General features: G+C 71.8%; 48 protein-coding genes (2 of these 48 cut by a window edge). 18 read left to right on the top strand and 30 right to left on the bottom strand.

From position 1 onward, the window contains the following. A protein-coding gene (locus ABZ471_RS04225; protein ID WP_359062193.1) for an MFS transporter crosses the window boundary here: on the bottom strand, positions 1-1,027 show its 5' portion. The gene continues 164 nt to the left of window position 1, outside the view; 1,027 of the gene's 1,191 nt are visible here — the first part of the coding sequence; the start codon lies at positions 1,025-1,027; the stop codon falls past the left edge of the window. 77 nt (positions 1,028-1,104) lie between these two features. Between ABZ471_RS04225 and ABZ471_RS04220 the strand changes: the two genes are divergently transcribed. Both ABZ471_RS04220 and ABZ471_RS04215 read left to right on the top strand, forming a co-directional pair. Next, a complete protein-coding gene (locus ABZ471_RS04220; RefSeq protein ID WP_359062191.1) occupies positions 1,105-2,121 on the top strand; it encodes an ArsR family transcriptional regulator in 1,017 nt (338 codons plus the stop codon). 9 nt (positions 2,122-2,130) lie between these two features. Further along, complete coding sequence (locus ABZ471_RS04215) at positions 2,131-2,637, top strand: glutathione peroxidase (RefSeq protein WP_359062189.1); 507 nt, start codon at positions 2,131-2,133, stop codon at positions 2,635-2,637. A gap of 157 nt (positions 2,638-2,794) precedes the next feature. Here the strand turns inward: ABZ471_RS04215 and ABZ471_RS04210 are convergent, their stop codons facing one another. From ABZ471_RS04210 to ABZ471_RS04200, 3 genes are all read right to left on the bottom strand, one after another. Beyond that, a complete protein-coding gene (locus ABZ471_RS04210; protein ID WP_359062187.1) occupies positions 2,795-2,986 on the bottom strand; it encodes a DUF397 domain-containing protein in 192 nt (63 codons plus the stop codon). A gap of 190 nt (positions 2,987-3,176) precedes the next feature. After that, positions 3,177-4,034: a helix-turn-helix transcriptional regulator gene (locus tag ABZ471_RS04205; protein ID WP_359062185.1), complete on the bottom strand. Its 858-nt coding sequence runs from the start codon at positions 4,032-4,034 to the stop codon at positions 3,177-3,179. Between the two features lie 241 nt (positions 4,035-4,275). Next, on the bottom strand, positions 4,276-5,031 hold the full coding sequence (locus tag ABZ471_RS04200; protein ID WP_359062183.1) for a GPP34 family phosphoprotein: 756 nt from the start codon (positions 5,029-5,031) through the stop codon (positions 4,276-4,278). A gap of 195 nt (positions 5,032-5,226) precedes the next feature. On the opposite strand from ABZ471_RS04200, the gene ABZ471_RS04195 reads away from it, so the two are divergent. Continuing rightward, positions 5,227-7,542, top strand: coding sequence for a D-alanyl-D-alanine carboxypeptidase (locus ABZ471_RS04195; RefSeq protein ID WP_359062181.1), 2,316 nt, complete (start codon positions 5,227-5,229; stop codon positions 7,540-7,542). Between the two features lie 185 nt (positions 7,543-7,727). Continuing rightward, entirely contained in the window at positions 7,728-9,665 is a 1,938-nt protein-coding gene (locus ABZ471_RS04190) for an MFS transporter (protein ID WP_359062179.1), read from the top strand. 31 nt (positions 9,666-9,696) lie between these two features. On the opposite strand, the gene ABZ471_RS04185 is transcribed toward ABZ471_RS04190, so the two are convergent. Further along, positions 9,697-10,545, bottom strand: coding sequence for a hypothetical protein (locus ABZ471_RS04185; RefSeq protein WP_359062177.1), 849 nt, complete (start codon positions 10,543-10,545; stop codon positions 9,697-9,699). A gap of 92 nt (positions 10,546-10,637) precedes the next feature. Here ABZ471_RS04185 and ABZ471_RS04180 point away from each other — a divergent pair, with 92 nt between their 5' ends. From ABZ471_RS04180 to ABZ471_RS04170, 3 genes are all read left to right on the top strand, one after another. Then, on the top strand, positions 10,638-11,426 hold the full coding sequence (locus ABZ471_RS04180) for an SDR family oxidoreductase (RefSeq protein ID WP_359062175.1): 789 nt from the start codon (positions 10,638-10,640) through the stop codon (positions 11,424-11,426). 159 nt (positions 11,427-11,585) lie between these two features. Beyond that, positions 11,586-13,157 carry a sodium:solute symporter family protein gene (locus ABZ471_RS04175; RefSeq protein WP_359062173.1) on the top strand — a complete coding sequence of 524 codons (1,572 nt, stop codon included), beginning with the start codon at positions 11,586-11,588 and terminating at the stop codon, positions 13,155-13,157. Between the two features lie 40 nt (positions 13,158-13,197). Continuing rightward, complete coding sequence (locus ABZ471_RS04170; RefSeq protein WP_359062170.1) at positions 13,198-13,785, top strand: hypothetical protein; 588 nt, start codon at positions 13,198-13,200, stop codon at positions 13,783-13,785. Positions 13,786-13,787: 2 nt separating this feature from the next. Here ABZ471_RS04170 and ABZ471_RS04165 read toward each other — a convergent pair whose 3' ends face one another. Together ABZ471_RS04165 and ABZ471_RS04160 are read right to left on the bottom strand one after the other, a co-directional pair. After that, positions 13,788-14,903, bottom strand: coding sequence for an ADP-ribosylglycohydrolase family protein (locus ABZ471_RS04165; RefSeq protein ID WP_359062168.1), 1,116 nt, complete (start codon positions 14,901-14,903; stop codon positions 13,788-13,790). Positions 14,904-15,354: 451 nt separating this feature from the next. Continuing rightward, positions 15,355-18,297, bottom strand: a complete 2,943-nt coding sequence (locus ABZ471_RS04160; protein ID WP_359062166.1) for a tetratricopeptide repeat protein — start codon at positions 18,295-18,297, stop codon at positions 15,355-15,357. Between the two features lie 84 nt (positions 18,298-18,381). Between ABZ471_RS04160 and ABZ471_RS04155 the strand changes: the two genes are divergently transcribed. Continuing rightward, complete coding sequence (locus ABZ471_RS04155) at positions 18,382-18,924, top strand: DUF2165 domain-containing protein (RefSeq protein WP_359062164.1); 543 nt, start codon at positions 18,382-18,384, stop codon at positions 18,922-18,924. Here the strand turns inward: ABZ471_RS04155 and ABZ471_RS04150 are convergent. The 3 genes from ABZ471_RS04150 to ABZ471_RS04140 form a co-directional block, all read right to left on the bottom strand. Next, on the bottom strand, positions 18,917-19,480 hold the full coding sequence (locus ABZ471_RS04150) for a L,D-transpeptidase (RefSeq protein WP_359062162.1): 564 nt from the start codon (positions 19,478-19,480) through the stop codon (positions 18,917-18,919). The two genes, ABZ471_RS04155 and ABZ471_RS04150, sit on opposite strands and share 8 nt — an antisense overlap. Positions 19,481-19,549: 69 nt before the next feature. Then, positions 19,550-22,135, bottom strand: coding sequence for a bifunctional FO biosynthesis protein CofGH (locus ABZ471_RS04145; protein ID WP_359062160.1), 2,586 nt, complete (start codon positions 22,133-22,135; stop codon positions 19,550-19,552). After that, positions 22,132-23,037, bottom strand: a complete 906-nt coding sequence (locus ABZ471_RS04140; protein WP_359062158.1) for an LLM class F420-dependent oxidoreductase — start codon at positions 23,035-23,037, stop codon at positions 22,132-22,134. Before ABZ471_RS04140 ends, ABZ471_RS04145 begins: the two co-directional genes overlap by 4 nt. Before the next feature lie 155 nt (positions 23,038-23,192). Between ABZ471_RS04140 and ABZ471_RS04135 the strand changes: the two genes are divergently transcribed. Continuing rightward, positions 23,193-24,704, top strand: coding sequence for a CehA/McbA family metallohydrolase (locus tag ABZ471_RS04135; RefSeq protein ID WP_359062156.1), 1,512 nt, complete (start codon positions 23,193-23,195; stop codon positions 24,702-24,704). A 12-nt stretch (positions 24,705-24,716) separates the two neighbouring features. On the opposite strand, the gene ABZ471_RS04130 is transcribed toward ABZ471_RS04135, so the two are convergent. From ABZ471_RS04130 to ABZ471_RS04115, 4 genes are read right to left on the bottom strand one after another with little or no spacing between them, the layout of a single operon-like run. Beyond that, complete coding sequence (locus tag ABZ471_RS04130) at positions 24,717-25,097, bottom strand: hypothetical protein (RefSeq protein WP_359062154.1); 381 nt, start codon at positions 25,095-25,097, stop codon at positions 24,717-24,719. 32 nt (positions 25,098-25,129) lie between these two features. After that, positions 25,130-25,627 (bottom strand): protease inhibitor I42 family protein, encoded by a 498-nt coding sequence (locus tag ABZ471_RS04125; protein ID WP_359062152.1) that lies wholly within the window; start codon positions 25,625-25,627, stop codon positions 25,130-25,132. 12 nt (positions 25,628-25,639) lie between these two features. Continuing rightward, positions 25,640-27,217 (bottom strand): peptidoglycan-binding protein, encoded by a 1,578-nt coding sequence (locus ABZ471_RS04120; RefSeq protein WP_359062150.1) that lies wholly within the window; start codon positions 27,215-27,217, stop codon positions 25,640-25,642. A 10-nt stretch (positions 27,218-27,227) separates the two neighbouring features. Next, positions 27,228-27,602: a hypothetical protein gene (locus ABZ471_RS04115; RefSeq protein ID WP_359062148.1), complete on the bottom strand. Its 375-nt coding sequence runs from the start codon at positions 27,600-27,602 to the stop codon at positions 27,228-27,230. Between the two features lie 163 nt (positions 27,603-27,765). Between ABZ471_RS04115 and ABZ471_RS04110 the strand changes: the two genes are divergently transcribed. After that, the gene (locus ABZ471_RS04110; protein ID WP_359062146.1) at positions 27,766-28,164 is read left to right on the top strand and encodes a nitroreductase/quinone reductase family protein; all 399 of its coding nucleotides are present in this window, start codon (positions 27,766-27,768) and stop codon (positions 28,162-28,164) included. Between the two features lie 6 nt (positions 28,165-28,170). Here ABZ471_RS04110 and ABZ471_RS04105 read toward each other — a convergent pair whose 3' ends face one another. From ABZ471_RS04105 to ABZ471_RS04075, 7 genes are all read right to left on the bottom strand, one after another. After that, positions 28,171-28,947 carry an alpha/beta fold hydrolase gene (locus ABZ471_RS04105; protein WP_359062144.1) on the bottom strand — a complete coding sequence of 259 codons (777 nt, stop codon included), beginning with the start codon at positions 28,945-28,947 and terminating at the stop codon, positions 28,171-28,173. A gap of 20 nt (positions 28,948-28,967) precedes the next feature. Continuing rightward, positions 28,968-30,419, bottom strand: coding sequence for an aldehyde dehydrogenase family protein (locus ABZ471_RS04100; RefSeq protein WP_359062142.1), 1,452 nt, complete (start codon positions 30,417-30,419; stop codon positions 28,968-28,970). Then, positions 30,416-32,146 carry a D-aminoacylase gene (locus ABZ471_RS04095; protein WP_359062140.1) on the bottom strand — a complete coding sequence of 577 codons (1,731 nt, stop codon included), beginning with the start codon at positions 32,144-32,146 and terminating at the stop codon, positions 30,416-30,418. The genes ABZ471_RS04100 and ABZ471_RS04095 overlap by 4 nt, the downstream gene beginning before the upstream one ends. A gap of 13 nt (positions 32,147-32,159) precedes the next feature. After that, a complete protein-coding gene (locus ABZ471_RS04090) occupies positions 32,160-33,278 on the bottom strand; it encodes an LLM class flavin-dependent oxidoreductase (protein WP_359062138.1) in 1,119 nt (372 codons plus the stop codon). Positions 33,279-33,400: 122 nt separating this feature from the next. Then, a complete protein-coding gene (locus ABZ471_RS04085; RefSeq protein ID WP_359062136.1) occupies positions 33,401-34,171 on the bottom strand; it encodes a glucose 1-dehydrogenase in 771 nt (256 codons plus the stop codon). A 9-nt stretch (positions 34,172-34,180) separates the two neighbouring features. Next, on the bottom strand, positions 34,181-35,104 hold the full coding sequence (locus ABZ471_RS04080) for an LLM class F420-dependent oxidoreductase (RefSeq protein WP_359062135.1): 924 nt from the start codon (positions 35,102-35,104) through the stop codon (positions 34,181-34,183). Next, positions 35,101-36,336, bottom strand: coding sequence for an amidohydrolase family protein (locus tag ABZ471_RS04075; protein WP_359062133.1), 1,236 nt, complete (start codon positions 36,334-36,336; stop codon positions 35,101-35,103). The genes ABZ471_RS04080 and ABZ471_RS04075 overlap by 4 nt, the downstream gene beginning before the upstream one ends. A gap of 201 nt (positions 36,337-36,537) precedes the next feature. On the opposite strand from ABZ471_RS04075, the gene ABZ471_RS04070 reads away from it, so the two are divergent. Further along, positions 36,538-39,510: a BTAD domain-containing putative transcriptional regulator gene (locus tag ABZ471_RS04070; protein WP_359062131.1), complete on the top strand. Its 2,973-nt coding sequence runs from the start codon at positions 36,538-36,540 to the stop codon at positions 39,508-39,510. 203 nt (positions 39,511-39,713) lie between these two features. Beyond that, the gene (locus ABZ471_RS04065) at positions 39,714-39,881 is read left to right on the top strand and encodes a hypothetical protein (RefSeq protein WP_359062129.1); all 168 of its coding nucleotides are present in this window, start codon (positions 39,714-39,716) and stop codon (positions 39,879-39,881) included. An 87-nt stretch (positions 39,882-39,968) separates the two neighbouring features. Here the strand turns inward: ABZ471_RS04065 and ABZ471_RS04060 are convergent, their stop codons facing one another. Beyond that, entirely contained in the window at positions 39,969-41,570 is a 1,602-nt protein-coding gene (locus tag ABZ471_RS04060) for a FadD3 family acyl-CoA ligase (protein ID WP_359062127.1), read from the bottom strand. Between the two features lie 94 nt (positions 41,571-41,664). On the opposite strand from ABZ471_RS04060, the gene ABZ471_RS04055 reads away from it, so the two are divergent. Genes ABZ471_RS04055 through ABZ471_RS04045 form a run of 3 tightly spaced genes read left to right on the top strand, consistent with a single transcriptional unit; the run spans position 41,665 to position 44,004 of the window. Next, positions 41,665-42,819 carry a lipid-transfer protein gene (locus ABZ471_RS04055; protein WP_359062125.1) on the top strand — a complete coding sequence of 385 codons (1,155 nt, stop codon included), beginning with the start codon at positions 41,665-41,667 and terminating at the stop codon, positions 42,817-42,819. A gap of 7 nt (positions 42,820-42,826) precedes the next feature. Continuing rightward, on the top strand, positions 42,827-43,234 hold the full coding sequence (locus ABZ471_RS04050; protein ID WP_359062123.1) for an OB-fold domain-containing protein: 408 nt from the start codon (positions 42,827-42,829) through the stop codon (positions 43,232-43,234). Further along, positions 43,231-44,004, top strand: coding sequence for an enoyl-CoA hydratase/isomerase family protein (locus ABZ471_RS04045; RefSeq protein ID WP_359062121.1), 774 nt, complete (start codon positions 43,231-43,233; stop codon positions 44,002-44,004). The genes ABZ471_RS04050 and ABZ471_RS04045 overlap by 4 nt, the downstream gene beginning before the upstream one ends. On the opposite strand, the gene ABZ471_RS04040 is transcribed toward ABZ471_RS04045, so the two are convergent. The 3 genes from ABZ471_RS04040 to ABZ471_RS04030 all read right to left on the bottom strand — a co-directional run bounded on the left by ABZ471_RS04040 (position 44,001) and on the right by ABZ471_RS04030 (position 48,066). After that, the gene (locus ABZ471_RS04040) at positions 44,001-44,606 is read right to left on the bottom strand and encodes a hypothetical protein (protein ID WP_359062120.1); all 606 of its coding nucleotides are present in this window, start codon (positions 44,604-44,606) and stop codon (positions 44,001-44,003) included. The genes ABZ471_RS04045 and ABZ471_RS04040 overlap by 4 nt on opposite strands. A gap of 186 nt (positions 44,607-44,792) precedes the next feature. Then, on the bottom strand, positions 44,793-47,153 hold the full coding sequence (locus ABZ471_RS04035) for a PQQ-binding-like beta-propeller repeat protein (protein WP_359062118.1): 2,361 nt from the start codon (positions 47,151-47,153) through the stop codon (positions 44,793-44,795). A 190-nt stretch (positions 47,154-47,343) separates the two neighbouring features. Then, on the bottom strand, positions 47,344-48,066 hold the full coding sequence (locus ABZ471_RS04030) for a VOC family protein (protein WP_359062116.1): 723 nt from the start codon (positions 48,064-48,066) through the stop codon (positions 47,344-47,346). A gap of 134 nt (positions 48,067-48,200) precedes the next feature. Here ABZ471_RS04030 and ABZ471_RS04025 point away from each other — a divergent pair, with 134 nt between their 5' ends. Then, positions 48,201-48,836, top strand: coding sequence for a TetR family transcriptional regulator (locus ABZ471_RS04025; RefSeq protein ID WP_359062279.1), 636 nt, complete (start codon positions 48,201-48,203; stop codon positions 48,834-48,836). A gap of 48 nt (positions 48,837-48,884) precedes the next feature. Here the strand turns inward: ABZ471_RS04025 and ABZ471_RS04020 are convergent, their stop codons facing one another. The 3 genes from ABZ471_RS04020 to ABZ471_RS04010 all read right to left on the bottom strand — a co-directional run bounded on the left by ABZ471_RS04020 (position 48,885) and on the right by ABZ471_RS04010 (position 53,925). Further along, positions 48,885-52,961, bottom strand: a complete 4,077-nt coding sequence (locus ABZ471_RS04020; protein WP_359062114.1) for a serine protease — start codon at positions 52,959-52,961, stop codon at positions 48,885-48,887. Continuing rightward, complete coding sequence (locus ABZ471_RS04015; protein ID WP_359062112.1) at positions 52,961-53,353, bottom strand: CU044_2847 family protein; 393 nt, start codon at positions 53,351-53,353, stop codon at positions 52,961-52,963. The genes ABZ471_RS04020 and ABZ471_RS04015 overlap by 1 nt, the downstream gene beginning before the upstream one ends. 110 nt (positions 53,354-53,463) lie before the next feature. Beyond that, entirely contained in the window at positions 53,464-53,925 is a 462-nt protein-coding gene (locus tag ABZ471_RS04010) for an Lrp/AsnC family transcriptional regulator (RefSeq protein ID WP_359062110.1), read from the bottom strand. An 82-nt stretch (positions 53,926-54,007) separates the two neighbouring features. Here ABZ471_RS04010 and ABZ471_RS04005 point away from each other — a divergent pair, with 82 nt between their 5' ends. After that, positions 54,008-54,628, top strand: coding sequence for a LysE family translocator (locus tag ABZ471_RS04005; RefSeq protein WP_359062108.1), 621 nt, complete (start codon positions 54,008-54,010; stop codon positions 54,626-54,628). Positions 54,629-54,631: 3 nt separating this feature from the next. Here ABZ471_RS04005 and ABZ471_RS04000 read toward each other — a convergent pair whose 3' ends face one another. Next, entirely contained in the window at positions 54,632-55,108 is a 477-nt protein-coding gene (locus ABZ471_RS04000; RefSeq protein WP_359062106.1) for a nitroreductase/quinone reductase family protein, read from the bottom strand. Beyond that, positions 55,108-56,292, bottom strand: a complete 1,185-nt coding sequence (locus ABZ471_RS03995) for an acyl-CoA dehydrogenase family protein (protein ID WP_359062104.1) — start codon at positions 56,290-56,292, stop codon at positions 55,108-55,110. The genes ABZ471_RS04000 and ABZ471_RS03995 overlap by 1 nt, the downstream gene beginning before the upstream one ends. A gap of 118 nt (positions 56,293-56,410) precedes the next feature. On the opposite strand from ABZ471_RS03995, the gene ABZ471_RS03990 reads away from it, so the two are divergent. Continuing rightward, positions 56,411-56,627, top strand: the 5' end (the start) of a protein-coding gene (locus ABZ471_RS03990; protein WP_359062102.1) for an acetyl-CoA acetyltransferase. Its footprint extends 953 nt past the window's final position; the window shows 217 of its 1,170 coding nt (coding positions 1-217); its start codon is at positions 56,411-56,413; the stop codon falls past the right edge of the window.

Below are 56,627 nucleotides of genomic sequence, written 5' to 3'. Positions count from 1 at the left end.
GGGTCAGCATGCCCGCCGAGTGCAACCCCAGGGCGTGACCGGCGAGTTCGTCCGGGGTCAGGCTCATCAGCCGCTCCTGCTGGACCAGGCTCGCCCCGAAGCCGGCGGAGGCCACCGTGACACAGACCGCGGCCACGGGCACCGGCGGGTGTGCGGAGAACAGCAGGTACGGCGTCGCCAGGAGGAGAAGCAGCGGGGTGGCGAGCCGGGCCCGCACGGCGGGCGGGAGCAGACGGCCGACCGTCACGTCCCCGGCGAACATGCCCAGCGCCCCGCACGCGAACAGGGTGCCGGCCGCGCCGGGGGCGTACGCCACGTACAGCGACTCGCAGCCGACGACCAGGCCGTTGGGCAGCCACAGGCCCAGGTAGGTGAGGCGGCGCGGGCGGGACGACCACAGCAGGGCGTTGGTGCGCCGGGTCGCCGCCGGGGAGGGGCGGCCGGCGACCCGGGGCGGGCGCCCGCTCAGGCCGAGGCGCAGCACGAGCGCGGCGGTCAGGTACAGGGCCGCCGAGAGGAGCAGGCAGGTCCGCGGGGGGAGCACGGTCAGCAGCGCGCCGCCGGTGGCGTAGCCGGTGATCTGCATCAGCCCGCTCATCATGTGGAACAGCGAACGCCCGGGCAGATAGCCGTCCTTGGGGAGGATCTCGTTCAGCAGGCCCCAGCGGACCCCGCCGCCCAGCGAGGCGACCAGGCCCAGCAGCAGGACGACGGCGAACAGCGCGACGGTCGGCAGGCCGGGAAGCGCCTGGACCGCCGTACCGGCCGCGAAGGCCAGCGACACGGCGGCCAGGGCCGTGCGCGGGGGCAGGCGGTCGGCGCCGGAGAGCAGGAAGGTCGCGCCCAGCACCTGGGCCAGCGAGGGGCCGAACATGCTGACCGCCGACAGCAGCGGGGAGCCGGTCGCCCGGTAGACGAGCGTGGCGAGGGCGAGTCCGCCGACCGTCTGGGCGGCGGTCTGCGCGGCCGCGCCGAGAAACAGCGGGGTGAACTCCGGTGTGCGGAACAGGGATCGGTAGCTGGGCATGTCCCGGAGTCTCGGCGGGCCGTCGCGGGCTCGTTATTGTTTCGCCGGCACGCGAAAGGTCGTACGAGGAGGACCCGGTGGGATGGTGGCAGCTGAACGCGGACACGCTCGCCCGCAGCCGGTTCGTGCTCTCCCCGCTCGCCGAGACCTTCGCGAGCCTGAAGCTGCTGCACGCGGGCTCGGGCACGCACCCCGGTGAGCGGGAGTGGCTGCGCGCCCATCTGCCCGGCTACCGGGCGCTGCTCCACGCCGACCCGGTGACGGCCCGGCTGGTAGGGGCGGGTCTGGGCCGGAACTGGATCGCCGACTTCCTCACGCCGACGCCCCGCGCCGGGGAGGGCTTCGCCGACGAGGTTGCCCGGGTGCGCGGCACCGAACCGGCCGCCGCCCGTGACCATCTGCGCCTCTCCCTCGCCGGGCCGCTCCCGGCCGTCCTGGACCGGGACGACCTGCCGGAGCGGGCGGCCGCGCTGCTGGAGTGGGTGTGGGAGGAGACCGTACGGCCGTACTGGGAGCGGCGCCGGCGGGTGCTGGAGGCGGACGTGGTGGCCCGGACCGCGCAGGTGAGCCGGGGCGGCTGGGTGAGCGTGCTGGACTCGCTGCGGCCGGGCGGGACGCGGTGGCTCGGGGAGAACCGGTTCCAGGTCAATCTGCACGAGTACCCGCCCCGCGAGATCTCGGGCGCCGAGCTGCTCTTCGTGCCGGTGACCCCGCAGCGGGTGGGGTGGGTGGCCTGGGAGGAGGGGGAGCGGTACGCCGTGGTCTACCCCTGCACCGGGGTGCTCGCCGGTGACGGCGACCCGGCGGTGCCCTCGGGCCTGGGCGCGCTGCTCGGGCCGGCCCGGGCCGTGGTCCTCGTCCTGCTCGCCTCCCCCATGAGCACCACCCAGCTGACCGCCGTCACCGGGCAGGGGCTGGGCTCGGTCGGACGGCATCTGAAGGTGCTGCGGGAGGCGGGGCTGGTGGAGCGCGGGGGCAGGGCCGGGCGGTCGGTGCTGTACGTGCGGACGGCGGCGGGGCAGGTGCTGGTCGAGGCCGGGAAGGTGGCCCGTACCCCGAGCCCGCGACCCGAGCCCGTCACCCGCCGGAGTTAGCATCCGCTCATGACGACTAACGACCACAACGGTTCCGTGCTGGACATCGAGATCGCGGCCCTCAAGGGCGGCTCCGCGAACCTGCCCCGGTACGCGGGCCAGAGCGTGCTCATCGTGAACGTGGCCTCCAAGTGTGGCCTGACCCCGCAGTACACCGGTCTCGAGCGGCTGCAGGAGCGGTACGCCGAGCAGGGCTTCACCGTGCTCGGGGTGCCCTGCAACCAGTTCCTCGGGCAGGAGCCCGGCACCGCCGAGGAGATCGCCGAGTTCTGCTCGGCGACGTACGGCGTGACCTTCCCGCTGACCGAGAAGGTCGAGGTGAACGGGGAGGGCCGGCACGCGCTGTACGAGCGTCTGGTGGGCTTCGCCGACGCCGAGGGGCACAGCGGGGACATCCGCTGGAACTTCGAGAAGTTCCTGATCGGCCGGGACGGCCAGGTCGTCGCGCGCTTCTCGCCGCAGACCGAGCCGGAGTCCGCGGAGGTCGTGGCGGCCATCGAGGGCCAGCTGGCCTAGATCCCGGTTGGCCTTGCCCCGGAGGCGGGGGGAACCCGGCGCCGGGAAAAGGCCGAGCCCTCTCGGCAAGGACGGCGACTGGTCGAGAGGGCTCTTGGGTGGTGCTTGTGCAGTTGTTCGTCGGGAGCTTCTACGCGGGAGCGTCAGAGAGGGCTCCCTACGCCTTGACCGAGGCCACGAAGTCGTTCCACGCGTCGGCGGGGAAAGCCAGGATCGGGCCCTCGGTGACCTTGGAGTCGCGTACGGCGAGCTCCGCGGTGGTGGGCGACTTGACCTCGACGCAGGCGCCGTTGCCCGCGGAATAGGAAGACTTCATCCACGTCTCCGAAGCGCCCTGAATCAGTGCCATGTCCACTCCTGTTACGAGTTGCTGGTGGTGCGGTTCACGCCAACCTTGTTGTCTGATTGGCGTGATCGACGCTACCGGGCAACCGCCCCTGCTGGAGTAGTCGTTCACTCGTCCGATGGCATATTCAGGGTGAGCCTTCCGCTGAATCGTCACCACGGTGTACGATCCGGCACTTCCTGTGGAGCGGGGCTCATTCGGCGTAGGTTTTCGCCACAGTGGAGATGTATTGCCGGGATTGCTCCACATTGAGGGACTGTGCCCGCAGATGCTCGTACATCACGGCGTACTTCTGCACGTCCTGCGCCTTCTCCAGGTACAGGTCGCTGGTGACACCCTCGAGGTAGACCACGCTCGAGTCGGCCGCGTCGGTGAACTCCAGGATCGCGTACTGGCCGTTGAGTCCCGGGTGCGCGCCCACCTCGAACGGCAGCACCTGCACGGTGACGTGCGGCAGCTGGGACATCTCGATCAGGTGCTCCAGCTGCTCCCGCATCACCAGCCTGCTGCCCACGACCCGCTTGAGCGCCGCCTCGTCCAGCACCACCCACAGCCGCAGCGGGTTGTTCTCGGCGGTGATACGTTCCTGTCGGCGCATGCGCACCTGCACACGCTTCTCGATTTCCGCCGTGGAGGTCTCCGGCAACGCGCCCTGGACCAGGGCCTCCGCGTAGGCGCGGGTCTGCAACAGACCGGTCACCAGCTGGGGTTCGTAGACCCGCAGCGACTCGGCGTCGGTCTCCAGGCCGATGTACACGCTGTACGGGATGTCCCCGAACGTGTGCCACCAGCCCTGCTGCCGCGAGTCCCGGGCCATCTCCATCAGCGAGTCGACGATCCGCTGGTCCTCGACCTCGTACACCCCGCAGAGGTCGCGCACATCGCGCTGACTGATACTTCTGCGGCCGTTCTCCAGCCGACTGATCTTCGACTGCGACACCAGCAGCCGCTCCGCCACCTCTTCGGCCGTCATGCCCTTGAGCTCACGGAGCCGGCGCAGCTCCTGGCCGAGCCGGCGTCGCCTGACGGTGGGATTGACATTGGACGCCACGGGACGTGCACCTCCGGCTGCCTGCCTGTACCTGACACTTTGCGTATCTGCTGTTGAGCAGACTGCCACCAAGGTGCTTTCTACCGCTGGCAAACGGTGGATATGCGGCGCGTACGCGTCAGTTCGGGCACGGATTCACGGGTGCAGACGCGGTCGAGCGGGGCGGTGAGACCACGAGGATCTCACCCGCCCCGCTCGAACCAGCGGCTCCCGTACCGGGTCTTGGGACCGGCGGTGCGGCTCAGTGGGCCACGGCGCGCGCCATGGACCCGTGGTGCGGCTGCATCGGAACCCCGCGTGCGGGTTCCGCCGCGGTCCTGACTCCGGGCCCCGCCGGGCGGCCGGCCGTGGCCGGACCGCGCCGCGGCTGGGCCGCCGCGCCGTTCTGTACGTCCATCACGGCATGCGCGACCAGCCCGCCCATGGGGTCGTGCCGGATCAGATCCCGCAACCGGGACCGGGACGAGCGCCCCTCGTTCCCCGGATACAGGTGCTTGCCGAGTCCGACGGCGTGGGCCAGCGCGGCGAGCGCCGCGGTCCGCGGGTCCGGCGGAACGCCGGTGCGGATCGCGGAATCCAGCCGGGCTCGGATCTCCCGGCTGATCTCGGTGTCCGTCGCCTGGTACCGCGTCGTCGGCAACACCCCGCACATCTGGCCCGCCACGGCGGCAACCATGCCGCAGCGCTCCAGATGCGAGAGGTAGGTCTGGCGGAGCCCCAGTCGTGGCCCGCCGATCCAATGGACCGCCCGCACCGGAGCGCCGCGCCTTCGCAGCAACTCCAACGCGCAGTCCAGAGTCGGATCTCCTGTCGGCCGTGGTACCACCACGGCGATACGATCCCCGTCTGGGGCTATCCGTCCGGCCAGCGCCAGCTCCACTAGCTGTGCTCCGGCCAGACCGAGGTCGAGCGACTGCGGCTGTGCAGTGGTACCCGTGGTCGGGTCCAATGCCAGCAGCAAAAGCTCCTCCGGAATTGTTCTGCGGCTCCTGCCCATCCATGCCTCCCCGCGTGGATGAATGACAGGGTGACCCCTCTCACATTGGTCTGTCGAGGGTGCGTGACCGGTTCGTAAGGGAACCGGCAGGTATGTCGTTCTCGTCTACCACAGGGGCCAAGCCCCCACACAGGACACTGGTACATGGTTCGGACAGGGCGCGCGAGTGCGCGTGCGGCGCATGAGGAGGCATCGGTGGCGGGCGAGTCCCCCGACAGGTCGAAGCAGCACGAGGCGTCGGCGGAAGCGACGTCGGGGAGCAGGGGCCCGGTTCCCGAAGGCCGCGATCCGCGGCTCGCGGTGTCCCGCGAAAAGGATTCCTCGGGCGCCGCGGTGGACACGGCGACACAGGTCCTCTCGGTCCGTGACGTGAAGGCCGCCGCCACCGCCGAGGAACCCGAGGTCGCCGAGGACCCCGAGGGCCCTGAGGACGCGGACAGGGACGCCGACCTGCGCGAGGCCGTCTCGGCATGGGTCCGCTCGGCCGACGCGACGGCCAAGACGCCGGAGAACCCCGAAGAAGCCGAGCAGAAGGCCGACTCGGAGGCCCCGGAGGACGGCGAGTCCGACGAGCCGGAGGAACCCGCGGTCGGGAAGGCCGAGGCCGACGCGGAGCCCGAGCCGGAGTCGGACGAGGACACCGAGCCGAAGACTGACGCCGAGTCGGACGGGAGCGCGGACATATCGGCCGAGGCCGAGGCCGAGGCTGAGGCCGAGGCCGACGAGGAGGCGGAGGCGGGCGCCGAAGCGGACGCCGAGGCGAAGCCTGCTGCCGAGGACACGGAAGCCGAGGCGAAGCCGACCGCCGAGGACGAGGCAGAGGCCGGCGACGAGGCCCCGGAGCCCACCGACGAGGACCCGAAGGCCGCCGACGAGGACCCGAAGGCCGCCGACGAGGACCCGGAGCCCACCGACGAGGACCCGAAGGCCGCCGACGGCGAGGGTGCCCCTCAGGGGGCACCCTCAGTCGACGACGAGAGCCGCACAGGTGGTGCGGGTGGGAAGACGGGCGCCGACGGCGAAGCCGAGGCGAAGGGCGCCGAAGCCAAGGGCGCCGTCGATCAGCCCACCGCCGTCTTCAAGGCCGTCCGCCCCAAGAAGCCCGCGGTCGACCAGCCGACCACCGCCCTCAAGCTGGGCGGCAGCAAGTTCGTCCCGCTCAAGAACCCCGACGTCACCACCACCGTCCCCCAGGTCGGCCCCGAGCGCACCACCCAGCAGCCCCTCCCGCCCAAGCCCCCGCTGGACCTGCTGGCCGAGCTGACGAACACGCCTCGGCCGCCGGAGACCGCGGTCCGTACGATCGTCCGCCGGTTCAAGATCTGGACCCCCCTGGCCCTCCTCCTGGCGATCATCTTTGCGGTCGTACAGAACTTCCGCCCCCTCCCCCAGCCCACCCTCGACCTCACCGCGAAGGACAGCTACACATTCGACGGCAGCAAGGCCGACATCCCCTGGCCCGCCGAGGGCCAGGCCGCCCTCGACGTCCAGGGCATCGGCTCCTTCGGCTCGTCCGGCACGCAGAAGCCCGTTCCGATCGCGAGCGTCGCGAAGGTGATGACCGCGTACCTGGTCCTGCGCCACCACCCGCTCAAGAGCGGCGAGGACGGCCAGAAGATCAAGATCGACAAGGCCGGCGAGGAACAGTCGGACGCGGGCCAGGAGTCCACCGTCCCGCTCACCGCCGGCGACTCGATCTCCGAGCGCGAGGCCCTGGAGGCCATCCTCCTGCCCTCCGCCAACAACGTGGCCCGGCTGCTCGCCCGCTGGGACGCGGGTTCGGAGAAGGCGTTCGTGACGAAGATGAACGCCGCCGCCAAGGAACTCGGCATGACCAACACCACGTACACGGACCCGTCGGGCCTGACGGACTCGACGGTCAGCACGGCCGTGGACCAGGTGAAGCTGGCCAAGGCCGCGATGGAGAGCCCGGCCTTCCGCGAGGTCGCGGCGATGATGGAGTACATCGACTACAAGGGCGTCAAGCACAAGAACTTCAACAAGCTGGTGGGCTACAACAACGTCGTCGGCATCAAGACCGGCACCACCACCTCCGCTCTCGGCAACCTCGTGTTCGCGGCGAAGAAGGAGGTGAACGGCGAGATGCGCACCATCATCGGCGCCGTGCTGCGGCAGCCCGCGGGCGGCCCGGAGCACACGATCATCAGCGCCGCTCTGTACGGCGGCGACCAGCTGATCCGGGCCGCGCAGGGCGCGCTGAAGCCGGCGACGATCCTGAAGAAGGGCGACGTCGTCGGCTACGTCGACGACGGGCTCGGCGGCCGGACGCCGGTCGTGGCCACGAAGGACGTCACGGCAGCCGGCTGGGCCGGTCTGAAGGTGAAGCTGTCCTTCGCCGCCGACACCGTGCCGCACACCGCGAAGGCCGGCACGAAGGTCGGCACGCTCACCGTGGGTGACGGTGGGGTCGGTGCGGTGAAGGTGCCGGTGGCCCTCCAGAAGGATCTGGCCGAACCCGGCTTCACGGACAAGCTGACGCGACTCGGCTGAGCCGGACCCCCGGTTCCGCACTCCCGCACCCCGCCGACGGAGCCCCGCGGCGGGGTGCGTGCTAGCGTCACGAATCGGGGCAGGTCGCCGGTCACGGGACGGGACCGCGAACTGGACGAGAAGCGGCCGGGAACACCGAGGGACGCGGCCGAGAACAGAAGACGGGACACGGGGAGTGCCTTCAGGTGGCCACAGCGGAGCCGACACGCACCGACGACGCCGATCCGGACCCGGGATCCGGCTCGCGAATACGCCTGTCCACGGCTGACACGGACGGTCATCACGAGGACCGCCCGGACCGTCACGCGGACGGCGACACGGGCAGTGGGGCGGACCGCCGGACGGACCGCGGCCAGGACAGCCCCACCGCGGCCCCGCCGGCCGGGCTCGCCCGTCTCCTCGCCGCCGCGGAACCTCTCCGCCAGCGGCTCCTGCTGCACCCCGTGCTCTCCCTCACCGCCCTCTCGGGCGCCCTGCACATCATCTGGTTCTTCACGTTCGCGAACAGTGGTGGCGACCTCGCGGCCCAGGACGCCTGGGCGGAGTTCGTCGGCCGGCATCCGGACTCGGCGTACAACCTCGCCTGGTACGGGGGCATGCACCCGGTGTCGTACAGCGTGGTGTCGCCGTATCTGATGTCGCTCCTCGGCGTCCGTACGACGATGATGATCGCCGGGACGGTCTCGGCCGGCCTGCTGACCCTGGTGCTGATCCGCAGCCGTGCGGTGCGGAACCCGCTGTGGGCCTCGCTCGCCGGGGTCTTCGCGCTGATCTGCAACGCGATCTCCGGGCGGGTGACCTTCGGGCTCGGCACGATGTTCGCGCTCGGCGCCGTCGCGGCCGTCTTCTGCTGGCCCTACCGGTGGCGGTACAAACGCTGGGCGAAGGCCCTGGTCGCCGCCCCGCTGGCCGCGCTCGCGACGATGGCCTCGCCGGTCGCGGGACTGTTCGTGGGCCTGATCGCGGCCGCGCTGTTCCTGCAGAAGAGGAGGCCCGGCGCGTGGGCGCTGGGGCTCGCGCCCACGGCGGTGGTCGCCGTCTCGGCGTGGCTGTTCCCGTTCTCGGGCACCCAGCCGATGACGATCGGCTCGGTGATCATGCCCCTGCTGTACGGCCTGCTGTGCCTGTTCCTCGTCCCCAAGGAGTGGATCACCGTACGGCTGACGGCCGCCGTCTACAGTCTCGGGGTCGTCCTGGTGTGGCTGATCAGCTCGCAGATCGGCTCGAACATCTCGCGCCTGCCGATGCTGTTCGCGGGTGCGACACTGATCGCCGCGCTGCCGTTCACGGTGCCCCGCTCGCGCAGGTTCTATGTGACCCTGCTGGCGTTCCTGGGCAGCGTCGGCTGGATCGGCTTCAAGTCGGTCGACGACATCATCCACACGACCCCGGCCGCGTCCTGGGCGCGTGAGCTGGCCCCGCTGGTCAACCAGCTCCAGAAGGTCGGCGCGGAGAAGGGCCGGGTCGAGGTGGTCCCGGTGCGCTCGCACCGCGAGGCCTCCGCACTCGCGCCGGACTTCAACCTGGCCCGCGGCTGGAACCGGCAGGCCGACATGGAGCGCAACCCGCTCTTCTACGACGACACGCTGAACTCGGCGAACTACCACGAGTGGCTCCAGCGGTGGGCCGTGCACTTCGTCGTGCTGCCCAAGGACGACCCGGACGGGGACGGCGGCGAGCGCGAGCGGGCGCTGCTGCGGCGCGGGATGCCGTATCTGAAGCAGATATGGGGCGACGCCAACTGGCAGCTGTTCCGGGTGACCGACCCGGCGTCGCTCGCCGAGCCCAACGCGGTGGTGGACCGGGCCGAGCAGGGCGAGATGACCCTTGAGGTGCGCAAGGCCGGGCGGATCCTCATCAAGATCCCCTACTCGCCGTGGCTGAGCGTCGTCGACGAGAAGGGCAAGAGCCTGAAGGCGCCGCAGGAGACGGAGGCGTCCAAGCACCGGGCCGAGGGCATGCCGAAGACGTACGACAACGTCAACGGATGCCTGATGGAGACGCCGGAGGATGCGAAGGGGGACAAGTGGACGATGCTGGTCGCTCCGCGGACCGGGACGTACCACTTGGCTGCCCCCTACCAGCTGCCGCGCGGTACTCCGTGCCCCGACGAGCTGAAGTGACCCTCTGGGGGCCTCCGCCCCCAGGCCCCCGCTAGCTGCGAAGCTCCGCCACGTACCTGTCCGTGCCCGGCACCGTCGGGATGAACGGGGCCACCAGCTCCACCCGGCCCAGGCCTGCCTCGGTCACCTGCTCGTCCAGCCCGGTGAAGTGCCCCTCCCAGCACTCCCGCGGGTCCGTCTCCAGGAACCACAGCAGGGTCAGGCGGGTGTCGACTCCCTCGACCTGCCTGACGTAGGTCATGCGGTCGCCGGGGAGGGGGGTGGGCCGGAAGACCGTGACCATCGCGGCCGGGGAACCTGCCAGGCGGCGGGGCAGACGGCGGGTCCGGAGCCACTCCAGCAGTTGTGCCCGCTGCTCGGCCGAGTCCGCGTCGATCACCTCCACCACCAGGCCCGCGTACGGATGGTCGAGGGCGTGGAAGTCCCTCGGGCCCGCCGCACCGTCCCGGTAGACCGTCGTCTCGTGGTCCTGGAAGGCCGTGAAGACGTGGATGCGGTCGTGGTAGACGCGGGCGTCGCGGTTGAGACGCTTGTTGATGGCGACCGTCCACTTCATGTGGTCGTCGTAGCGGCCCTCGGTGATCCAGTACGTGGAGAGGTAGCAGCCGGCGGTGACGGGCCGGGCGACGGCCGACTTCTCCGGGTAGCGCAGGAGTTGCAGGTCGCGGGTGGCGACCCAGCGGCGGCCTGCGTACATCCAGGGCATGGCCATGGCGCCGGCGTAGTAGTGGTCGTCCTCGTACCAGCGGTTGTAGGCGTACTCGTGGCCGGGGTGCGGCTCGACCATGGTGATCAGGGCGTGGCCGGGGTGGACGCCGTAGGGGCCCACGGCGGCCAGTTCGGCGTACGTCTCACTACGGGTGTCGGTCTCCTCGGGCATGAACGCTCCTCCCCTTCCGTCCTCCTGCACTCGCCCATACTCTGACGGTCCGTCAGATGATGCGCCAGAGCCAGGACAGCTGGAGGTCCGCCATGTCACTGCTCGCAGGCAAGACCGTCGTCGTCTCGGGGGTCGGGGCCGGACTCGGCCATCAGGTCGCGGCGGCCGTCGTCCGGGACGGCGGGAACGCGGTGCTGGGGGCGCGCACCGAGGCGAACCTCGCCAAGAGCGCGGCCGAGATCGATCCGGACGGCGCGCGCACGGCGTACCGGGCGACCGACATCACCGACGAGGGGCAGTGCGAGGCACTGGCCGGGCTGGCCCGGGAACGCTTCGGCTCGGTCGACGCGGTGGTGCATGTGGCCGCCTGGGACTCCTACTTCGGCGGGGTCGAGGACGCGGACTTCGCGACCTGGCGGTCGGTCATCGACGTGAACCTGCTGGGCACGCTGCGGATGACGCGGGCGTGTCTGCCGGCGCTGAAGGCAGGCGGGGGCGGGTCGGTGGTGTTCATCGGGACACAGTCGGCCGTCGCCGCGCCCTCGCAGGTCAGGCAGGCCGCGTACGCCGCCTCCAAGGGGGCGCTGACCAGCACGATGTACTCACTGGCGCGGGAGCTGGGCCCCCACCGGATCCGGGTCAACACGGTGCTGCCGGGCTGGATGTGGGGGCCGCCCGTGCAGGCGTACGTCCAGTTCACCGCGCACACCGAGGGGGTGCCGGAGGCGGAGGTGCTGGCGCGGCTGACCGAGCGGATGGCGCTGCCGGAGCTGGCGACGGACGGGGACGTGGCCGACGCGGTGGCGTTCCTGGCCTCGGACCGGGCGCGCGCCATCACAGGACAGTCGCTGCTGGTCAACGCGGGTGAACTGATGCACTGAGGCGTCACCAACTCTGCATGGTTGTTCATGTGTGTGAATGGAGGTCATCACAACGAACATTTTTACCCGCTCTTGACCTTCCGCTTTCTTGCCGTACGTACACCTCCGAAACCAGAGTTCACATGCCTGACCCTGGATGCGAACCCTGGAAGGGGACACATGAACGGTCTCGACTGGGCCGTGCTGATCGGCTACTTCGGAGTGATGGTCGCCATCGGCGTCTGGTCGCACAAGCGCGTGGACAACGTCAGCGACTTCTTCACGGCCGGCGGCAAGATGCCCTGGTGGCTGTCCGGCATCTCGCACCACATGTCGGGCTACAGCGCGGTGATGTTCACGGGCTACGCGGGAATCGCCTACACCTACGGCGTCACCTCCTTCATCACCTGGTCCTTCCCGATCGCGCTCGGCATCGCCATCGGCTCGAAGCTGTTCGCGCCGCGCATCAACAGGCTGCGGTCCAGGCTCCATGTGGCCTCCCCGCTGGAGTACCTGAAGAACCGCTACAACCTCCCCACCCAGCAGGCGCTCGCCTGGTCGGGCATGCTGCTGAAGATCGTGGACGTAGGCGCCAAGTGGGCCGCGATCGCCACCCTGTTGTCGGTCTTCACGGGCGTGTCCCTGAACCAGGGCATCCTCATCACCGGCGCGATCACCGCCGTCTACTGCACGATCGGCGGCCTGTGGGCGGACGCGCTGACCGAACTCGGCCAGTTCCTCATCCAGTTGCTGGCCGGCGTCTCGATGTTCGTCGCGGTCGTACTGAAGCTGAACGACAAGAACATCGGCTTCTTCGGCGCCTGGGACGAGCCCGCGCTGCACGGCCACGGCAAGCCGCTGGTCGGCCCGTACGGCACGGTCTTCCTCCTCGCGTTCCTGTTCATCAAGCTCTTCGAGTACAACGGCGGCATGCTCAACCAGGCCCAGCGCTACATGGCGACGGGCAGCGCACGCGAGGCCGAGCGCTCCGCGCGCCTGTCGGCGATCCTGTGGCTGGTCTGGCCGGTCGTCCTCTTCTTCCCCATGTGGATGTCCCCGCTCCTCGTCCACGCGCAGAAGCCGGACGGTTCGGACTCCTACGCCCTGATGACCGAACAGCTGCTGCCGCACGGCCTGTTGGGCCTGGTCATCGTCGGCTTCTTCTCGCACACGATGGCCATGTGCTCCTCGGACGCGAACGCGATCGCCGCGGTGTTCACGCGGGACGTGGCGCCGGTGCTCTCGGCCCAGGCGCGGTCGTGGACCGAGCGCTCGGGTCTGATCGCGGCCCGCGTGACCACGGTTGTCTTCCTCGGCCTGTCCATGGCGGTGGCGACGCAGGTCAACTCGCCCGCTTTCAAGGACATCATCACGGTCGTCATCAAGTGGGTCGCCGGTCTCATGGGCCCGATCGCCATCCCGATGATGCTGGGTCTGCTCCGCACGTTCCGCCGCTCCGGCCCGACGGCGGCGCTCACCAGCTGGGCGGCGGGCCTGCTGGCCTTCTGGCTGGTCAACTACCCCATCAACTGGAGCGTCGACGGCGGAGTCCCGCTCCAGTACCAGGTCTCGATCCCGCTGGCGGTCTCCCTGGTCCTGTACATCCTGATCGGCTACCTGAAGCCCGAGGACACCCCCGAGCGTCTGGCGATCATCGAGAAGCTCAACACGGACGGGGACGGCGCCGCGGCGGTACCGGTGCCGGCGGGGGCGGGCGACGACGTCGTGGGTGCGCCCAACCAGCCCCTGTAGCCTGCCGGTTGATCACCAACTTGGCACGAACGGGGAAATCATGAGCATGGACGCGGTGCGGGCGGCCTCCCGAGTGGTGGGCCGCCGTACCACTCTGCGCTATCTCACCATCGGGGTCGGAGCCTCGCTGCTCGCCGCGTGCAAGGGCAACGACAAGGCGAAGGGTGACAACGAGGGCGGCGGCAACTCGTCAGGGGTGTCCGGGGTGACGGGCAGGGCGTTCGCTGCCTTCGTACGCGGCTCCTGGAAGGTCACCTCGCAGATGCCGGGCGCCAACGGCGAGACGCACGCGTACTCCGCAAACGTCGACGACGGCGTCTTCACCCTGGACTTCGGTGGCGGGAAGACGGCGAAGGGCACATGGTCGCTCCAGGGCGGGCGGCTGGCACTGCGGGTGCCCGAACGGCTGGGGGACGACAGCGGCGAACTCTACGACGCCGCCGCCGAGAACGTTCCGGCGACGGTCGGTGACTCCGTGGCCGTGGGCCTGCCCTGGCAGCCGCCCGGCGAGTCGGGCACCGGTTCCGGCCAGCGGCTCGAAGTGGATTACAACACCAAGGCCGGCGTACGCATCCGTCACTTCGATGCGAGCGGCAGCATGACCATCCACCACGGCGTCCGGGCCTGAGGTCACGCCCGCGGATACCGCGCCAGCCACCCCGGCGACGACCCCGCGGGGCCGTGCAGTGCCGGTCCCTGGGTCATCTCCATGGCGAAGTCGTCGGCCAGTTCCAGGAGCGTCGGCCGCCCTTCCAGCTCGGTCAGCCAGGCCGGCGGGAGGGCGGTTTCGCCGTGGAGGGCGCCGAGGAGGCCGCCGGTGAGGGCGCCCGCCGCGGCCGAGGGGCCGCCCTGGTTGACCGCGAGGCACAGGCCGTGGCGTACGTCCTCCCCCACCAGCGCGCAGTACACGGCCGCGGCCAGCAGCCCGTCCGCCGTGCCGTCGCCGGCCAGTTCCTCCACCCGTCCCGGGCCGGGCAGGCCTTGCCGTACCGCGCCGAGCGCGTGCTGGAGGGCGTCGGAGACGGGCTGGTGGCCGGGGCGGGCGGCGAGCAGGGCGAGGGCCTGCTGCACGGCGCTGTCCAGGCTCTCGCCGCGGGCGAGGGCGTGCACGATGACGGCGTACGCGCCCGCCGAGAGGTAGGCGATGGGGTGGCCGTGGGTCTGGGCCGCGCACTCCACGGTCAGCTGGACGACCAGTTGGGGTTCCCAGCCGACCAGCAGGCCGAAGGGCGCGGAGCGGGCCACGGCCTCCGGGCCCAGCTCGCCCGGGTTCTTCGGGGTCTCCAGCGTGCCCATGGTCTCGTCGCCGAGCCCGACCAGGAGGGACCGGGCCGGGTCGCGGCGGGCGTACAGCCACTCCTCGCGGGCCAGCCAGCCGTCGTCCTTGCGCCGCTCGTCGGGCCCCCAGTCCCGCTGGGTGGCCGCCCACCGCAGATAGGCCCGGTGCAGATCGGTCGGCGGATGCCAGGCGCCGGTGTCCCGGCGCACCTGGGCGCGGATCAGCCCGTCGACCGTGAAGAGGGTGAGCTGGGTGTGGTGGGTGACCGTGCCGCGCCGCCCCTGCCCGAAGGCCAGGTCGAGCAGCCCTTCCGCGCCGTACACGGAGCGGATCTCCTCCAGGGCGAGCGCGTCGGCAGGCCCGCCGAGCGCGTCGCCGACGGCCGCGCCGAGCAGGGTGCCGCGCACCCGGCTGCGGAAGTCCTGCTGCTCGGCGCGTCCCCAGACGGCACCGGAAGTCGCACCCACTCAGACCTCCTCACAGCACCGTCCGTACGTACGACGCTCAGCACTGTAATCGACCGAGGGCGATCGATTCACGGGGGCAAATCGGCCCTGCCCGGTCATTCCCGCACAGCTAGGAGCGCTTCGACCTCGTCCAGGATCCGGTCGAGGCCGAAGTCGAGCGGGTCGAGACGGGAACCGGTCGGCGTGACGGGCGAACAGCTCGCCGGTGAGACGGATCCACTCCCTGTCCTCGGGGGCGCTGCCGGCGTCGGAGCGGGGTCAGCCGTACCAGGCGACGTTGCAGACGAAGATGCACCCGTGGCGGGGTACCGCGAGGAAGCCGATGAAACCACGACCGCCGAGGATGTCGAACTCCGCGCGGTATCCGAAGAGCGTTCGGGATCTGGCCGCAGCAAGGCGCCCGACTCGCCGTCACCGGCGCCTCCTGGACGGAGTTCCTCGCCTTCGCCGCTCACTCCGCAAAGCGCGCCCGCATCGCGTCCCTGGCCGCAACCACCCGCTCCAGCCGGGGCGCGAGCCTGGCACGGTCGATGCCGGGGCTGTGCAGCAGGGTGTCGAGGCCGTCGGCCAGGGTCGCCAGGTCAGGCCACTCGTGCGGTACGGCAAGCGCGCGGTGCAGTTGGTTGTCCAGTTCGGGCCAGTCCTGGAGACCCGCGCTGATCAGCACCTCGACGAGGTCGTGCGGGATGTCGGGACAGGCGCCGGGTTGCCGAGCCGACTGCGCGCAGCTCGTCCACAGCGGGCGGGCGGCGGCTACGCCCTGGTGCCCGCTCACCGCGAGGGCCACGGTCAGGGCCGCGCCCAGCCGGACGTGCGGACGGACCTGGGCCGGCTGCTGACGGGCCCAATCGGGATCCCCGCCCAGCGAGAGGTACCGCTCCAGGTCCGAGCGGGCCCGCTCCAACCGGCCGACTGCCAGGTCCGTCCCGATCTTGTTCGCCAGGGCCCACGCGCCCTCGGGATCCAGTTCCACCGCGTGATACGCGTCGGCGAGCGCCTTGTCGTAACTGCCCTGGCGGCGTCGCACCTGGGAGCGGTGCACCAGGGCCCAGGGGTAGTCCGGGGTGCGGCTCAGCGCACGGTCGAGGTCGGCCAACGCCTCTTCGTCGCGGCCCTGTTTGCCGTACAGGGCACCCCGGCTGGCGTACACGGAGGGGTAGTCGGCATCCAGGTCGAGGGCCTTCTGGTAGTCGGCGAGCGCCTCCTCCTCGCGGCCGACGGCGCTGAGCGCGTCGCCCCGCTCGCACAGCACCCAGGGTGCCTCGGGGGATAGAGCCACCGCGTGGTCCAGGTCGGCGAGCTGCTGCTCGCGTTCACCGCGGGACCGCCGTAGCCGGGCCCGCCGGACGAGGCCCCAGACGAAGTCCGGGTCGATCTCCAGCTCACGGTCCAGGTCGGCGAGCGCGAGGTCGTACCGGCGGAGCGTGTGGTGAGTGACACCCCGGGCGGCCCAGGCGCCCCGCAGCGTCGGGTCGAGCTCGATCGCCCGGTCCAGATCCTGCAGGGCGGCGTCGTAGCGCCCGCACATCCGGTGGTAGTCGCCACGGGACGCGAGGTACCGGGCGTTGTCGGGTTCCTGGACGAGCACGTGGTCCAGGTCCTCGACAGCCCCTTCGAAGTCCCGCAGTTCGGCGCGGACGACGGCACGGCCGTGGCGGGCGAAGAGCAGCTCGGAGTCGAGGGCAACGGCCCGGTCGTACTCGGACACCGCGCGCTCGTGCTCGTCGGCCACCCGGAAGAGGTTGCCCCGGACGGCGTGCGCGATGGACCGGGACGTGGTGTCGAGGGCGGCATGGTCGAGCAGCAGGCCCAGCGCGGGGGCGGCGGTCGGGTCCTCAAGGGCGTGCAGCAGTTTCCGGCCCCAGTCCGTCACCGTCTCGGCCTGGGCGTCCGTTCCGGCCTCCACCAGCATCCGGGCCCAGCGGCGGGCCTCCTCCTCCCCCTGGCCGCAGGCCCGCACCACGGCTCCGAGCACGAACGGCAGCGCGGTCCGCTCCCCCGCACACAGCCGGTGATACGCCTCCGCCAGCCGCAGTTCCCGCCACGCCTCGTCGGCCCAGGGATCGGGCAGACCTGCCTGCCGCTCCTCCCGCCACCCCCCGAAGGTCTCCGCCAGCCGCCCGTGCCGTTCCGCCCATTTCCGCGGTGACCGCCTACGCTGCAAGCGCAGCATCGGCGCCCGTACGACATCGTGGTACTGCGCCCGTTCGCCCCGTTCGCTGACGAACGGCATCCCCCGTAACCAGTCGTACAGGGCCTCGGCCTCGTCCTCCGCGCAGTCCGCGGCCGCCCGGAAGACATCGGCGTCCAGTCTTCGCGGCAGCGCACAGGCCAGGGCCACCGCCCGGCGCACCGGATCCGGCTCCCACTTCAGGAACCGTTCCACCGCCGTGGCGCTCGGGTCCCCCACGTCGTCCGGGTCGGCCGGGCGGGCCTCGGCGAGGGTGGAGACGAGGACGGGCAGGCCGCCGGTGAGGCGGAGCACCTCGGCGACGACCGGCTCGTCCCGCACGCCCCGGTCGGCGAGCAGGCCCCGCGCCTCGGACTCGGTGAACGGGCCGAGCGGCAGGTCGGCCACGAAGTCGGCGAAGCCGCCCCAGCGGGCGGTGTCGAAGGGACGCTGGCCTGCGGTGACCACGATGACGTTGGCCGGGAGCGCGCCGTAGCGGTCGGTGGTCATCAGCTGGTGCAGCCAGCCGTCCAGGAAAGGGCCGGTGCGCTCGTACGTGTCGAAGTGGAGGACCAGCCAGGGGACCGACGCCGTCACGTCCGCCAGTTCGTCCAGCAGCTTCGGGGTCAGGACCCGCTCGGGGGACAGCACCAGTTGCACGTCCTCCTGGTTGCGGAAGCGTGCGCTGAGCCTCGACCTCAAGCGGGCGGCGCCGTCCGCCAGTTGACCCGCGTCCACCGCTCCGACGAAGGCGCCGGCGCCGGGGACGAGGGCGCCCACTCCCGCCATGCCCAGCCGGAGGGCGGTCGTGGTCAGCGGAGAGGGGCCTTCGGGAGCGGGTTCCAGCGTCGCCGCCTCGGCCTCCGCCTCGTGCCGCCGCTCCCGATGGGCGACCAGCATCTCCTCCAGCTTCTTCAACCGGTGGCCCTGCTGGGCGAGGTGGTGGCAGATCGCCGCCATCGCCTCCGGCACGCTCCCCGCGCCCTCGTCGACGTACGCCGTCAGCGCGCCCCGCTCCCGCGCGATCTGCTCCAGCTCCCGCACCAGGAACGTCTTTCCGACGCCCGCGTTGCCGTGCACATGGAAGAGGAAACGGTGACGTTCGTCCTCCGGTGGAAGGTTCAAGTTCTCCCGGAACGCGGCCCGTTCGTCGCTCCGGCCGACCAAGCCGGCTCGTCTGCGCCGCGCGATCAGCTCCTGCATCGACGGCCGTGCCTGCGCCATGCGTACGCCCCTCCCCGCAGTCCGCCCTTCATTGTGGCTCAATGCGCGTGGGAGGAGCGGGCGTTCGTCGGGGAGAATCCAGCCATGACCACCACCCCCACCACAGCCACCACCCCCACCAGCCGCACCGCCGGTACCGGTGCCGCCCTGGCCGCCGGTGTGCTCACCGGCATACTCGCGCTCTACATCGCCCTGGTCGCCCTCGGGAACATCACCGACTTCGGGACCAATCAGCAGTTCGTGCGGCACGTGCTCGCGATGGACACGACCTTCAAGGACGACAACCTGATGTGGCGGGCGATCACCAGCACCGCGCTCCAGGACACCGCCTATGTCGCGATCATCGTGTGGGAGAGCGTGGCCGCCCTCGTCCTCATCGGGGGGACGTACCTCTGGGTGCGGCGGGACGCCGCGCGTGCCCGACGGTTCTCCACCTACGGGCTGCTGATGCTCGTCCTGCTCTTCGGCGCCGGGTTCATCGCCATCGGCGGGGAGTGGTTCGCCATGTGGCAGTCGAAGACCTGGAACGGGCTGGACGCGGCGACCCGGGTGTTTCTGCTCAGCGGAGTGGCGTTGATCGTCAACCACCTGCCGGGCGGGCGGGCGGAGCAGACCCCGACTACGTGACGACCGTCACTTTGGTGCCCAGGTCGCCGAAGGACCAGAGCGCGGCTCCGTCTTCTTTGCGGAGGCGGATGCCGCCCCGTTTCTGGCCGTTCGCCGGGGGCGGCGAGGCGCCGTCGAGGGCGTTGGAGAAGGCTATGTTCACGCCGGACGCCTTGGTGAAGTACATGACGTGCTCGATCTGGACGCCGTCCGAGCCCTGGATGGACTGCGTACGGTTGATGATCGAGTAGCGGCCGGGCTGCGGGCTCACCGTGCCCGGCCACACCGTGAACGTACGCGACGTCTTGCCGGTCGCGTCCACCACCCACACCCGCTGCTCGCGGAGCGAGTACACGATCCGGCGGCCCGTGCCCGACCCGTCCGGCAGCGCGGGCGGCGCCGACGGCTTCGGCGAGGCGGACGCGTGGGTGCCCGCCGACGCCGACGGGCTGGGCTTGGCCGTCGCGGCCGTGGGAGTCGGCCCGTGGCTCGCCTGTACCGCGAGGGCGACGACGACCGCGGTCGCCCCCGCCGTCAGACCGGAGACCCAGGCCCACGAGGGCAGTCGGGCAGCCACGGGTACGCATCTCCTCCGCTACGGGTCCCCTCTCAGCACGAGGGTCGGATCATCGTACTCAGTCCGGGGTCAGTCCAGGACCGGCAGGAGGTCGGGCAGGTGGCCGTCCGAGGCCGCCGCCGCCCGCTGCCGTTCCTCGGACACCTCTCCGTACAGGGTCGTACGCGGCTTCGCCGGACGGCCGGCCGCCTCGGCCACGGACATCAGGTCCTTGATCGACTTGTAGGAGCCGTACGACGAGCCCGCCATGCGGGAGATCGTCTCCTCCATGAGGGTGCCGCCGAGGTCGTTCGCGCCGGAGCGGAGCATCTCCGCCGCACCCTCGCTGCCCAGTTTGACCCAACTTGTCTGAATGTTGGGGATGTAGGGGTGGAGGAGGAGACGGGCCATCGCCGTCACCGCCCTGTTGTCGCGCGTGGAGGGGCCAGGCCGTGCGATGCCCGCCAGGTACACCGGTGCGTTCGTGTGGATGAAGGGGAGCGTCACGAACTCCGTGAAGCCGCCCGTGCGCTGCTGGATACCGGCCAGCGTGCGCAGATGCCCGAGCCAGTGGCGGGGCTGGTCGACATGGCCGTACATCATCGTGGACGAGGACCGGATGCCCAGCTCGTGGGCGGTCGTGATCACCTCGATCCACGTCGCCGTGGGCAGCTTGCCCTTGGTCAGCACCCAGCGGACCTCGTCGTCCAGGATCTCCGCCGCCGTCCCGGGGATGGAGTCCAGCCCCGCCTCCTTGGCGGCGGACAGCCACTCCCGGATCGACATCCCGGTGCGGGTCGCGCCGTTCACCACCTCCATCGGCGAGAAGGCGTGGACGTGCATCCCGGGGACCCGCTCCTTCACCGCCTTGGCGATGTCGAAGTAGGCGGTGCCCGGCAGGTCGGGGTGGATCCCGCCCTGCATGCACACCTCGACCGCGCCCACGTCCCAGGCCTGCTGGGCCCGGTCCGCCACCTGCTCCAGCGACAGCGTGTACGCGTCCGCGTCCGTCCTGCGCTGTGCGAAGGCGCAGAAGCGGCAGCCGGTGTAGCAGACATTGGTGAAGTTGATGTTGCGGGTGACGATGTAGGTGACGTCGTCACCCACCGCCGACCTGCGCACGTCGTCGGCCACCCGGCACAGCGCGTCCAGCGCCGGGCCGTCCGCGTGGAACAGGGCCAGGGCGTCGGCGTCCGTGAGCCGTGTGGGGTCGTCGGCCGCCGTGCGCAGGGCCTGGCGGACGTCCGTGTCGATGCGTTCCGGTGCCATGCCGGGGGCGGCCGCCTCGCGCAGCGCCTCCCAGTCGCCGTAGACCTCGTCGAAGTCGTCGCGCCGGTCGGTCGTACGGCCCTCGGTGTCGATCGCCGCGTGCAGGTCCGTGCGGCCGCTCGCCGCGAACGCCTCCTCCGGCTCCTGCCACGGGTGTCCCTCGACCACCGCGTCCGGACGTGCAAGGCCGGTCTCCGGGTCGGCGAGCGCGTCGACGTGCGGGCGCAGGCGCGGGTCCAGCCAGGGTTCGCCGCGACGCACGAACTCCGGGTAGACGCAGAGGCGTTCGCGCAGCTCGAAGCCGGCGGCCCGCGAGCGCTCGGTGAGTTCCTCGATCTGCGGCCAGGGGCGTTCGGGGTTGACGTGGTCGATGGTGAGCGGGGAGACCCCGCCCCAGTCGTCGATGCCGGCGCCGATGAGCCGCTCGTACTCGGAGTCGACGAGGTTCGGCGGGGCCTGGAGGCAGGCGCTCGGACCCATGAGGTGCCGGGCCACGGCCACCGTGGCGACCAGCTCGTCCAGTTCGGCGTCCGGCATGCCGCGCATCGCCGTGTCCGGCTTGGCGCGGAAGTTCTGGATGATCAGCTCCTGGATGCCGTGGTAGGCCCGGGAGACCTTGCGGAGGGCGAAGAGGGATTCCGCGCGCTCCTCGTAGGTCTCGCCGATGCCGATCAGCAGGCCGGAGGTGAAGGGGACCGAGGAGCGGCCCGCGTCCTCCAGCACCCTGAGCCGCACGGCCGGTTCCTTGTCCGGGGAGCCGTGGTGCGGGCCGCCGGGCTCGGACCAGAGCCGGGTGGCCGTCGTCTCCAGCATCATGCCCATGGAGGGGGCCACGGGCTTCAGGCGCTGGAAGTCCGTCCAGGTCATGACGCCCGGGTTGAGATGGGGCAGCAGGCCGGTCTCCTCCAGGATGCGGATGGAGATGGCGCGGACGTAGGCGATGGTGTCGTCGTAGCCGTGCGCATCCAGCCACTCGCGCGCTTCCGGCCAGCGGTCCTCGGGCTTGTCGCCCAGGGTGATCAGGGCTTCCTTGCAGCCGAGGGCGGCGCCCTTGCGGGCGATGTCGAGCACCTCGTCGGGGGACATGAACATCCCGTGGCCCGCCCGGCGCAGCTTGCCGGGGACGGTGACGAAGGTGCAGTAGTGACACTTGTCCCGGCACAGCCGGGTGAGGGGGATGAAGACGCTCTTCGAGTAGGTGATGACACCGGGCCTGCCCGCCGCCTCGAGCCCCGCGTCCCGCACCCGGGCGGCCGACGCGGCGAGGTCGGTCAGGGCCTCGCCGCGGGCCTGGAGGAGCACCGCCGCCTCGGAGGTGTCGAGGGCGACGCCGTCCCGGGCACGTTTGAGGGCGCGACGCATGGAGTTCTCGGTCGGGCCGGTTCCGGAGGTCGCGGAAGTCGTCATTCCCTGAGCATACGTTCGGGCTGGTCAGCGGAGCGGGGTACCTGGGCGGCTCCGCTCCCCAGGAAACCGGCGTACTCGTCCAGCACCCGCAGCACCTCCGACTCCCCCGCCGACGGGAGTTGGACGACGGTCTCCTCGATGCCCAGTTCGGCGTAGTGGGCGAGCTTGCCGGGGGTGGGGTGGACGGCGTACGGCACCACCTGGAGGGCGGCCGGGTCGCGGCCGGCGTCCGCCCAGACGGACCGCAGCACCGGCAGCGACTCGGTGAGCCCACGGCCGCCGATCGGCAGCCAGCCGTCGGCGTACTCGGCGATGTGCGCGAACAGCTTGGGTCCGGCGGCCCCGCCGACGAGGGTGCGGGGGCCGACGAGGGGGCCGCGCGGCTTCTGCACCGGCTTGGGGAACACGAAGCTCGGCCGCACGCTGCCGAACTCCCCCTCGTGGCCGACCGGTTCCTCGGACCACAGCGCCCGCATCAGCGCCATCCGGTCCCGGACCAGCTCCCGGCGGCCGCGCCACTCGACACCGTGGTCGTCGGCCTCCTCGACGTTCCAGCCGAAGCCGAGGCCGAGGGTGAAACGGCCGCCGGAGAGGTGGTCCAGGGTGGCGATCTGCTTGGCCAGGCCGATCGGGTCGTGCTGGGCGACCAGCGTGATCCCGGTGCCGAGCGCCAGCCCCCGGGTGACGGCAGCGGCCTGGCCGAGGGCGACGAAGGGGTCGAGGGTGCGGCCGTACTCACGCGGCAGGTCGCCTCCGGCCGGGTACGGGGTCGTTCGCTCCACGGGGATGTGGGTGTGTTCGGGGAGGTACAGCCCGGCGTAGCCGCGCTGCTCGAGTTCGCGGGCGAGACGGGTGGGGGTGACTGTCTCGTCGGTGAGGAAGATCGTGACGGCGATGCGCATGGGTCTCCTGTACCCGGTGCGGCTCCAACTGTCCATACCAACTGGTCGGCATCGACGACGGACGCCGCCGCTCCACGACGCCTCCCCTGCGCTCGAAACCCGCCGATTTCCTTCTCTTCCTTGCGAGTTCACGCCCACGGGGAACGCTTGCGGGTATGTGTGACGACGACGCAAGACTCGGAAGACGCGCCCTGTTCGTGACGGGCGCCGCGGCCGCGCTTACGTTAAGAGGCGTGACCTTCGCGAGAGGGGCGGACGACATGCGCCAAGCCGAGACCCGTACGGTACGCGGGACTCTGCCGCCCGGCTCGCCCGACTTCGTGTACGTGCCCGTCGACGTACCCGAGGGCACCAGGGAGATCAAGGTCTCCTACACCTACGACCGCCCGGCCGTCCCCGCCGGCACCCCGGGCAACGCCCTCGACATCGGCATCTTCGACGAGCGGGGGACCGAGCTGGGCGGGAAGGGCTTCCGCGGCTGGTCCGGCGGGGCCCGGACGGAGTTCTACGTCCGGGCCGACGACGCCACACCCGGCTACCTCCCCGGGACGATCAACCCGGGCACCTGGGAGATCGCCCTCGGCCCCTACACCGTCGCCCCGCAGGGGCTGTCGTACGAACTCACGATCACGCTCTCCTACGGCGAGCAGGGTGCCGTACCCGAGCCCGTGTACCCGCGGCAGCGCGCCAAGGGCCGCGGCCGGGACTGGTACCGCGGTGACTGCCATCTGCACTCCTGGCACTCCGACGGCCGCCGCACCCCCGCCGAGATCGCCGCGCTCGCCCGCGCCGCGGGCCTGGACTTCATCAACAGCTCCGACCACAACACGCACACCTCGCACGCCCACTGGGCGGACGTCGCGGGCGACGACCTGCTGGTGATGCTGGGCGAGGAGATCACCACCCGCAACGGCCACGTCGTGGCGCTCGGCACGGACCCCGGCACCTTCGTCGACTGGCGCTACCGGGCCCGCGACAACCGCTTCGGCAGGTTCGCCCGCCAGATCCGCAGGTCCGGCGGCCTGGTCGTCCCCGCCCACCCGCACGCCACCTGCGTGGGCTGCAACTGGAAGTTCGGCTTCGGCGAGGCGGACGTCATCGAGGTGTGGAACGGGCCCTACACGCCCGACGACGAGGTGGCGCTGGCCGACTGGGACAGCATGCTGGTGGCGTCCGCGCGCGAGGGCCGGGCCTGGATCCCGGCGATGGGCAACAGCGACGCCCACCGTGACCCCGACCCGGTCGGCACGCCGCAGACCGTGGTCCTCGCCGACGGGCTGACCCGGGAGGCGATCCAGGAGGGCCTCAAGGCGGGGCGCTCGTACGTCGCCGAGTCCGCCAAGGTGGCCCTGTCCTTCACCGTGAGCGGCGGGCGCGGCGAACACGCCGGGATCGGTGAGCGGTTGGAGGTCGGCCGGGACGCCCCGGTGACGGTCCGCCTGGAGGTCTCCGGCGCCCCGCGCTGCTCGGTCCGTCTCGTCACCGACCAGGGCGTGCTGTTCACCGGTGCCCCCCTGCCGGTGACCGGTTCGGGGGTGGTGGAGTGGCGCACGACCCCGTCGTACGCGGCCTACGTCCGCGCCGAACTGCGGCACGAGACGGCGGCGGGACCGCTGCCGGGGGCACTGGCCGCGTTCACCAACCCGATCTTCCTGGGCCGCCGGTGACGGTGGCCGTGCCTACCGGCGGCTGTTCCGGCGCATGCCGATGATCTCGGCGACCGTGTCCAGCCACCGGGCGACGCGGTCCTCGCCCTCCGGTGTGGTGACCATCGTCGCCGCGGTCTCCAGCCAGTCGCGCAGCACCGCTGCCGCCTCCCGGGACGGCAGCGGTTCCGGCAGCCCGGCCGCGTACGCCGGACCGCCCGCCCGCACGATCTTTGCGACGAAGGCCACCGAACGCGGCACCACGCCGAGCCGGTCCAGGGTGACGGCGGCGGCGACGGCGCCGTCACCGAACAGGGCGGTGCGGAAGGCGTCCTGGGTGAGGCCGTAGCGGAGCAGGACGGCCACGTCGGTGGCGGCGAGGACCTCGTCGTCGGTGCGGGATGCGGAGGGCATGGGGAACGCTTCCGGTTCTCGGGTGGGGTGGGTCAGCGGACCGTGATCGTGTAGACGAAGAACGCGGGCAGGTCGTCCGGTGTGCCGGTGGCGGTCGGGAACGGGCTCATCGTGGTGGTACCAGGGGCGGTCGCGTTCGGGAACGGAGCCGCCGACTCGGTTCCGCTGTGGCAGCCGGCCATGGGGCAGTGCAGGAGCTTGACCGTGGCCTTGCCGGGCTTGAGCGCCGTGAAGTCGAAGAACTGGGTGCCGTCGCCGGAACCGACGAGATCGCTGTCGCCGCCCTTCTCCTCCTCCCGCTTGCCCCGGTACTTCAGGATGCCCGCGTCCGGCCGGGGCTCGGCCAGGTACCAGTTCTGCCCGATCGCGGGATTCGCCGGCACCGTCAGCGTGAACTCGTCCCCCGCATCGACCGTGATGGCCTCGCGCTCCTTGGTGCCGTACTCATCGGCTCCCCCCTGACCACCGCAGCCGGTCAGGACGAGGACTGCGGCTGCCGTGGCGGCCAGGGAGGTCAGTACGGTGCGCATGTTCACGGTTGCTCAGCTCTGCTGGATGTAGACGGTGTCGACGTTGCCCTTGTGCGCGGCCGAGTAACGGTCGTCCGCGGCCGCGTGGAGGTCTCCCTTGATGAAGTCCTCCTCGCTGACCCAGGTGGTGACGCCCCAGGGGTTGTAGATCTGGAGCCTGTCCCCCTCCTGACCGATGATCATCATGCTGTGGCCGTGCCGGTCCTTGTTCTCGTCGTACCGCTCGATGTTGATGGGTACGGGCTTGCCCTCGGCGACGGACTTCTCGATGTCGGGCAGAACGTTGCGCCGGTCGTCCTCGCCACCCATGTTCTGGGCCTCGTAGTGATCGCCGGTGTGCGGGCTGAGCTCCTTGTTGGAGATCTCCACCTGCCCGTCCTTGTCCATGCCGGACGGGTGCTCGTCCCACCACCAGCCGGAGTTGTCGCCGTCGCCCTCTTCGTGCAGGCGGAGCTGTTCGTCGGTCAGGCGCTTGCGGAAGTGCTCCGGGTCGTCGTCCGTGCCGTCGGGGCCGCCGGTCAGCTCCAGGGCGTACACGGGATCCACGAGGGCACGCGCGGTGACCGTGGAGGAGGGCACGCACGTCTCGCCGTCCTGGTCCCACAGCTTGCCCTTGAAGGCCTGCTTCTCCTGCTCCTTGGCCGACGGGGCGTTGCCCGTCGTCACCGGCGCCAGGTGCTGCTGCAGCCACACCGGGTCCTTGCCGTGGATCTTCTTCGCGAACGTGTCGACCTCGTCGACGGAGTTGCCCGCGGCCAGGGCCTTCATCAGGTACGCCTTCTCCTGCGGCGTCTTCGCGTCCGCCAGGAGGAGTTCCATCCGGGCCTGGTCCGCCGCAGACAGCTTCTCCATGGCGCGCCCGGACCGCTCCAGGTCGTTCGCCGTGAGGATCTCGTTCAGCTCGGGATCGCCGCCCGCATTGCTGGTGTCGGCGAGCATCAGCCGGTCGACCGCGGTCAGGTCGTCGGTTTTCATCTTGCCGGCGCGGGCTTCGGCGGCCCACTTGTTCAGGTCGCGGGCGGCATGGCGCGCGGCGTCGTCGGCGGTGACGGCGGCGTCGTGGAGCAGCTTCACGCCGGAGGAGGCCACGGCGCGGGCCTTCAGCCGCTCCGACTCCTCCTCGTCGTCCTCGTGCAAGTCGTCGAAGAAGCCGTCCTTGCCGCCCAGCATGCCGCGCGCCTCGCGCAGCTTGGCGCGGCCCTCGCCGTCGCCCTTCTGCGCGACCTTGAGCCAGTCGGCCAGGTTCAGCAGGGCGTTGCCGCCGCCCCGGAGCGCCTCGGACATCTGCACGGCGGACCGCGAGGCGGCGGAGATCACGTCGGAGGCAAGGACGCTGGTGTCGCCGACCCACACGTCCGGCAGGCCCTTGCGGGCCACCTTGTCGACTCGCTCGGAGACACCGATGGCGTGGTCGGCCTGTCCCCGGTAGCGCTTGCCCAGCGTCTCCAGGGTGGCCGGGTCGCCCACCGGGGCGGACACGGCGAGCGCGGAGTCGATCGCGTCGATCAGGTCGTTCTTGCTGCCGGCCGAGGCGATGTCGCCGCTCAGCCCGGCCAGCCGCTTGCGGCGGTCGGTGGTGGATTCCGTCATCGGGCGGTCCTCAGTAGCTCGACAGGGCGGAGGGACGCTCGGCGTACGCGGGCATGGTGCTCACCCCGGCGTCGGGCACGCGGACATGCGCGGCCTGTGTCCCGACGAGGTGGTCGCTGCCGCCGTAGGCGCCCTTGGCCGCACGGACCTTCTTCCCGAGCTCGTGCAGCGCTTCCTCGAGCGTCTTGGACTCCGCCTCCCAGGCCGCGGCGTACGTGTTGAACGCCTGCCCGGAGTCGGAACCGCCCAGCGCGTCCAGCGCGTAGCAGAGCGTGGGATTGATCGCCTGCGCGATCTTCCCCGCGTCGTCGCCCGCGCCGTCCAGTTCCTTCGCCTGGCCGGACATACCGGACTTGACCTGATAGCCGTCCGAAGACGTGCCCATATCACTGCCCCCCGTTGCAATCGATCACGACCGCGGGGGAGGCTAACACGCCCCAGCCGTACGCCCTTCCACGAAGCACCCGCCCCGCACAGAGCTGCCACAGCACCCACGCGAGCTTTGCGGACGGACGCCGTCCGTGGAGAAGAGCAGGAGAGTCCGAGACATGTCACGCACCGCCGCCGACCTCAAGCGGCAGATCCTCACGCGCCTGCAGCGCCATGTGGCCAACCCGCTCAACCGGCGCATCCCGACGCAGACCGTCCTGGAGACCACCGGCCGCAGGTCCGGCCTGCCCCGGCCGACGCCGGTGGGCGGGAGCCGGGTCGGGGACTCCTTCTGGCTCGTCTCGGAGTTCGGGTTCAAGTCGCAGTACGTCCGCAACATCCAGGCCGACCCGCACGTCCGCATCCGGATCCGGGGCCGCTGGCACCACGGCACCGCGCACCTCCTCCCGGAGGACGACGCCGCGGCCCGGCTGCGCTCCCTGCCCCGCTTCAACAGCGCGGCGGTACGGGCGTTCGGCACCGACCTGCTGACGGTACGCGTGGACCTGACGGACTGAGCCGGGTCAGGTCACCCGGTCGTACAGGTCGGTCACCAACCGCACCACGGCCTGGGGGACGCGCAGGGTCGGCAGATGATCGCAGTCGGGGGCGCGGACGAGACGGCACCCGGGGATGCGCGCGGCCATCGCCTCGTTGCAGCGGACCACCTGGGGCGTGTCCTGCTCGCCCAGCAGCAGCGCGCAGGGCAGGCGCAGTTCCCCGAGCCGCTCGAAGGCGGGGTCCTCCTCCTGTTCCCGGCCGTAGGTCGAGAACCAGCCGGGGAACGAGGCCCGGATCAGCTCGGCGGCCCGGGTGTCCGGCGCGGTGCCCGCCGCCGCGAAGGTGCGCAGGGACAGGTCGAGCAGGCCGTCCATGTCGCCGGCGGTGGCCAGCTTGCCGATCTGCTCGGTCAGTTCCGGCGACTCCAGATCGGGGTAGCCGGTCACGCCGGGGACCAGCAGACCCAGGGCGGCCACCCGCTCCGGGTCGCTCAGCGCGAAGCTGATCGCGGTCTTCCCGCCCATACTGCTGCCGACCAGCACCGCGCGGTCCAGCCCGAAGTGGTCCAGGACCCGCCGCAGGTCCTCGCTCTGCCGGTACGCCGTCGTCGGCGCCGGGGACCTGCCGAAGCCCCGTGCGTCGTAACGGATCACCCGGTACCGCCCGGTGAGCGCGGGCAGCACCGGTTCCCACACCCGTGCATCGGCGATCCCCGGATGCAGCAGCACCAGGGGGATCCCCTCGCCCTCCGTGTCGTCCGTCCATACCTCGCCGCCGCCGACGGCCACCGTCCGCTCCATGAGCCGACCGTTCCCGTTTCTCACCCCGGCCACACGATCGCCTGCACCTCGCTGTACGCGTGCAGGGCGTAGGAGCCGACGTCCCGGCCGACGCCGCTCTTCTTGAAGCCGCCGAAGGGTGCCTCCATGTTGCGGCCGACCGTGTTGACACCGACCCCGCCGGCCCGCAGCCGCCGGGCCACCCGGAAGGCGCGGGCCACATCGCCCGACCAGACGTAGTCGATGAGGCCGTAGTCCGAGTCGTTGGCGAGGGCCACCCCCTCGTCCTCCTCGTCGAAGGGGATCACCGCCACCACCGGCCCGAAGATCTCCTCCCGGGCCACCCGCATGTCGTTCGCGCAGTCGGCGAGGAGGGTGGGGGCGACGTAGAAACCCCGCTCCGGGGAAGGGCGTTCGCCGCCGGTGACCACCGTCGCGCCTTCCTTGCGGCCGAGTTCGACGTACGACTCCACGCGCGCCCGGTGCTCGGCGGAGATGACCGGGCCCACGACCGTGTCCGCCTCCCGCGGGTCCCCCAGCTTCAACCGGCGGGCGTAGGCGGCCAGTTGCTCGACCAGCCGGTCGTACACGGCTCGCTGCGCCAGCACCCGCGTCGGTGCCGTGCAGATCTGCCCGCTGTAGAAGGAGAAGGTGGTCCCGATCCCCGCCACCGCCGAAGCGAGGTCCGCGTCGTCGAAGACGACCGCCGCCCCCTTCCCTCCCAGCTCCATCAGCTGGCGTTTCATGTCCCGCCCGCACACCTCGGCGATGCGCTGTCCGACGGCCGTCGAGCCGGTGAAGCTCACCATGTCGACGTCGGGGGACGCGACGGCGGCCTCACCGACCTGCGTGGAACGCCCGGAGACCACGTTCACCACACCGGCCGGCGCTCCCGCCGCCTCCAGCGCCTCGGCCATCCGGTAGACGGACAGCGGGTCCTGCGGGGCCGGCTTCACGACCACGGTGTTGCCCATCGCCAGCGCGGGGGCGACCTTGCCGGCCGGGTTCGCCCAGGGGTTGTTGTACGACGTGATGCAGGTGACGACCCCGACGGGCTGGCGGACGGCCAGCGCGCCCATCACGCTCGCCCTCCCGATCGGCCCGGCCTCGTTGATCTGCGGCGCGATCGCCCATTCGGCGGGCTCCACGGTCGCGTACCGGCGGAAGCGGGCGGCGGCCACCCCGACCTGCATCGCCCGGGCCGTCCCCGTCGTCGCCCCGGTCTCGGCACGCGCCAGCTCGGCGTACGGGACGAACCGGCCACGGATGATCTCCGCGGCCCGACCGAGCACCGCCGCCCGCTCCTCGGGGCTGGTCCGCGACCAGGCCCCGAACGCCTCCCGGGCCGCCGCACAGGCCGCCCGCACCTGCTCCGGGCCGGCCTCCGGCGCCAGTCCGACGGTCTCCTCGGTGGCCGGGTCGGTCACCGGGTAGAACCCGCCGTCCGGCTCGACCCACTCACCGCCGACGAACAACCGCTGTCCGTCCGTCACCGGGTGCTCACCGTCCTGGTGTCCCGCCCGGACCGCAGCACCCGGCCCGGTACGGCGCCGCTCACCACGTCGTCCCGGATCGCCTCGACCCCGTTGACCCACACGGCCCGCACCCCGAGCGCCTTCGAATCCAGCCGCGGGCTGTCGCCCGGCAGGTCGTGCACCAGGGTGGCCTGGCCCGCGTCGATCCGCTCCGGGTCGAACAGCACCAGGTCCGCATGCCAGCCCTCCCGCACCCGCCCCCGCCCCCGCAGCCCGAAGAGCCGCGCCGGGTCGTCGGTCAGCATCTTCACCGCCTGCTCCAGACCGACCAGCTTGCGGCCGCGCAGACAGTCCCCGAGGAACCGGGTGGTGTACGGCGCCCCGCACATCCGGTCCAGGTGCGCGCCCGCGTCCGAGCCGCCGAGCAGCACGTCCTCGTGCTGCCAGGTCTCGGCACGCAGGGCCCAGGAGTCGGGGTCGTTGTCGGTGGGCATCGGCCACAGGACCGTACGCAGCTCGTCGTTGGCGCAGATCTCCACCAGGCAGCTGAAGGGGTCCTGCCCGCGCTCGGCCGCGATGTCCCGGACCACCCGGCCGGTGAGCCCGCGGTTGACCTCGCTGTAGGTGTCCCCGATGACGTAACGCCCGAAGTTCGCGAGCCGCCGGAAGACGCCCGCCTCCTTCGACTCGGCCCGGCGCAGCATCTCGCTCCTGACGTCGGGGTCACGGAGCCTGGCGATCCGCTCGGGCACGGGCAGTCCGAGGACCGGCCCCCACCCCGGGATGAGGTTCAGGGCGCAGAAGGTGCCCAGGGACATGTTCATCGGGGTGAGGATCGGCATGGTGAGCGCCACGACACGCCCCCCGGCCTTCCGTGCCCGCTCACTCGCGCTGAGCTGCCGGGGCACCCGCTCCGGAACGGCCGCGTCGACGGTCAGGACGTTCCAGTTGAGCGGACGTCCGGCCGCCGCACTCATCTCCACGAACAGGTCGATCTCGGCATCGCTGAACTGGTCCAGGCAGCCGGCGACGATCGCCTCGATCTGCGTGCCCTCGTGCTCCCCGACCGCCCGGGCCAGCGCCAGCAGCTCCGCCGGCCGGGCGTGCCGGGAGGCCACGGGCTGACCTTCACCGTCGGAGTGGGTGCTGGACTGGGTGGTGGACAGCCCCCAGGCCCCCGCGTCCATGGCCTCGTGGAACAGCCGGAGCATCTGCGCGAGCTGCTCCTGCGTGGGCTGCCCCCCGACCGCGTCCGCCCCCATCACGTACCGCCGCAGCGCGCAATGCCCCACCATGAAGCCCGCGTTGACGGCGATCCGCCCTTCGAGGGCGTCCAGATACTCGCCGAAGCCCTGCCAGCTCCAGGGCGCGCCCTCCTCCAGCGCCACGAGGGACATGCCCTCGACCTTGGACATCATGCGGCGCGTGTAGTCCGCGTCCTCGGGCCGGTCGGGGTTGAGGGGCGCGAGCGTGAACCCGCAGTTCCCGGCCGCGACGGTGGTGACGCCGTGGTTGAGGGACGGGGTCGCGTACGGGTCCCAGAAGAGCTGGGCGTCGTAGTGCGTGTGCGGATCGACGAAGCCGGGGGCGAGGACGAGACCGGTGGCGTCCTCGGTCGTACGGGAAGCTTCGGTGATCCGGCCGGCGGCGGCGATCCGGCCGCCGCGTATGCCGACGTCGGCGGTGTACGCAGGGGCACCCGTGCCGTCGACGACGGTGGCCCCGGTGATCAGGTGGTCCAGCATGCCAGGAGCCCCCTCATACAGCCTGACGGAACCACGACGTCCGGTGCACCGGATCCGTGTCGATCTTCGGAATCACGTGCTCCCCGATCAGGCGGATCGTCTGCAACGTCTCCTCCTTCGGCACGCCCACCGGCAACCCGAAGCTCAGCTGATCGGCCCCGGCCTGCTCCCACCGCTTGCACTGCCGCAGCACCTCGTCCGGATCCCCGCAGATCAGCAGCTCCTCCTCGATGAGCAGCTCCACGAACTCGGGCGTGTACGGGGGCAGCGTCTCCGGCCAGACCGGGAACCCCTCGGGCCGCGGGAAGGTGTCGTGGTACCTGAACACCAGGGACGGCAGGTAGTGCAGCCCGCCGTTGACGGCGATCCGGATGGCCTCGTCGTGCGTGGGCGCGCAGATGGCGGTGGTCGTCACCATCACGTTGTCGTTGACGAAGTCCCCGACGGGTTCCGCGTTCACGACGGCCGTCTTGTACTGCTCCAGCACCCATTCCATGTCGGAGACCTTCTGGATGCTGAAGCCGAGCACGCCGAGCCCCTTCTTCGCGGCCATGGCGTACGAGGGCGGCGACCCGGCCGCGTACCACATCGCCGGATGCGACTTCCCGTACGGCTTCGGGAGCACCTTCCGCGGCGGCAGCTGCCAGTGTTTGCCCTGGAAGCCGGCGTACTCGTCCTGGAGCCACATCTTCGGGAACTCGGCGATCGTCTCCTCCCAGATCTCCTTGGTGTGGTTCATGTCCGTGATCCCCGGGAGGAAGCCGAGGATCTCGTGGCTGCCGGCGCCCCGTCCGCTGCCGAACTCGAAGCGCCCCTCGCTGAGGTGGTCCAGCATGGCGACCTTCTCGGCCACCTTCACCGGATGGTTGACCTGGGCGAGCGGGTTGAAGATCCCGGAGCCCAGGTGGATCCGCTCGGTCGCGTGGGCGAGGTAGCCGAGGAAGACGTCGTTGGCGGAGAGGTGCGAGTACTCCTCCAGGAAGTGGTGCTCGGAGGCCCAGGCGTACTTGAAGCCGGACGTGTCCGCCTGGATGACGTACTCGGTCTCCTCCATCAGTGCCTTGTGCTCGGCCAGCGGGTCGGTCTCGGCACGCTTGCCCACATATCCCTGTACAAAGAGCCCGAATTCCACGGCGGTTCACCGTCCCCAGTGTTACCTGACGATCCGTCAGATTGTGTGTGTCGGCCGACTGTCGCACCGGCCGCCCCGACCGTCAATAGCTGACGATGAGTCAGCTGCGTCTGCGTGCGAGGTCAGATGACGCTGACCCCCGCCAGCCATCCCCCGTCGATCACGAACGGCTGCCCGGTGATGTACGAGGAGTCGTCCGAGGTGAGGAAGAGGGCCAGCCGGGCCACCTCCTCCGGCTGCCCGACCCGGCCGAGCGGCACGAGCTTGCGGTACAGCTCGTCCAGCGCCCGGCTCATCTCCTCCGGGTCCGCGTCCGGGTCCAGCCGGGCCGGGTTCGACATCGCGGTGTCGATGGCACCCGGGCAGACGGCGTTGACCCGGATCCGCCGCCCGGCCAGCTCCAGCGCGGCCACCCGGGTCAGCCCGAGCACGGCGTGCTTGGTGGCCGCGTACGTCCCCACGGCCGCCATCCCGGTGAGCGCGGTGTAGGAGGCGGTGTTGACGATGGTCCCGCCGTCCGCCATCTCCGGAACCACGGCCTTCATCCCGAGGAAGCAGCCGACCTGGTTGACCTGCACGACCTGCATGAACTCGTCCAGGGGCGTGTCCACCAGGGCGTTGAAGCGCAGGATGCCCGCGTTGTTGACCAGCCCGTCGATGCGCCCGTACGCCTGTTTGGCGGCCCTGACGGCCTCCCGCCACCCCTCCTCCGTGCCCACGTCGAGATGGACGTAGAGGGCCCCTATCTCCTTGGCGAGCGCCTCCCCCTGCTCGTCCAGCACATCCGCGACGACGACCCGCGCGCCCTCCGCGCGGAACAGCCGCGCCTCCTGCTCACCCTGTCCGCGCGCCGCCCCGGTGACGATGACGACCCGCCCGTCCAGCTTGCCCATGTCCGCTCCTCAGTCCAGCCGGGGCGCGACCTCCGCCCCGAACGCGCCGATCTGGTCGATGAGTTCGCTGCGGCTCCGACTGCGGAACCGCACCTGGATCTGGTGCACGCCCAGCGCGCGGTACGCCCGCAGCGACTCGGCGATCTCCTCCGGCGCCCCGGCGAGGGTGCGCCGCCCGACGTGCCAGTCGGCGGTGCCGACGTACAGGGGCTCGGTGATGGCGCCGATCGTGAGGGGCCCCTCGACCCCGTGCTCCTCCCGGAGCCGCCGCAGCCGTGCGATCTGGTCGGGCAAACGGTCGCGCGGGTCCCCCTGCGGCAGCCAGCCGTCGCCCTTCAGGGCGGCCCGGCGGACGGCCGCGGGCGAGGAGCCGCCGACCCAGATCGGCACGTGTTCCTGCGCGGGCCGGGGCCGCTGGCCCAGGTCGGCGAAGTCGTACAGCTTGCCGTGGTGCTCGGGGAACTCCTCGGGCCCGAGGGCGGCGCGCAGCGCGTCGATCGCCTCGTCGAGCACGGCCCCCCGCCGCTCGAAGTCCACTCCCAGGACCTCGAACTCCTCGCGCACATGCCCCGCTCCCACACCGAGAACGAGGCGCCCGCCGGAGAGACGGTCGAGGGTGGCGTACTGCTTGGCGGTGAGCAGGGGGTGGCGCAGCCCGACGACGGCCACGTGGCTGAGCAGCCGGACGCGCTCGGTCACGGCGGCGAGATGGGCGAGGGTGGCGACCGGGTCGTACCAGACCGTGCTCATCGCCGGGGCCAGCCGGCGCGGGATGGCCACGTGGTCGCAGCAGGCGAGGTAGGCGAACCCGGCCCGGTCCGCGGCCCGCGCGATCTCGACCAGGTCGGCGGGCCCGGCGGCGGCCTCCCAGCCCTCCGTGTAGAGAGTGCTCTGGGACTGGACCGGCAGCTGGATGCCGTACGCGAGACTCACCGGGACCCCTGCCAGAGCCCGTCCTGCGTGAGCCCCAGCAGCTCGATCGCGTTCCCCCGTACGATCCGCTCCACCACGTCCCCCGCCAGATGCCCCATCTGGGCCTCGCCGACCTCGCGGGACTTCGGCCAGGTGGAGTCGGAGTGGGGGTAGTCGGTCTCGTACAGGACGTTGCCGGCGCCGATGGCGTCGAGGTTCCTGAGCCCGAAGGCGTCGTCGAAGAAGCAGCCGTAGACGTGTCCGGCGAACAGCTCGGACGGCGGCCGGTGGACCTTGTCGGCGACCCCGCCCCAGCCCCGGTTCTCCTCCCACACCACGTCGGCGCGCTCCAGGATGTAGGGGATCCAGCCGATCTGCCCCTCCGCGTACATGATCCGGAGGTTCGGGAAGCGCTCGAACTTGCCGCTCATCAGCCAGTCCACCATCGAGAAGCAGCAGTTGGCGAAGGTGATGGTGGAGCCGACGGCGGGCGGGGCGTCCTCGGACGTGGAGGGCATCCGGCTGCTGGAGCCGATGTGCATGGCGACGACCGTGCCGGTCTCGTCGCAGGCCGCGAGGAACGGGTCCCAGGCGTCGGTGTGGACGGACGGCAGGCCCAGGTACGGGGGTATCTCGGAGAAGGCGACGGCCCGGACACCGCGGGCGGCGTTGCGCCGCACCTCCGCCGCGGCCAGCTCGGGATCCCAGAGGGGGATGAGGGTGAGCGGGATGAGCCGCCCGCGCGCCTCGGGCCCGCACCACTCCTCCACCGTCCAGTCGTTGTAGGCGCGCACGCACAGCAGGGCGAGGTCCCGGTCCCGGGCCTCGGTGAAGGTCTGGCCGCAGAAGCGCGGGAAGGTGGGGAAGCAGAGGGCGGACTGGACGTGGTTGACGTCCATGTCGGCGAGCCGCTGCGCGACGTCGTACGAGCCCCGGCGCATCTGCTCGTACGTGATGACTTCCAGCTTGATCTCGTCCCTGTCGTACCCGACGGCGGTGTCGAGCCGGGTGAGGGGCCGGTGCAGATCCTCGTACACCCACCAGTCGCCGAGCGGCCCCTCCTGGCTGCCGGGCTCACCCATGACCGGCTTGAACCGTCCGCCCAGGAAGGTCATTTCCTTCAGGGGCGCGCGGACTATCCGTGGCCCGGTGTCCAGGTACTTCTTCGGGAGCCGGTCCTGCCAGACGTGCGCGGGCTCCACCGTGTGGTCGTCGACGGAGATGATCCGGGGGAAGTCGCTCTGGGTGTCCATGGCGCTCACGGTAGCGCCGATCTGACGACCCGTCAGCTAGTGGGATCGGGTGACTCTGTGCGAAGACCGTGTGAGGGCCTTGTGTACTGAGGTGTGCCGGTCTGTGATCGGCGTCTCCCACGGCTGACGGAACCGCCCTGAACAAGGCAAACTGACGGGGTTGCTGACGGGGTTGTTCGTGACGCCTAGGGGGGCGAACGCATGGACGGTGGGCCGCGAGTGCCTGAGCAGCGGCGTCCTGGCTCCGCGGCCATCGCGGAACCGGCGGCGTTGCGCTTCGGCGTGCTCGGTCCGGTGCGGGCCTGGCGCGGCGAGGAGACGCTGAACACCGGCTCCCCGCAGCAGCGGGCCCTGCTGGCCGCCCTGCTGCTGCGCGAGGGCCGCACCGCCACGGCGGCGGAGCTGATCGACGCGCTCTGGGGCACCGAGCCGCCGTCCCAGGCGCTGGCGGCACTGCGCACCTACGCGTCCCGGCTGCGCAAGGTCCTGGACCCCGGGGTCCTGGTGAGCGAGTCCGGCGGCTACGCGGTGCGTTCGCCGGGCGAGGGCACGCTGGATCTGGCGGTGGCCCAGGACCTCGCGGCGGAGGCGGAGAAGGCGCGCGGCGCGGGGGATCTGGGTCAGGCGCGGGAGGTGCTGAACCGCGCCCTGGCCCTGTGGGACGGCGAACCGCTGGCCGGCGTACCCGGCCCGTACGCGGACACCCAGCGGGTCCGGCTGGAGGAGTGGCGTCTCCAGTTGCTGGAGTCCCGCCTGGACATGGACCTGGAGCAGGGCTGCCACGCCGAGGCCGTCTCGGAGCTGACGGCCCTGACGGCGGCGCACCCCCTGCGCGAGCGCCTGCGCGAGCTGCTGATGCTCGCCCTGTACCGCAGCGGCCGCCAGGCGGAAGCCCTCGCCGTGTACGCGGACACCCGGCGCCTGCTGGCGGAGGAGCTGGGGGTGGACCCGCGCCCGGGCCTGCGGGAACTCCAGCAACGCATCCTCCAGGCGGACCCCGCCCTCGCGGAGCCCTCCGCCCCGTCCGCGGAGCCCGCCGTGGTCCCGGTGCGCCCGGCCCAGCTCCCCGCCTCCGTCCCCGACTTCACGGGGCGTGCCGCCTTCGTGGGCGAGCTGAGCGAGGTACTGGCGTCGGCGTCGCAGACGGCGGCCGAGGGCCGGGTGATGGCCGTCTCGGCGCTGGCCGGGATCGGCGGCGTGGGCAAGACGACGCTCGCGGTGCACGTGGCCCACAAGGCCCGCCCGGCGTTCCCCGACGGCCAGTTGTACGTCGACCTCCAGGGCGCGGGCCCGCGCCCGGCCGAACCGGAGACCGTGCTGGGGTCCTTCCTGCGCGCGCTCGGCACGGCCGACTCCGCCGTCCCGGACTCGTTGGAGGAACGGGCGGCCCTGTACCGCTCGGTCCTGGACGGCCGCCGGGTCCTGGTCCTGCTGGACAACGCGAAGGACGCGGCACAGGTACGGCCGCTGCTCCCGGGGACGGAGGGCTGCGCGGCCCTCGTGACCTCCCGGGTGCGCATGCTGGACCTGGCCGGGGCGCACCTGGTGGACCTGGACGTCATGTCCCCCGACGAAGCCCTCGCCCTCTTCACGAGGATCGTGGGCGAGGAGCGGGTGGCCTCGGAACGGGAGGCGGCACTGGACGTGGTCGCCGCGTGCGGCTTCCTCCCCCTGGCGATCCGCATCGCGGCCTCCCGCCTGGCGGCCCGCCGCACCTGGACGGTGTCGGTCCTCGCCGCCAAACTCGCGGACGAGCGGCGCCGGCTGGACGAACTCCAGGCCGGCGACCTGGCGGTCAAGGCAACCTTCGAACTCGGCTACGGCCAGCTGGAGCCCGCCCAGGCCCGAGCCTTCCGGCTGCTGGGTCTGGCGGACGGCCCCGACATGTCCCTCGCCGCAGCGGCCGCGGTCCTCGACCTCCCCCAGGAGGAGACGGAGGATCTGCTGGAGTCCCTCGTCGACACGTCCCTGCTGGAGTCCGCGGCCCCGGGCCGCTACCGCTTCCACGACCTGGTCCGGCTCTACGCGCGGGCCTGCGCGGAGAGGGACGAGCAGCCGCCGGTCGAGCCGGAGGCTGCGATGTCGCGGTTGCTGGACTTCTATCTGGCTACGGCGGCCGGGGTCTATGCGATCGAGCGGCCGGAAGACCGGTTGGTCGATCACCTGGCAGCCGCGGAGTACCACGGCCTGGCCTTCAAGGACCGGCATCAGGCACAGGACTGGTTGTACTCGGAAGCCATGGCCCTGCTGGCGTGTGTACGGCAGTCGACGGCACCCAGCCACCTCAGGCGCGCCGTCGATCTGCTGTGGGCGGCGATCGACCTGACGGAGTCGGGTGCCAATTCCCGGGAGTACCTGGCAACCGGCGCCTCCATTCGTGCCGCGGCACGCGAGGCGAACGATCAGCGGGCGGAGGCTCGCGCACTCGTCACGTTGGCCAACGGCCACCATCTGACAGGCCGGTTCGAGCTGGCCGCCGACGAAGCCACCGAGGCACTCCGGCTGGCGGACGCGGCAGGGGACCCTCTCCCCCGGTGCTGGATGTCGAACATGCTCGGCATCATCGCGATCTATCAGGGCCGGCACGAAGACGGCGAGAAGCACCTGACCCGCGCCATCGACAGCTTCCGTTCCTGCGGCGACCGCCCGGGAGAAGCCAGTGCGCTGTGCAACCTCTCCCGGATACGCCTGGCCATGGGACATACCAGGAGCGCGGTCTCCCTCGCCCAGCAGGGCACCGACATGTACGACGACATGGGTCACGCCCTGAAGGGCGCCAACGGCCGCTATGCGCTGGGACTCGCGCTCACCCAGTCGGGACGGTTCGAGCAGGCTGCCGAACGCCTCGAGGAAGCGCTCCTGGTGTTCCGGGACAGCCGGCAGCGTCTGTGGGAGGGGATGTCGCTCTTCCGCCTCGCCGAACTCGACCTGGCGGCCGGGCGTCCCGCCCAGGCCGCGACGAACGCCGAGACCGCGCTGACACTTCTGCGGGGTGTCGGGGGCGAGTGGCGGCACGGAAACGCACTCACCGTCCTGGGGCGCGCCCTCAGCGGTATCGGCCAGTCCGGTCGCGCACACGTCTGCTGGCAGGAAGCCCTTGAGATCTTCGAGGCCCTCCGCGCCCCCGAGGCCGAGGAAGTCAGGGCGCTCCTGCGGCCTCGCGCCATCGCCTGAGCCGACGCACGTGTGCGTTCATCGTTCGTTTATCGCGTCACGGCAGTCTCGTCCTGTCGATCCGCCGCGTCGGGGGGCAGACGGGTCGGCCGAGGTCGCACCGTAAGGTGTAGCGGCCCGAGGCACCCGTCCGGCAGCACCAGGGGGAGCTGCCGGACGGGGCTTCCAACCAGCACCACACGTACTTTCAGGGGAGCAGAGTCATGAGCGACGACAAGAAGAGCGGCGCGGCGGCGAAGGCCGAGGCGGCCGAGGTGACGACGCTGAACAGCCACGCCACCGTCGAGCCGGTGAAGATCACGGCCCTCGGGGAAGAGGCCTCCGGCGAAGTCAAGCCGGACAACTCGCACGCCACGGACGAGAAGGCCTGACCAGACCTCCACGAGACGGGGATCGGCCGCGGCGGCGCGGAGGGGGAGCCGCCGCGGCCGAGGTGTGTCCCGGCTCGAACGGGAGGCCTACCGCCCCCGCAGCTCCCCCTTCACCACCTTCCCGCTCGCGTTCCGCGGCAGTTCTCCCACGAACTCCACCGTTCTCGGCACCTTGTAGTTCGCCATCTCGCGGCGGGACCAGGCGATCAGGTCGTCCCCCGTGAGGACGGAACCCGGCCTGCGGACCACGAACGCCTTGCCGACCTCTCCCAGCCGCGTGTCCGGTACGCCGATCACCGCCACGTCCGCCACGTCCGGGTGCACGCCCAGCAGTTGCTCTATCTCCGCCGGGTACGCGTTGAAGCCGCCGACGATGAACATGTCCTTGATGCGGTCCGTGATGCGCAGGTTGCCGGACGGGTCCAGGACGCCGACGTCGCCGGTGCTCAGCCAGCCGTCCGGGGAGATCGCCTCGTCCGTAGCCGGCGGGTCCTCGTAGTAGCCCTGCATGACGTTGAAGCCCCGGACCAGTACCTCCCCGGGCGTGCCGGGCGGCAGCGGTGTGCCCGACGCGTCGGCCACCTTGACCTCCGTACCCGGAATCGCCCGGCCGGAGGTGGAGGCGATCACCGACGGGTCGTCGCCGCGGCGGCACATCGTCACGATGCCGCTCGCTTCCGAGAGGCCGTACGCCGTCAGGACCGTGCCGACGCCGAGTTCTCCGCGCAGGCGTTCCACCAACCGCAACGGCACCACCGCCGCGCCCGTGACCACGAGCCTCAGCGCCGACAGGTCGTGGGCGTCCCGGGACGGGTGGTCCAGCAGGGACTGGTGGAGCGTCGGCGGGCCCGGCAGGACCGAGACCCGTTCCGCCGCTATGTTCGCCAGGGCTGTGTCGACGTTGAACACCGGTTGGGGAATCATCGTCGCCCCGCGCATCAGGCAGGCGATCACCCCGGCCTTGTAGCCGAAGGTGTGGAAGAAGGGGTTGACGATCAGGTAGCGGTCCGAGGTGCGCAGGCCGGCCAGGTCCGCCCAGATCTCGTACGCCGTCAGCGTCTGCTCGTGGGTGATCATCGCGCCCTTGGGGCGGCCCGTCGTCCCCGAGGTGAAGACGATGTCCGACAGGCAGCTGCCGTCCAGCCGCCCTTCCCGGCGGAGGACTTCGGACGTCCCGACCCCTTCCCCGCCCGCCAGGAAGTCCTTCCAGGTGCGGAAGTCCTCGGGTGCGTCGTCCGACAGGACCACCACCTGCTCCAGTGCCGGCAGCCCGGGGAGGGGGTGGCCCGCACCATCAGGCGTCCCCGCCGCCCGCCGCAGCGACGCCACGTACGACGTGCCCAGGAAGGTCCCGGTGACGAACAGCAGCCTCGCCCCGCTGCGGCGCAGCACGTCCGCCGCCTCCGTGCCCTTGAAGCGGGTGTTGAGCGGGACCAGCACCGCGCCGGCTGAGACCGCGCCCAGCGCCGCGACGATCCAGTCCAGGGAGTTGGGGGCCCAGAGCGCCACCCGGTCGCCGATCTTCACCCCGCTCGCCAGACAGGCCGCCGCCGCGCGCTCCACCCGGGCGCCCAGTTCCGCGTACGTGATCCTCGTACGGCCGTCGACCACCGCCTCGGCGTCGGCGTACCGCTCGGCCGTCGACCGCACCAGACGGGGGACGGTGCCCCAGTCGCCCCAATCGCTCACCGCAGGCCTCCCCGAACCCCATGACGCGTAGCTGACTGACCGTCAGATTAGCTGTAACCTGACGAGCTGTCAGCACAGGAAGGGTGGGTGCACCATGACAGGACCGGGGTTGAAAGACGCCACCGCCATCGTCGGAATAGGGCAGACCGCCTTCGCCAGACAGCTCCCGGAGGACGAGAAGACGCTCGCCTGCCGGGCCGTCCTCGCCGCCCTCGAAGACGCCGGGATCGCACCCGGCGAGGTCGACGCCCTCGCCTCCTACACCATGGAGGAGACGGACGAGGTGGAGCTGGCCAAGGCGGTCGGGTTCGGTGATCTGAGCTTCTTCAGCAAGGTCGGTTACGGGGGCGGCGGGTCCTGCGCGACGGTCTCGCACCTCGCCGCCGCCATCGCCGCGGGGCAGGCCACCGTCGGGGTCGCCTGGCGGTCGCGGAAGCGGGGCAGCGGGCCCAGGCCGTGGACCAACACCGCCGTCCAGCTGCCCACTCCGGCCCAGTGGACCCGCCCTTTCGGGCTGCTCCGGCCCGCCGACGAGATCGGCATGCTGGCGCGGCGGTACATGCACGAGTACGGCGCCACCCGGGACCATCTGTTCAATGTCGCCCTCGCCTGCCGGAACCGCGCCAACCAGAACCCCGCCGCGGTGATGTACGAGCGGCCGCTCACGCGCGAGATGTACATGACCTCCCGCTGGATCAGCGAGCCCCTCTGCCTCTTCGACAACTGCCTGGAGACGGACGGCGCGCTGGCCTGCGTGGTCGTCAGCAGGGAGCGCGCCCGCGACTGCCGGCAGAAGCCCGCGTACATCCATTCCGCCGCCCAGGGCCTGCCCGCCCAGCACCACGGCATGGTCAACTACTGGAACGACGACCCTCTCACCGGTCCGGCCTGGTCCGCCGCCCGGCACCTGTGGAAGCACGCCGACGTCACGCCCGAGGACGTGGACGTCGCGCAGATCTACGACGCCTTCACCGCCCTGATCCCCCTGTCCCTGGAGGGGTACGGCTTCTGCGGGCGGGGGGAGGGCGGGGCCTTCACCGAGCAGGGTGCGCTGGAGATCGGCGGGCGGCTGCCCGTCAACACGGGCGGTGGCGGGCTCTCCGAGGCGTACGTGCACGGCTTCAACCTCATCAACGAAGGGGTGAAGCAGCTGCGCGGCACCAGTACCGCGCAGGTTCCGGGTGCCGCCACCTGCCTGGTCACCGCCGGCGAGGGTGTCCCCACCTCCGCCCTTCTCCTGAGGAGCTGAGCCAGCCATGCTGACCCCCGTCGCCGACACCGACGGCGCCCCCTTCTGGGAGTACGCCGCCCGTGGTGAACTGCGCGTCCAGGCCTGTGCCGACTGCGCCGAACCCCGCTTCCCGCCCCGGCCCTGCTGCCCGCACTGCCAGTCCTTCGCGAGCGAATGGCGGCCGGTCTCGGGGCGCGGGCGGGTGTGGTCGTACGTCGTGCCGCATCCGCCGCTACTGCCCGCCTACGCGGAACAGGCGCCGTACAACGTGGTCGTCGTGGAGCTGGAGGACGCGCCGCGGATACGGCTGGTCGGGAACCTGGTGAGCCACGCCGGGGCGCGGCTCGACTCCCTCGATCCGCAGGGCATACGGATCGGCGCCCGGGTCCGGGTGGTCTTCTCCGACGGGCTTCCGCAGTGGGTGCCGGCGTGAACGCCGTCCGCCTCCGGGCCGACAAGGACACCGGCGTCGCCGTCGTCACCCTGAACCGGCCCGAGCGGCTCAACGCCATCGACCTCGCCATGGCCGGTGAACTCGCCCGGGTCTGGCGCGAGTTGCGGTTCGACGACTCCGTCCGGGCCGTCGTCCTCACCGGGGCCGGGGAGCGGGCCTTCTGCACGGGCATCGACCGGGACACCGTCGTGCCGCAGCCCTCGTCGCCCTACATGCAGGACGATCCGCTGCTCGGCGTCGGGCCGAAGGCGAACGACCTGTGGAAGCCGGTCGTCGCCGCCGTGCACGGCATGGCCTGCGGCGGGGCCTTCTATCTGCTGGGCGAGAGCGAGTTCGTCGTCGCCGACACGACGGCCGCCTTCTTCGATCCGCACACCGCCTACGGGATGGTCAGCGCGTACGAGTCCGTGCTCATGGCCCAGCGGATGCCGTACGGGGAGGTCGCGCGGATGATGCTCATGGGCACCGCGGAGCGGATCTCCGCGCAACGGGCCCACGAGATCGGGCTCGTGTCCGAACTCACCGATCCGGGTGGCGCGTTGGACGCCGCCGTACGGTGCGCCACCGTCATCGCCGGGTATCCGGCGGAGGGCGTGCAGGGAACCGTGCGGGCCCTGTGGGCGGCCAAGGAGGCGGCGCGCGCGCAGGCGTTCGCACAGGCGCCGCACCTCATCGCGCTCGGCAATCTGCCGGCGCAACGGCAGGCGGAACTGTTCGCCGGGAGGCGGCGGCAGTACCGGTTGCGCTAGCTCCTGAGCCGGGCTTCCCGGTCCGCCTCGCAGTGGTCGACCGAGGACAGCAGGCGCTTGCCGAGCGTCACCCTGGTGGTCGCCCTGCCGTTCGCGGGCACGGAGACCTGAGGGGATTCGTTGCTCAGCAGGAGGGTGCCCTCGGCGTCGTAGAAGGTGACCCAGACCTGGAAGTCGGCCTTGCGGCTGTTCGGGTTCGTGACCTCGACCGTGGCGTACGGCGTCGTCTGCGACGCGCAGCTGATCAGCCTCGCCGTGCCCTCCTCCAGCGCCTTGCCGCTGCCGGAGGGGGTGGAGGTGGCGCGGTGCGTGGGCCGCGTGCGGTAACCGCCTGTACTGCCGCTCGCGCTGCTCCCGCTGCTCGCGTAGCCGCTTCCGTAGCTGTCGTCGTCCGGGTCGTCGTACGACGACCCACCGCCGTACGAACCGCCTCCGGACGTCGTCGACGACGAACTGTCGTGGTCCTGGTGCGAACTGCTGCACCCTCCGCCGCCGCTGCCGCCGTGCCGGCTGTGTCCGTGACCCCGTGAGAAGCCCGTCAGCGCGAGTACCACGAGTGCCAGTACCGCCGTGAACCTGAGTCTGCGCCCCCGAAGCTGCATGCGATCACCCTATCGGGGGACGTGGCGCCGTTCACGGCCTGTGTGGCGGCGGATCCGCAGCGGGACTAGCGTCATGTCCGGGAGCGGCGACGTCAGCGCCGCTCCCAGGGGCGACGGCCGCCGTCCGAACCCTTCCGTGCACCCGTACGACGGCCGTCACCCGAGTCTGGCCCGCCCCCGCCCCGATCAGGCGGTGCGGGCCGTCCCCGTTCCCTTCTCCGCGTCGAGCGCGTACACGCAGCGGTCCTTGCTGCACGCGTACACCACGCCGTCCTTGACGACCGGGGAGCCGGTGATCTCGCCGCCCGTGGCCAGCTTCCACCGGAGCCGGCCGTCGTCGGCCTTCAGCGTGTACAGCAGATGGTCGGTGGAGCCGAAGTGGATGCGGCCCTCGGCGACCGAGGGGGCGCCCACGACGTCGCCGCCGGCCTGGAAGCGCCACTTGGGGGTGCCGGTGACCGCGTCGAGGGTGTAGAGGCCCTTGCCGCTGCCGACGTGGACGTGTCCGGCGGCCACCAGGACCGGCTCGATGGAGGAGCGTGCCTCGGTGGCGATGCGCCAGCGGTCGCGGCCGTCGAGGGCGTCGAGGGCGTAGACCGTGCCGAGGTAGTCGGTGAGGTAGACGCCGCCGCCGGTGACGGCCGGGCCGGGGGCGAAGGCGGGCGGGCAGAGGAAGACCGCGGGCGCCTCGAAGTGCCAGCGCACCAGGCCGCTCGCCACCTCGATCGCGAGGACCCGGCTGCCGGCACAGACGTAGACGTAGCCGTCGGGGGCCGGGGTGATACGGACCGGGACGCCGCCGCAGGAGGCCGCGTCGCCGATGGGGTACGACCAGCGCTCCTCGCCGGTGCGGGCCTCCAGGGCGCGCAGCCGGGCGTCCTGCCAGACGTAGACGGTGCCGTCGTGGACGGCGGGGCCGGCCTCGGGGGACTCGAAGTCGGTCTGGCAGCCGGAGATCTCCCACAGTTTCTGGCCGCCGGAGGCCTCCCAGGCCTGGACGCCGCCGCCGCGGGTGCCGGTGACGACCGTGCCCCGGTCGGCGTGCAGGGAGTACACCCAGGCCTCTGTGGACAGCCGCCACAGGTCGGTGCCCTCGCGGGCGTCCAGGGCGAACAGGGTGGGGCCGTCGGAGGCGTGGACACGGCCGTCGGCGACGGCCATGGACCAGGCGACGTCCCGGGTCTTGAAGCGGCGGCGGCCGGTGGCCACGTCCAGGGCGTGCACCTCGAATGAGGTGACGTAGACGAGGTCGCCGGCGACGGACGGGGTGCCCCAGACGTCGTTGGACATGCGGAAACGCCAGGGGCGCCAGCCGGACGCGCTCTCCGGGGGCGCGGACGGCGCGGGCGCCACGACGGGGTCGGCGCCGTTGACGCCGGAGCGGGGGCGGGACCAGCTGGCGACCAGGCCGGCCTCCGGCGGGGGTGCCTTGACGGCGGCGGCGCGGGCGTCGGCGACCCGGGGGCCGGGTCCGATGGGCACCTGGGCGCCGGCCAGACGGACCGGGCCGGTGTCGGGGGCGCCCACCACGCCCACCACGCCGACCGGTGCCGATGCCGGGACGGCGGGGTCGTAGGGCGGCGGCGGGGGTACGGCCCCCCGGCCGCCGCTGCGCGGGCCGGACGAGGCGGGGGCCGGCTTGGCGGCGGGGCGGCCGCCGCGGCGGGCCTCGATGAGGCCGACGGCCTTCTCCGGCAGCCAGGCGGAGGCGGTGCCGCTGTCGTCGGAGCCGGAGCCGAAGAGGTGCGGGGCGAGCTGGGCCTGGAGGTCGGCGGGGTTGGGCCGGCCGGTGGCCTCCATCTGCATGCAGGACTCGATCAGCGGGCGCAGCTCGTCCGGGAGTCCGGTGAGGTCCGGGCCCTCGCGGAGCAGCATGAAGACGGTCTCGACGGGGTTGGCGCCGTGGAAGGGCGGGTGTCCGGTGGCGGCGAAGACCAGCATCGATCCGAGCGAGAAGACGTCGCTGGCGCCGGTGACGCTGCGGGAGTCCTTGGCCTGCTCGGGGGACATGTAGGCGGGGGTGCCGACGGCGACGTTCGTCATCGTCAAACGGGTGTTCGAGACGCCGGAGGCGATACCGAAGTCGATCACCCGGGGGCCGTCCTCGACCACCAGGACGTTGGACGGCTTCAGGTCGCGGTGGACCAGGCCGGCACCGTGGATGGACTGCAGGGCCTCGGCCACGCCCGCGGCCAGCCAGCGCACCGCCTGGGCCGGGAGCGGCCCACAGTCGTTCACTATCTCCTCGAGGGAGGGCGCGGGGACGTAGGCCGTGGCGAGCCAGGGCACGGCGGCGCGCGGGTCGGCGTCGACCACGGCCGCCGTGTAGAAGCCGGAGACCGCTCGCGCCGCCTCCACCTCCCGGGTGAAGCGGACACGGAAGAGCTGGTCCTCGGCCAGCTCGGTGCGGACCGTCTTGATCGCCACGCGCCGGCCGGACGCCGAGCGCGCCAGATAGACCAGCCCCATGCCGCCGGCTCCCAGCCGGCCCAGCACCTCGAACGGCCCGATCCGCCGCGGATCGTGCTGTGTCAGCTGATCCACCACTTGCCTGCCACCTCCCCGTACGAGCCGCGCCACCCACATATGTACGCGACCGAAGTGCAGCGTCTCACCACCGCACCGCCATGGCGGCACGCACCCTGATTCTTCCTGGCCGGGCGGCTGGTTGCGAACCCGGTGACGAATCGGGGTGTCTTATGCCGAATACGGTCATTTCATCGCCGCAGTGTCCGCCTCACCGCTGCAGCACCGCGAACGACGCCCCCTGATTGTCGGTGACGACGGCCACTCGTCCGTACGACGTCTCGAAGGGTGGCACCTGGACCCGCCCGCCGAGCCGCTGCACGGCCCCGACGGCACCGTCCAGGTCCGTGACCCGGAAGTGGGTGACGAAGTGCGGGGGCATCTCGGGCGGGAAGACCTCGGAGACGTCCGCGCGGCCGAAGTCGGGCTCGGTGTCCGCACCGAACAGGGCGTCGTGGAAGAGGTCGCCGTAGAAGGTGTTGGCGGCGGCGGTGTCGCGGGTGTACAGCTCGGCCCAGACGAACGTGTTCGGCTCGCGCCGCCGCCCGAAGCCGGGGTGGGTGCCCGGCTGCCACAGGCCGAACACGGCACCGTCGGGGTCGGCGGCCAGAACGGCCGTACCCAGGTCCTCCAGCGATGTGGGGGCCATCACGACCTGTCCGCCGGCCGCCGCGATCCGCCGGGTGAGCGCCCGGGCGTCCGGGGTGGCGAAGTACACCGTCCAGACGGTGGGCAGCCGGCCGTCCGCCTTCGGGCCCAGCGAGGCGACGGGCTCACCGCCCAGCCGGGCCAGCACGGAGGAGCCGAACGCGACCTCGAAGGTCCACCCGAAAAGCTCACCGTAGAACCGTTTGCCCGCCTCGACGTCGGACAGCTGGGCGTCCACCCAGCAGGGGACGCCCTCTCCGTACGCGGATGCCCTGTTTTCGGCCATGTCGCCAAAGTAACCGCGCCGTGCGCACCCCGCAGACCAGCCACACCACCCCCGATACACCCGTGCACCCCATTTGCAGTCGGCCGAATCGCGCTCCCATCACCCCTCGGTAAGCTGACGGCATGACAGGACAAGTGCGTACCGTCGACGGCCGCGTGGCCGGCCGGCGTGGGCAGGCGACCCGGCAGAAGCTGCTCGACTGCCTCAGCGAGATGCTCAGCTCCTCCCCCTACCGGGACGTCAAGGTCATCGATGTCGCCCGGAAGGCGGGTACTTCGCCCGCGACCTTCTACCAGTACTTCCCGGATGTCGAAGGCGCCGTCCTTGAGATCGCCGAGCAAATGGCCGCCGAGGGCGCCGGGTTGACCGAACTGCTCGAAGGGCGTTCCTGGGCCGGCAAGGCGGGGTGGCAGACCGCACAGGAACTCGTCGACGGCTTCCTGGAGTTCTGGCGGAAGAACGACGCGATCCTGCGCGTGGTCGACCTCGGCGCCGCCGAGGGGGACAAACGGTTCTACAAGCTCCGCATGAAGATCCTGAACTCGGTGAACAACTCCCTCGCGGAGTCCATCGGCGAACTGCAGTCCAAGGGCCGGGTCGACAAGGACGTGAACCCCGCGGCGATCGCGGGCTCGCTGGTCGCGATGCTCGCCGCGGTCGCCGCGCACCAGAAGGGTTTCCAGACCTGGGGCGTCAAACAGGCCGAACTCAAGCCGAACCTGGCGCTGTTGGTCCACCTGGGCGTGACCGGCAAGAAGCCGACGAAGTAGCGTACGGCTCCCATTCCAGGTCCCAAGTCCTGTCTGGCAGGCGGTGGTTCACCCAGGTGGACCACCGCCTGCCTCCTTTTCGAGCGGGAGTGCACCGCCCAGGGCCTCGGTGACGCCGGACCGGCTCCCGTGTCCGGGGTCGTTCGCCTCCACCCACGCCTTCGCCCACTGTTCCACCTCGGCCCGGCGGCCGACGGGCAGGTCCGGGTCGTGCAGCAGGACGTCGAGCACCTGACCCGCGAGGGGTTGCGCGGCGTTCTGGGACAGCCAGGCGAGCGCGCGGGTGACGGCCGCCGCACGCCAGGGGGCGGGTGCGGTGTGGCCGAGCAGTTCCGCCAGCGGGCGTCCCATCGTGGGGCGCGCCGCCCTGGGCTCCAGCCAGGCGAGGAACAGCTCGGCAGCGCGGGCCAGCCGCTCACCGGTCAGGTCGGGCTGGGCCAGCAGATGCGGGAACAGGTCGTCGGGGCCGTTGCCGAGGGTTCCGCGCCGGGCCAGCCAGTCGAGCGTGTGGTCGATCAGCACCGCCCGCTGTCGCGTCCCGCTCGGCACCGCGTCCAGCAGTCCGAGGAGGACGGGCACCGCACTGCCACTGCCGACGGCCCTCAGCAACCCGTGGGGCAGGAGTCCGGCGGCGCGTCCGGGGCCGGACTCGGCCAGCATGGGCAGCAGCAGGCCGATGCGGCTCTCCTCCTCCGGGTGGCGCTCCAGCCACGCCACTGCCAGGGCCTCGGCCTCGGCCCGCAGGCCGGGCGGCAGCTCGGCGCAGACCAGCAGCGGGCTGAGTACCCGGTCGGCGTTGCGGGTCGCCGCGTGGTCCCCGAGCCAGGTGGTGGCGGCCCGGAGCACGGCAGCGGCCTCGTCGAGGCCGGGGGACGGCAGGGCGAGCAGCGGCGCGATGACGAACCGCGCCTCGGGCCGGTCGGCGTGCGACTCCAGCCAGCGCACGGCGTGAGCCACCGTCTGCCGGGCCGCGTCCTGCGGGAGGCGGTCGTGATGGCGCAGCAGCGGCTTGAGGACGTAGGTGGCATACGGATCCGCGTCGGGCTGCGCCAGCCATTCCAGGGCCAGCCGGGTGGTGTCGGCGCGGCCCGGCTCCGCGGTGAGCAGGTCGGGCAGTACGAGGCTGGCGTCGGCGCCGGTCGCATGGCGCTCGACCCATCGCACGGCGGCGGCGGACACCTCGGTCCATGTCGTGCCACCCGGGCCCGTGCGGCGGAGCAGCAGGTGAAGCAGCGAGGCGTTCGGCCGGTACCCGGGGACCCGCAGCCAGTCGAGGGCCGCCTTGACGGTCTGCCGTAAGTGCGGCTTCGCGAGGTCCTCGCGGGCGAGGAGGGCGCGCAGCAGGTACTGCCGCTCCTCGGTCACCCGGTGCTGCCCGAACATCTCCAGGGCGCGTTCGACGACCGATCCGTCGCGTTGCAGCAGGGCGCACAGGACGAAACCGTGCGGTGCGTCGTCGTGCCGGGCCAGCCACCGGCGCGCATAGGCGATGGCCTGGTCGGCCTCGGCGTCGGCGAGGTCGGCGCGCAGCAAGGGCCGGAGGACGTAGGTGGCCTGCGCGTCGGTGACGTGGCCACGCAGCCATGCCAGGGCGAGGCCGACCGCCCGGCCCTGGTGCACCCCGAGATCGTCGCGACGCAGGGCACGGCCCAGGACGAACGTGATCCCGGGGTGGCCGGGGTTCCGGACGGTCCAGATCAGGGCCGCGTCGAGCACGTCCTTGGCCTGGGGCCCGAGGTCCTCGCGTTCGAGCAGGGGGACCAGCAGGACGGTGCCGGCCGGGTGCCTCGGGTTGCGCCGTAGCCAGTCCCGGGCCGCTGCCACGACCCGCCCGCTGGTCACGGCCGGCAGATCGGCGCGGGCCAGGGCGGCGCCCAGCAGCTGAACGGCGCGCCGTTCGCCTCGGTAGCCACCCACCCAGGCCAGCGTGCGGTCGGTCACGTCCTCCAACTGGTCCGGCCCGAGACCGTCCGCGTGCAGCAGGGCCTGCAGCAGGACGCCCGTCTTCTGGGCGCCGGTCATGGCCTCCAGGCAGGCCATGGCGCCGGCGAGCAGCTGCTGCGGCAGCGGGCCGGTGACCTTGTCCACCGCCTGGGCGAGCACGGCGGGCAGGGCGTCGGGCTGCTCGCGCTCGATCTGTGCCAGCCAGGGGCCCACCAGCTCGTCCCAGAGCCGGAGCATCCCCGCCTGCCAGGGCGTCCGGGCCATCAGGTCGAAGGCCGTCTCGCCGAGGGCGTCGGCGGCGAGCAGCTCTCCGATCCTGTGCACTCTGACGCCGAGCCAACGGGTGCAGGCGGCTTCGATCTCGGACTGCCGGTACTCCTTCTGGTCGGTGGTCCAGCGCGACAGATGCCGGACGGCCTGTGCGAAGACCGGGCCGTCGTCGAGCAGGGCGTCGAACAGCTCCTCGGCGGTGCGGCTCTGGACGGTGTCCCCGTCCGGGATCAGTGTGGCGTCGAGCAGACCGTCGGCCACGATGTCGTGGAGCAGCTCGAGCCGGTCACCGCTGCCCACCAGCCAGCCCTCCCGGCGCAGCCTGGCGACCACGTCACGGCCGTAGTGGCCGAAGTCCTTGTCGCCGCGCTTCTCGAGCGCCCGGTCCACCGCCGACTCCACGGCCGGGGAGCGGTCCTGCGGGCAGGCCAGCAGGGCCACTGCGGAGGCCAGCAGGGACACGCGCGGCCGGGAGTGGCCCGCTTCGCGGTCCGCGTCGGTCGGGACGCCGAAATCGCGTTCGAGCCGCCGGCGCAGCCAGGCGAACAGATCGTCCTGCCGCAGTTCGGAGAGGTCGGGGGCGCGCTGCCCCGCCTGTGCCTGCTTCTCCAGCGCCAGCGCGATCAGCAGGGCCAGGACCGGGCGGTCGCTGCACGCGGTCACCAACTGGTCCTCGTCCCACAAGTGTCGTGCCTGCGGGGCCACCGTCCGGAAGATCCCGGCGGCGACCCTGGCGCGGTACTCCTCGCCGTCCTCCAGGCGGACCTGGGCGAAGAGCCGCTCAGCGGCGTCCCGGGCCGATTTCTGCAGGGCCCCGGGCCGGGCCGAGGCCAGGCAGGCAACCCGCCCTTCCGGGTCGCGGGTCTGCAGTTCCTGACCGAGGTCCGGCAGGCGGAGCCGGGTGTAGCTGTCCAGGTAGTCGAGGACGAGCAGGACCCTGTCCGCGTCCGCGATCCGGGCGTGCTCCATGGCCGCCTGGACGAGCTCCTCGGCGGTCACGGGCGACTCCACGTGCAGGACCAGCCAGGCGGGCTCCCGCTGTGCCAGCGCCGCCACCTCGAAGCAGGTGCGGGTCTTGCCGGCGCCGGCCACGCCTGTGAGCAGCACCCCGCGTTGCGGCTCCGCGTAACCGCCGGGCTGGAACTGTGTGGCGAGCAAACCCATCAGGCGGGCCGGCGCGGAGGCGCTGCCCGGGTCGGGGCTGACGAACTCCAGCCGCTGCGCGGTGAGGTACTGCTCCTTCCTGTCCAGTCCCCGCAGCACCTGCTCGTGTGTGCGCAGATGCGGGGAGAACCAGGACAGCTCCCGCGGGGCGAGCTGGGCGAGATCCTCGGTCCTGGCCGTCCACACCGAGTCGCGCAGCCAGCCGTTGGTGCTGTTGTAGCGGCCGCTGACCACGCCGAGGACGGCGTCGTCGGAGGTACGGCGCACGGGGGCACCGCTCATGCCCTGCAGCAGGTCCTTCGTGCTGAGGCGGCCGAGCCGGACGCCGTCGTTCCGCTCGGTCGTGTGCTCCCAGCTCCCGTTCGCCCTCATGTGCTGGAAGGTGTGCTCGGCGCGGTACAGGGGGACCTGCCCGAAGCCATCGACGACCACGTCCGTGCCGGGCTCCACCGTCTCCGTCGGCATCGCGCGGGTCACGGACGCGGGAAGCGGGCTGTCGGTGCGCAGGACGGCCAGGTCGTGGGCCGGGTCCACTTGTTCGACAGTGGCCGTGGCCGCCGGGCCGCCCGCCAGCGGGGCGAAGCGCACACGCGCGCCCGGGGCTGCGAGGCCCAGGTCGGCGAGGACGTGGCAGCCGGTGGCGAGGACGCCGGGCGAGAGCTGGAAGCAGGTTCCCGCCGGAGAGTCGTCGGCAGGATGCAGGACGCCGCCCAGATAGCCGGGGACGCCGGAGGAGGACACGGCCATCAGGACGCCTCGTCGTCCGCGCCCTCGTCGTCGTCCGGTTGCGCTCCCCTCCCGTCGTACGTCAGCTTCACCTTGAGCGTGACCTCGCCGCCCGCCCCCGCCACGATGATGTCGCCCTTGGCGGAGAACTTGATGCCGAACTCCACCTCCATGGCATCCGGCCTGGCCGCGCGGCCGGCCCGTCCCAGGGCCGTCGCCGTGGAGGCCGCGATCTCCACGATCGCCGACTGCGCCTGCCCGAAGGCGTCCCGGACGCGCGCGGCGAGTTGAGCCGGCCGCGCGGCTGTCAGCTCCGTTCCCGGCAGCTCCACGGGTGTGGCCTCCACCAGGACCTCGATCCCGCCCACTTCCACCGGAACGTACATACCGGCCCTGACCGCCCCTGTCTCCATACCGGCCATGCCAGCCCCCGTCTCCCGGATCCGTCGACCCCGTTCCCGGTGTATCACAGGCGCCTGCGCTGCACAGGGTGAACAGCCGCTCCCCGCAGCCCCGTTGGCCACTACCCCCGTGCCGCGGGCAGCGGCCGGTCCTGCACCACGTGCTTCATCACCAGCGTCGAGGTCAGCCGCTGCACCCCCGGCAGGGTCGCGAGCCGCTCGTCGTACAGCCGCTGGAAGGCGGCGAGGTCGGCGGTGGCCACGCGCAGCAGATAGTCGGGCTCGCCGAACAGCCGCTGGGCGTCGAGGACGTGCTCCAGCTCGCTGACCGCCCGCTCGAAATCGGCGACCGTCTCCCGGTCCTCCTGCCGCATGGAGACGAAGACCAGCGCCTCGAAGTTCAGCCCGAGCGCGGCCGCGTCGACCACCGCCCGGTAGCCCTGGATGGCACCGGAACGCTCCAGCTCGCGCAGCCGCCGGTGGCAGGGCGAGACGCTGAGGCGCACCCGGGCGGCCAGCTCGGTCACGGTCAGCCGCCCGTCCTGCTGCAGCTCGGCAAGGATTTTCCGGTCTACGTCGTCCATGAGGAAGATAATTGCTCAGATCTCGCGATCATGGGCAAACTTCAGAAACACTTTCGGGCCATTCACGCCTAATGTCCCCAGCATGGACTCAGGACTGCTCTTCTCCTTCCTCGCCGTGGACCTGCTGCTGGTGTGCGTGCCGGGCGCGGACTGGGCGGTCGTCATCGCGACCGCCCTGCGCGGCCGCTCGGTGCCGCGCGTGGTGGCAGGCCTGGTCTCCGGCTACGCCCTGCACACGGTCCTGGCGACGGCGGGCCTCGCGGTCCTGGTGGCGGGCTCGCCCCGGCTGCTGACGGCGCTCACGGTGGCGGGCGCCGGGTATCTGCTGTGGCTGGGCTGGGGCGTGCTGCGCCGCCCGGCGATCCCGGGCGCGGCGGACGAGGCTCCCGACGCCGACCGGCGCCTCTTCCTGCGGGGCGCCACGATCAGCGGCCTGAACCCCAAGGGCCTGCTGCTCTACCTCTCCGTGCTCCCCCAGTTCCTCACCCTCCGCGGCGCCCACCTGCCCGTATCCGTGCAGACGGCGACGCTGGGCCTGCTGCACATGGCGTGCTGTGCGGCCGTCTACCTCAGCGTCGGCGCCCTGGCCCGCGTCCTGCTGTCGGCCCGCCCGGCAGCGGCCCGCGCGGTCACCCGCACCTCGGGCGCGGCGATGCTCGGAATCGGCGCGTTCTTGCTGGTGGAACGGCTGGCGACGCTCTGACGATCACTTTCTCAGGAGCCGAAACACCCTGATCTCCCGCTCCACCCGCGCCTGATACGTCGCGTACGGCGGCCAGAACGCCAGCAGGGCCTTCCAGGCGGCGGCCCGTTCCTCCCCCGCGAGCAGCCGGGCCGTGACGGGGATGTCCCGGCCCTTCCAGTTGATCGAGGCGTCCGGACGGGCGAGCAGGTTGTGGGTCCATGCGGGGTGGCCGGTCCGGCCGAAGTTGGAGCCGACGAGGATCCAGCTGCGACCGTCCTCCTCCGGCATGCAGGCGAGCGGGGTCCGGCGCGCCAGCCCACTCCTCGCCCCGGTCGAGGCGAGGATCACCCCCGGCAGCATCTGCGCGCTGAGCAGCACCTTCCCCCGGGTGAGCCGGTGGACGGCCCGGTCGAGGGCCGGGATCACATGCGGGGCGACCCTCGCGAAGGCGCGGGTGGCGGACACCTTCTGCACGAACCGCACGCCGATGCCGGCCATCAGACCGTCACCTCCCCGCGCCCGAACAGCCCGGCCTGCTCGGCGGCCCGGTCCCGCAGCCGGTGCACCGGCCCGAACAGCAGCTCGTCCCCGGCCGCCCGTTTGAAGTACAGGTGGGCCTCGTGCTCCCAGGTGAACCCGATCCCGCCGTGCAGCTGGACCGCCTCCCCGGCCGCACACCGCAGCGCCTCCAGCGCCTGGGCCAGCGCAAGGCCACCGACCTGCTCCCCCTGTGCCGTCGCCCAGGCGGCGTAGTAGGCGGCCGAGCGGGCGGCCTGCACCGCCACGTACACGTCCGCCAGCCGGTGCTTGACCGCCTGGAAGGAGCCGATGGCCCGGCCGAACTGCTCCCGCTGCCCCACGTACTCCACGGTCCGCTCCAGCGCCCGGTCGGCGGCCCCCACCGCCTCGGCGGCGAGCACGGCGGCGGCGGTGTCACCGAGCGCGGCCAGGGCGGGGAGGACGTCCTGGCCGGGGGAGCCCAGCAACTCGGCCGCCACGTCCCGCAGTTGGATCCGACCCTGCGGCCGGGTGGCGTCGAGGGCGGTCTGCCGGGTCCGTACGACGCCCGCGGCGTCCCCCGCGACCAGGAACAGCAGCGTCCGGGGCCGTGTGAACCCCCCGGTGTGCGCGGCGACGACGAGTAGTCCCGCGCTGTGCCCGTCCAGCACCTGCTCGACCTGCCCGTACAGCCGCCACCCGTCCGCGCCGCGCCGGGCCTGCACGCCCCCCGCCCGGCCCCCGCCGGCCCACTCCCCGCCGTTGCCGCCGGTCAGGGCGAGGGCGGTGGCGAGGGCGGGGCCGGGTACGGCCAGGGCGGCGGTGCGGGTGCCGGCGGCGAGGCGGGGCAGCAGCTCGGCGCGCTGGGTGTCGGTGCCGAGGGCGAGGACCAGCGGTGCCGCGAGGACGGTGGTGGCCAGCAGCGGGGAGGGGGCGAGCGTCCGTCCGGCCTCCTCGCAGGCGAGGGCGAGTTCGGTGGTGGAGCAGCCGACGCCGCCGTAGGCCTCAGGGAGGGCGAGCCCGGGCAGGCCGAGCTGGTCGGCGAGGGCGGACCACAGGGCGGGGTCGTACCCGGCCGGGCTGTCGAGGGCGGCGCGCAGCTCCTCGGCGCCGCAGCGTTTGTGCAGCAGTTCGCGCAGGGTGCGGCGGATCTCGTCCTGCTCGGCGGTGAGGCGCGTGTCCATGGCTGATCCGATCCCTCCGACCTGATCTGACGGTGCGTCATGTTAGGGCGGGCGGGGAGCGAAGCCCAGGGGTGCGACACCTGCCGCGAGGCGCCGGATCTGATGTACCGTCAGATTCATGAAGTCCGGGAACCGGAAAGTCGCCGTGACCGGGGTGGCCCTCTCCGACTGCGGCCGCGTGGACGACACGACCCCGTACACCCTGCACGCCCAGGCCGCCCGCCGCGCCCTCGCGGACGCGGGCCTGGACCGCTCCCTGGTGGACGGCTTCGCCTCGGCGGGCCTCGGCACACTGGCCCCGGTGGAGGTGGCCGAGTACCTGGGCCTGCGCCCCA

The sequence above is a fragment of the Streptomyces sp. NPDC005728 genome, assembly GCF_040630895.1.
Lineage (GTDB): Bacteria > Actinomycetota > Actinomycetes > Streptomycetales > Streptomycetaceae > Streptomyces.
Note: the sequence above shows the minus strand (reverse complement) of the source record. Positions and strands in the feature narration are given on the sequence as shown.

Coding starts and splice junctions, on each gene's coding strand:
- ABZ471_RS04105 (WP_359062144.1), bottom strand. CDS start 28,947: ATGGAGCGGACGGTGGCCGTCGGCGGCGGCGAGGTATGGACGGACGAC.
- ABZ471_RS04010 (WP_359062110.1), bottom strand. CDS start 53,925: ATGGACGACGTAGACCGGAAAATCCTTGCCGAGCTGCAGCAGGACGGG.
- ABZ471_RS04095 (WP_359062140.1), bottom strand. CDS start 32,146: ATGCTGGACCACCTGATCACCGGGGCCACCGTCGTCGACGGCACGGGT.
- ABZ471_RS04120 (WP_359062150.1), bottom strand. CDS start 27,217: ATGACGGAATCCACCACCGACCGCCGCAAGCGGCTGGCCGGGCTGAGC.
- ABZ471_RS04200 (WP_359062183.1), bottom strand. CDS start 5,031: ATGGGCAGGAGCCGCAGAACAATTCCGGAGGAGCTTTTGCTGCTGGCA.
- ABZ471_RS04115 (WP_359062148.1), bottom strand. CDS start 27,602: ATGGGCACGTCTTCGGACGGCTATCAGGTCAAGTCCGGTATGTCCGGC.
- ABZ471_RS04125 (WP_359062152.1), bottom strand. CDS start 25,627: ATGCGCACCGTACTGACCTCCCTGGCCGCCACGGCAGCCGCAGTCCTC.
- ABZ471_RS04180 (WP_359062175.1), top strand. CDS start 10,638: ATGTCACTGCTCGCAGGCAAGACCGTCGTCGTCTCGGGGGTCGGGGCC.
- ABZ471_RS04085 (WP_359062136.1), bottom strand. CDS start 34,171: ATGGGCAAGCTGGACGGGCGGGTCGTCATCGTCACCGGGGCGGCGCGC.
- ABZ471_RS04075 (WP_359062133.1), bottom strand. CDS start 36,336: ATGGACACCCAGAGCGACTTCCCCCGGATCATCTCCGTCGACGACCAC.
- ABZ471_RS04055 (WP_359062125.1), top strand. CDS start 41,665: ATGACAGGACCGGGGTTGAAAGACGCCACCGCCATCGTCGGAATAGGG.
- ABZ471_RS04170 (WP_359062170.1), top strand. CDS start 13,198: ATGAGCATGGACGCGGTGCGGGCGGCCTCCCGAGTGGTGGGCCGCCGT.
- ABZ471_RS04185 (WP_359062177.1), bottom strand. CDS start 10,545: ATGCCCGAGGAGACCGACACCCGTAGTGAGACGTACGCCGAACTGGCC.
- ABZ471_RS04020 (WP_359062114.1), bottom strand. CDS start 52,961: ATGGCCGTGTCCTCCTCCGGCGTCCCCGGCTATCTGGGCGGCGTCCTG.
- ABZ471_RS04210 (WP_359062187.1), bottom strand. CDS start 2,986: ATGGCACTGATTCAGGGCGCTTCGGAGACGTGGATGAAGTCTTCCTAT.
- ABZ471_RS04140 (WP_359062158.1), bottom strand. CDS start 23,037: ATGCGCATCGCCGTCACGATCTTCCTCACCGACGAGACAGTCACCCCC.
- ABZ471_RS04135 (WP_359062156.1), top strand. CDS start 23,193: ATGTGTGACGACGACGCAAGACTCGGAAGACGCGCCCTGTTCGTGACG.
- ABZ471_RS04145 (WP_359062160.1), bottom strand. CDS start 22,135: ATGACGACTTCCGCGACCTCCGGAACCGGCCCGACCGAGAACTCCATG.
- ABZ471_RS04070 (WP_359062131.1), top strand. CDS start 36,538: ATGGACGGTGGGCCGCGAGTGCCTGAGCAGCGGCGTCCTGGCTCCGCG.
- ABZ471_RS04175 (WP_359062173.1), top strand. CDS start 11,586: ATGAACGGTCTCGACTGGGCCGTGCTGATCGGCTACTTCGGAGTGATG.
- ABZ471_RS04110 (WP_359062146.1), top strand. CDS start 27,766: ATGTCACGCACCGCCGCCGACCTCAAGCGGCAGATCCTCACGCGCCTG.
- ABZ471_RS04015 (WP_359062112.1), bottom strand. CDS start 53,353: ATGGAGACAGGGGCGGTCAGGGCCGGTATGTACGTTCCGGTGGAAGTG.
- ABZ471_RS04005 (WP_359062108.1), top strand. CDS start 54,008: ATGGACTCAGGACTGCTCTTCTCCTTCCTCGCCGTGGACCTGCTGCTG.
- ABZ471_RS04215 (WP_359062189.1), top strand. CDS start 2,131: ATGACGACTAACGACCACAACGGTTCCGTGCTGGACATCGAGATCGCG.
- ABZ471_RS04040 (WP_359062120.1), bottom strand. CDS start 44,606: ATGCAGCTTCGGGGGCGCAGACTCAGGTTCACGGCGGTACTGGCACTC.
- ABZ471_RS04130 (WP_359062154.1), bottom strand. CDS start 25,097: ATGCCCTCCGCATCCCGCACCGACGACGAGGTCCTCGCCGCCACCGAC.
- ABZ471_RS03995 (WP_359062104.1), bottom strand. CDS start 56,292: ATGGACACGCGCCTCACCGCCGAGCAGGACGAGATCCGCCGCACCCTG.
- ABZ471_RS04160 (WP_359062166.1), bottom strand. CDS start 18,297: ATGGCGCAGGCACGGCCGTCGATGCAGGAGCTGATCGCGCGGCGCAGA.
- ABZ471_RS04030 (WP_359062116.1), bottom strand. CDS start 48,066: ATGGCCGAAAACAGGGCATCCGCGTACGGAGAGGGCGTCCCCTGCTGG.
- ABZ471_RS04050 (WP_359062123.1), top strand. CDS start 42,827: ATGCTGACCCCCGTCGCCGACACCGACGGCGCCCCCTTCTGGGAGTAC.
- ABZ471_RS04155 (WP_359062164.1), top strand. CDS start 18,382: ATGACCACCACCCCCACCACAGCCACCACCCCCACCAGCCGCACCGCC.
- ABZ471_RS04000 (WP_359062106.1), bottom strand. CDS start 55,108: ATGGCCGGCATCGGCGTGCGGTTCGTGCAGAAGGTGTCCGCCACCCGC.
- ABZ471_RS04065 (WP_359062129.1), top strand. CDS start 39,714: ATGAGCGACGACAAGAAGAGCGGCGCGGCGGCGAAGGCCGAGGCGGCC.